At 39.2% G+C, this 57,671-nt stretch carries 58 protein-coding genes and 5 pseudogenes (2 of these 63 cut by a window edge); 51 read left to right on the forward strand and 12 right to left on the reverse strand.

Translation table 11 applies throughout. The features are described 5' to 3' along the window. The 20 genes and pseudogenes from K5Q22_RS02600 to tet(L) all read left to right on the forward strand — a co-directional run. Nucleotides 1–978: the 3' portion of an alpha-glucosidase gene (locus K5Q22_RS02600; protein ID WP_205013494.1), read on the forward strand. Its footprint begins 639 nt before the window's first position; only the last 978 of its 1,617 coding nucleotides appear in the window; its start codon lies off the left edge, out of view; its stop codon occupies nt 976–978. 79 nt (nt 979–1,057) lie between these two features. Then, entirely contained in the window at nt 1,058–1,687 is a 630-nt protein-coding gene (gene upp / locus K5Q22_RS02605; protein WP_012027487.1) for a uracil phosphoribosyltransferase, read from the forward strand. Nucleotides 1,688–1,788: 101 nt separating this feature from the next. Beyond that, entirely contained in the window at nt 1,789–2,400 is a 612-nt protein-coding gene (locus K5Q22_RS02610) for an ATP-dependent Clp protease proteolytic subunit (protein ID WP_223375679.1), read from the forward strand. 126 nt (nt 2,401–2,526) lie between these two features. Next, a complete protein-coding gene (locus K5Q22_RS02615) occupies nt 2,527–2,799 on the forward strand; it encodes a YlbG family protein (RefSeq protein WP_014638365.1) in 273 nt (90 codons plus the stop codon). Between the two features lie 378 nt (nt 2,800–3,177). Beyond that, nucleotides 3,178–3,492 (forward strand): YdcP family protein, encoded by a 315-nt coding sequence (locus tag K5Q22_RS02620; RefSeq protein WP_000420682.1) that lies wholly within the window; start codon nt 3,178–3,180, stop codon nt 3,490–3,492. 15 nt (nt 3,493–3,507) lie between these two features. Further along, nucleotides 3,508–3,894 carry a YdcP family protein gene (locus K5Q22_RS02625; protein ID WP_000985015.1) on the forward strand — a complete coding sequence of 129 codons (387 nt, stop codon included), beginning with the start codon at nt 3,508–3,510 and terminating at the stop codon, nt 3,892–3,894. 28 nt (nt 3,895–3,922) lie between these two features. Beyond that, nucleotides 3,923–5,308: pseudogene (locus tag K5Q22_RS02630) on the forward strand (FtsK/SpoIIIE domain-containing protein). A 2-nt stretch (nt 5,309–5,310) separates the two neighbouring features. Beyond that, nucleotides 5,311–5,463, forward strand: a complete 153-nt coding sequence (locus K5Q22_RS02635; protein WP_000879507.1) for a hypothetical protein — start codon at nt 5,311–5,313, stop codon at nt 5,461–5,463. Nucleotides 5,464–5,485: 22 nt separating this feature from the next. Further along, the gene (gene mobT, locus K5Q22_RS02640; RefSeq protein ID WP_000398284.1) at nt 5,486–6,691 is read left to right on the forward strand and encodes a MobT family relaxase; all 1,206 of its coding nucleotides are present in this window, start codon (nt 5,486–5,488) and stop codon (nt 6,689–6,691) included. A gap of 42 nt (nt 6,692–6,733) precedes the next feature. Next, entirely contained in the window at nt 6,734–6,955 is a 222-nt protein-coding gene (locus K5Q22_RS02645; RefSeq protein ID WP_001009056.1) for a hypothetical protein, read from the forward strand. A 116-nt stretch (nt 6,956–7,071) separates the two neighbouring features. After that, nucleotides 7,072–7,569, forward strand: coding sequence for an antirestriction protein ArdA (locus K5Q22_RS02650; RefSeq protein ID WP_000342539.1), 498 nt, complete (start codon nt 7,072–7,074; stop codon nt 7,567–7,569). Nucleotides 7,570–7,657: 88 nt separating this feature from the next. Next, complete coding sequence (locus K5Q22_RS02655) at nt 7,658–8,050, forward strand: conjugal transfer protein (protein WP_000723888.1); 393 nt, start codon at nt 7,658–7,660, stop codon at nt 8,048–8,050. Then, entirely contained in the window at nt 8,034–10,481 is a 2,448-nt protein-coding gene (locus K5Q22_RS02660; protein ID WP_000331160.1) for an ATP-binding protein, read from the forward strand. Before K5Q22_RS02655 ends, K5Q22_RS02660 begins: the two co-directional genes overlap by 17 nt. A 2-nt stretch (nt 10,482–10,483) precedes the next feature. After that, nucleotides 10,484–12,661, forward strand: a complete 2,178-nt coding sequence (locus K5Q22_RS02665) for a CD3337/EF1877 family mobilome membrane protein (RefSeq protein ID WP_000804748.1) — start codon at nt 10,484–10,486, stop codon at nt 12,659–12,661. Beyond that, nucleotides 12,658–13,659 (forward strand): lysozyme family protein, encoded by a 1,002-nt coding sequence (locus tag K5Q22_RS02670; protein ID WP_000769868.1) that lies wholly within the window; start codon nt 12,658–12,660, stop codon nt 13,657–13,659. Before K5Q22_RS02665 ends, K5Q22_RS02670 begins: the two co-directional genes overlap by 4 nt. Then, the gene (locus tag K5Q22_RS02675; RefSeq protein ID WP_205013495.1) at nt 13,656–14,588 is read left to right on the forward strand and encodes a conjugal transfer protein; all 933 of its coding nucleotides are present in this window, start codon (nt 13,656–13,658) and stop codon (nt 14,586–14,588) included. The genes K5Q22_RS02670 and K5Q22_RS02675 overlap by 4 nt, the downstream gene beginning before the upstream one ends. Nucleotides 14,589–14,901: 313 nt before the next feature. Continuing rightward, nucleotides 14,902–14,949, forward strand: a pseudogene (locus tag K5Q22_RS09895) (hypothetical protein); the annotation flags it as partial. Nucleotides 14,950–14,964: 15 nt separating this feature from the next. Further along, nucleotides 14,965–16,884 (forward strand): tetracycline resistance ribosomal protection protein Tet(M), encoded by a 1,920-nt coding sequence (tet(M), locus tag K5Q22_RS02685; RefSeq protein ID WP_205013496.1) that lies wholly within the window; start codon nt 14,965–14,967, stop codon nt 16,882–16,884. A 103-nt stretch (nt 16,885–16,987) separates the two neighbouring features. After that, nucleotides 16,988–17,512: pseudogene (locus K5Q22_RS02690) on the forward strand (protein rep); the annotation flags it as partial. Nucleotides 17,513–17,615: 103 nt separating this feature from the next. Then, nucleotides 17,616–19,001 carry a tetracycline efflux MFS transporter Tet(L) gene (tet(L), locus tag K5Q22_RS02695; protein WP_205013497.1) on the forward strand — a complete coding sequence of 462 codons (1,386 nt, stop codon included), beginning with the start codon at nt 17,616–17,618 and terminating at the stop codon, nt 18,999–19,001. Between the two features lie 48 nt (nt 19,002–19,049). Here tet(L) and K5Q22_RS09725 read toward each other — a convergent pair whose 3' ends face one another. Beyond that, nucleotides 19,050–19,433 (reverse strand): hypothetical protein, encoded by a 384-nt coding sequence (locus K5Q22_RS09725; RefSeq protein WP_238138908.1) that lies wholly within the window; start codon nt 19,431–19,433, stop codon nt 19,050–19,052. A gap of 130 nt (nt 19,434–19,563) precedes the next feature. Between K5Q22_RS09725 and mobV the strand changes: the two genes are divergently transcribed. Both mobV and K5Q22_RS02710 read left to right on the forward strand, forming a co-directional pair. Continuing rightward, nucleotides 19,564–20,826 (forward strand): MobV family relaxase, encoded by a 1,263-nt coding sequence (gene mobV, locus K5Q22_RS02705; protein ID WP_205013498.1) that lies wholly within the window; start codon nt 19,564–19,566, stop codon nt 20,824–20,826. 244 nt (nt 20,827–21,070) lie between these two features. Continuing rightward, a pseudogene (locus K5Q22_RS02710) lies at nt 21,071–21,427 on the forward strand (protein rep); the annotation flags it as partial. Nucleotides 21,428–21,495: 68 nt separating this feature from the next. Here the strand turns inward: K5Q22_RS02710 and K5Q22_RS02715 are convergent. The 7 genes and pseudogenes from K5Q22_RS02715 to K5Q22_RS09730 form a co-directional block, all read right to left on the reverse strand. After that, entirely contained in the window at nt 21,496–21,990 is a 495-nt protein-coding gene (locus K5Q22_RS02715) for a nucleotidyltransferase domain-containing protein (RefSeq protein ID WP_024411462.1), read from the reverse strand. Between the two features lie 198 nt (nt 21,991–22,188). Continuing rightward, entirely contained in the window at nt 22,189–22,827 is a 639-nt protein-coding gene (locus tag K5Q22_RS02720) for a Vat family streptogramin A O-acetyltransferase (protein WP_024411463.1), read from the reverse strand. A 26-nt stretch (nt 22,828–22,853) separates the two neighbouring features. Further along, nucleotides 22,854–23,075: pseudogene (locus K5Q22_RS02725) on the reverse strand (topoisomerase DNA-binding C4 zinc finger domain-containing protein); the annotation flags it as partial. Nucleotides 23,076–23,244: 169 nt separating this feature from the next. Further along, complete coding sequence (gene erm(B) / locus K5Q22_RS02730) at nt 23,245–24,015, reverse strand: 23S rRNA (adenine(2058)-N(6))-methyltransferase Erm(B) (RefSeq protein ID WP_267932677.1); 771 nt, start codon at nt 24,013–24,015, stop codon at nt 23,245–23,247. Nucleotides 24,016–24,106: 91 nt separating this feature from the next. Continuing rightward, nucleotides 24,107–24,190 carry a 23S rRNA methyltransferase attenuation leader peptide gene (locus K5Q22_RS02735; RefSeq protein WP_001814874.1) on the reverse strand — a complete coding sequence of 28 codons (84 nt, stop codon included), beginning with the start codon at nt 24,188–24,190 and terminating at the stop codon, nt 24,107–24,109. A 108-nt stretch (nt 24,191–24,298) separates the two neighbouring features. Further along, nucleotides 24,299–24,469, reverse strand: coding sequence for a hypothetical protein (locus K5Q22_RS02740; protein WP_002941306.1), 171 nt, complete (start codon nt 24,467–24,469; stop codon nt 24,299–24,301). Nucleotides 24,470–25,023: 554 nt separating this feature from the next. Beyond that, nucleotides 25,024–25,275 carry a hypothetical protein gene (locus K5Q22_RS09730; protein ID WP_001845478.1) on the reverse strand — a complete coding sequence of 84 codons (252 nt, stop codon included), beginning with the start codon at nt 25,273–25,275 and terminating at the stop codon, nt 25,024–25,026. Between K5Q22_RS09730 and K5Q22_RS02745 the strand changes: the two genes are divergently transcribed. The 11 genes from K5Q22_RS02745 to K5Q22_RS02795 all read left to right on the forward strand — a co-directional run bounded on the left by K5Q22_RS02745 (nt 25,259) and on the right by K5Q22_RS02795 (nt 35,642). Then, the gene (locus K5Q22_RS02745) at nt 25,259–25,462 is read left to right on the forward strand and encodes an excisionase (protein WP_000814511.1); all 204 of its coding nucleotides are present in this window, start codon (nt 25,259–25,261) and stop codon (nt 25,460–25,462) included. The genes K5Q22_RS09730 and K5Q22_RS02745 overlap by 17 nt on opposite strands. Nucleotides 25,463–25,543: 81 nt before the next feature. Next, nucleotides 25,544–26,761: a tyrosine-type recombinase/integrase gene (locus K5Q22_RS02750; RefSeq protein ID WP_001291561.1), complete on the forward strand. Its 1,218-nt coding sequence runs from the start codon at nt 25,544–25,546 to the stop codon at nt 26,759–26,761. Between the two features lie 268 nt (nt 26,762–27,029). Then, on the forward strand, nt 27,030–28,199 hold the full coding sequence (locus tag K5Q22_RS02755) for an ABC transporter substrate-binding protein (protein WP_044668681.1): 1,170 nt from the start codon (nt 27,030–27,032) through the stop codon (nt 28,197–28,199). Nucleotides 28,200–28,399: 200 nt separating this feature from the next. Further along, nucleotides 28,400–29,287, forward strand: a complete 888-nt coding sequence (locus K5Q22_RS02760; RefSeq protein ID WP_012027482.1) for a branched-chain amino acid ABC transporter permease — start codon at nt 28,400–28,402, stop codon at nt 29,285–29,287. Nucleotides 29,288–29,289: 2 nt separating this feature from the next. Continuing rightward, nucleotides 29,290–30,237: a branched-chain amino acid ABC transporter permease gene (locus K5Q22_RS02765; protein ID WP_002937293.1), complete on the forward strand. Its 948-nt coding sequence runs from the start codon at nt 29,290–29,292 to the stop codon at nt 30,235–30,237. Next, entirely contained in the window at nt 30,237–31,001 is a 765-nt protein-coding gene (locus tag K5Q22_RS02770; protein WP_002937291.1) for an ABC transporter ATP-binding protein, read from the forward strand. The genes K5Q22_RS02765 and K5Q22_RS02770 overlap by 1 nt, the downstream gene beginning before the upstream one ends. Beyond that, nucleotides 31,001–31,711, forward strand: coding sequence for an ABC transporter ATP-binding protein (locus tag K5Q22_RS02775; protein WP_002937288.1), 711 nt, complete (start codon nt 31,001–31,003; stop codon nt 31,709–31,711). The genes K5Q22_RS02770 and K5Q22_RS02775 overlap by 1 nt, the downstream gene beginning before the upstream one ends. A gap of 237 nt (nt 31,712–31,948) precedes the next feature. After that, entirely contained in the window at nt 31,949–32,704 is a 756-nt protein-coding gene (locus K5Q22_RS02780; RefSeq protein ID WP_205013499.1) for an epoxyqueuosine reductase QueH, read from the forward strand. Between the two features lie 83 nt (nt 32,705–32,787). After that, nucleotides 32,788–33,444, forward strand: a complete 657-nt coding sequence (locus tag K5Q22_RS02785; RefSeq protein ID WP_002935353.1) for a CBS domain-containing protein — start codon at nt 32,788–32,790, stop codon at nt 33,442–33,444. A 93-nt stretch (nt 33,445–33,537) separates the two neighbouring features. Beyond that, entirely contained in the window at nt 33,538–34,365 is an 828-nt protein-coding gene (locus K5Q22_RS02790) for a hypothetical protein (protein ID WP_205013500.1), read from the forward strand. A gap of 5 nt (nt 34,366–34,370) precedes the next feature. Further along, a complete protein-coding gene (locus tag K5Q22_RS02795; RefSeq protein ID WP_205013501.1) occupies nt 34,371–35,642 on the forward strand; it encodes a toxic anion resistance protein in 1,272 nt (423 codons plus the stop codon). A 37-nt stretch (nt 35,643–35,679) separates the two neighbouring features. Here K5Q22_RS02795 and K5Q22_RS02800 read toward each other — a convergent pair whose 3' ends face one another. Next, entirely contained in the window at nt 35,680–36,546 is an 867-nt protein-coding gene (locus K5Q22_RS02800; protein ID WP_002935357.1) for a YitT family protein, read from the reverse strand. Between the two features lie 526 nt (nt 36,547–37,072). Here K5Q22_RS02800 and tmk point away from each other — a divergent pair. The 9 genes from tmk to K5Q22_RS02845 all read left to right on the forward strand — a co-directional run bounded on the left by tmk (nt 37,073) and on the right by K5Q22_RS02845 (nt 43,993). Next, nucleotides 37,073–37,711, forward strand: a complete 639-nt coding sequence (tmk, locus tag K5Q22_RS02805; protein ID WP_044671010.1) for a dTMP kinase — start codon at nt 37,073–37,075, stop codon at nt 37,709–37,711. Continuing rightward, a complete protein-coding gene (locus tag K5Q22_RS02810; RefSeq protein ID WP_205013502.1) occupies nt 37,708–38,592 on the forward strand; it encodes a DNA polymerase III subunit delta' in 885 nt (294 codons plus the stop codon). The genes tmk and K5Q22_RS02810 overlap by 4 nt, the downstream gene beginning before the upstream one ends. 19 nt (nt 38,593–38,611) lie before the next feature. Continuing rightward, the gene (yabA, locus tag K5Q22_RS02815; RefSeq protein WP_002935361.1) at nt 38,612–38,929 is read left to right on the forward strand and encodes a DNA replication initiation control protein YabA; all 318 of its coding nucleotides are present in this window, start codon (nt 38,612–38,614) and stop codon (nt 38,927–38,929) included. A 1-nt stretch (nt 38,930) separates the two neighbouring features. Beyond that, complete coding sequence (rsmI, locus tag K5Q22_RS02820) at nt 38,931–39,794, forward strand: 16S rRNA (cytidine(1402)-2'-O)-methyltransferase (RefSeq protein WP_205013503.1); 864 nt, start codon at nt 38,931–38,933, stop codon at nt 39,792–39,794. Between the two features lie 469 nt (nt 39,795–40,263). Next, complete coding sequence (gene serC, locus K5Q22_RS02825; RefSeq protein ID WP_205013504.1) at nt 40,264–41,355, forward strand: 3-phosphoserine/phosphohydroxythreonine transaminase; 1,092 nt, start codon at nt 40,264–40,266, stop codon at nt 41,353–41,355. Continuing rightward, nucleotides 41,355–41,912 carry a GNAT family N-acetyltransferase gene (locus K5Q22_RS02830; protein WP_136670257.1) on the forward strand — a complete coding sequence of 186 codons (558 nt, stop codon included), beginning with the start codon at nt 41,355–41,357 and terminating at the stop codon, nt 41,910–41,912. Before serC ends, K5Q22_RS02830 begins: the two co-directional genes overlap by 1 nt. A gap of 53 nt (nt 41,913–41,965) precedes the next feature. Further along, complete coding sequence (locus K5Q22_RS02835; RefSeq protein WP_205013505.1) at nt 41,966–43,147, forward strand: phosphoglycerate dehydrogenase; 1,182 nt, start codon at nt 41,966–41,968, stop codon at nt 43,145–43,147. Nucleotides 43,148–43,149: 2 nt separating this feature from the next. Then, nucleotides 43,150–43,656 carry a methylated-DNA--[protein]-cysteine S-methyltransferase gene (locus K5Q22_RS02840; RefSeq protein ID WP_105151221.1) on the forward strand — a complete coding sequence of 169 codons (507 nt, stop codon included), beginning with the start codon at nt 43,150–43,152 and terminating at the stop codon, nt 43,654–43,656. Further along, nucleotides 43,640–43,993 (forward strand): arsenate reductase family protein, encoded by a 354-nt coding sequence (locus tag K5Q22_RS02845; protein ID WP_002935368.1) that lies wholly within the window; start codon nt 43,640–43,642, stop codon nt 43,991–43,993. Before K5Q22_RS02840 ends, K5Q22_RS02845 begins: the two co-directional genes overlap by 17 nt. Before the next feature lie 16 nt (nt 43,994–44,009). On the opposite strand, the gene K5Q22_RS02850 is transcribed toward K5Q22_RS02845, so the two are convergent. Both K5Q22_RS02850 and K5Q22_RS02855 read right to left on the reverse strand, forming a co-directional pair. Continuing rightward, on the reverse strand, nt 44,010–44,909 hold the full coding sequence (locus K5Q22_RS02850) for a cation transporter (RefSeq protein ID WP_029179005.1): 900 nt from the start codon (nt 44,907–44,909) through the stop codon (nt 44,010–44,012). Nucleotides 44,910–45,305: 396 nt separating this feature from the next. Then, nucleotides 45,306–46,133, reverse strand: coding sequence for an exodeoxyribonuclease III (locus K5Q22_RS02855; RefSeq protein ID WP_012775042.1), 828 nt, complete (start codon nt 46,131–46,133; stop codon nt 45,306–45,308). 155 nt (nt 46,134–46,288) lie between these two features. Between K5Q22_RS02855 and K5Q22_RS02860 the strand changes: the two genes are divergently transcribed. The 4 genes from K5Q22_RS02860 (at nt 46,289) to K5Q22_RS02875 (ending at nt 51,530) form a co-directional block, all read left to right on the forward strand. Next, nucleotides 46,289–47,950, forward strand: coding sequence for a hypothetical protein (locus K5Q22_RS02860; protein ID WP_205013506.1), 1,662 nt, complete (start codon nt 46,289–46,291; stop codon nt 47,948–47,950). Nucleotides 47,951–48,109: 159 nt separating this feature from the next. Continuing rightward, on the forward strand, nt 48,110–49,498 hold the full coding sequence (locus K5Q22_RS02865; RefSeq protein ID WP_029179003.1) for an amino acid permease: 1,389 nt from the start codon (nt 48,110–48,112) through the stop codon (nt 49,496–49,498). A 121-nt stretch (nt 49,499–49,619) separates the two neighbouring features. Then, complete coding sequence (locus K5Q22_RS02870; protein ID WP_114866660.1) at nt 49,620–50,501, forward strand: DUF975 family protein; 882 nt, start codon at nt 49,620–49,622, stop codon at nt 50,499–50,501. A gap of 192 nt (nt 50,502–50,693) precedes the next feature. After that, a complete protein-coding gene (locus K5Q22_RS02875) occupies nt 50,694–51,530 on the forward strand; it encodes a DUF975 family protein (protein ID WP_205013627.1) in 837 nt (278 codons plus the stop codon). 17 nt (nt 51,531–51,547) lie between these two features. Here the strand turns inward: K5Q22_RS02875 and K5Q22_RS02880 are convergent, their stop codons facing one another. Further along, nucleotides 51,548–52,423, reverse strand: a complete 876-nt coding sequence (locus K5Q22_RS02880; RefSeq protein WP_205013507.1) for a CPBP family intramembrane glutamic endopeptidase — start codon at nt 52,421–52,423, stop codon at nt 51,548–51,550. A gap of 122 nt (nt 52,424–52,545) precedes the next feature. Between K5Q22_RS02880 and K5Q22_RS02885 the strand changes: the two genes are divergently transcribed. From K5Q22_RS02885 to pepF, 5 genes are all read left to right on the forward strand, one after another. Continuing rightward, a complete protein-coding gene (locus K5Q22_RS02885) occupies nt 52,546–53,157 on the forward strand; it encodes a DUF3885 domain-containing protein (protein ID WP_105151228.1) in 612 nt (203 codons plus the stop codon). Between the two features lie 81 nt (nt 53,158–53,238). After that, entirely contained in the window at nt 53,239–53,988 is a 750-nt protein-coding gene (locus tag K5Q22_RS02890) for a hypothetical protein (RefSeq protein ID WP_205013508.1), read from the forward strand. A gap of 240 nt (nt 53,989–54,228) precedes the next feature. Next, a complete protein-coding gene (metG, locus tag K5Q22_RS02895) occupies nt 54,229–56,232 on the forward strand; it encodes a methionine--tRNA ligase (RefSeq protein ID WP_205013509.1) in 2,004 nt (667 codons plus the stop codon). 60 nt (nt 56,233–56,292) lie between these two features. Next, on the forward strand, nt 56,293–57,234 hold the full coding sequence (locus tag K5Q22_RS02900; protein ID WP_205013510.1) for a competence protein CoiA: 942 nt from the start codon (nt 56,293–56,295) through the stop codon (nt 57,232–57,234). Nucleotides 57,235–57,462: 228 nt separating this feature from the next. Further along, nucleotides 57,463–57,671 carry the beginning of an oligoendopeptidase F gene (pepF, locus tag K5Q22_RS02905; RefSeq protein ID WP_205013511.1) on the forward strand. Its footprint extends 1,594 nt past the window's final position, so 209 of the gene's 1,803 nt are visible here — the first part of the coding sequence; the start codon lies at nt 57,463–57,465; its stop codon lies off the right edge, out of view.

A 57,671-nucleotide genomic window follows, 5' to 3' on the forward strand; every position in this document is an offset into this window, starting at 1 on the left:
GATGGACCGACTCTCCATCCTCTTATTCAGGAATTAAATGAGAAAACCTTTGGTGCATACGACTTAGTGACTGTTGGGGAAACCTGGAGTGCCAATCCAGAAAATGCTCAGTTATATTCGCACCCTGACCGAAAAGAATTTTCGATGATTTTCCAATTTGAACACGTAGGACTTGATCAGCAGGAAGGGAAAGAAAAGTGGGATTTGGCACCGCTTGACCCAGCTCGTCTGCATAAGGTTCTATCCAAATGGCAGACTGAACTGGTTGGTAAAGGCTGGAACTCTCTTTTCTGGAATAACCACGATTTACCTCGTGCCATTTCTCGCTTCGGTGATGATCGACCTGCATTTCGTGAGCTAAGTGGTAAAATGTTGGCTATTTATCTTCATTTTATGTCAGGGACACCTTATATCTACCAAGGTGAGGAAATTGGTATGATTAATACACCAATTACGGATATTAGCCAAGCGGACGATATTGAAACACGTCGCATGTATGCGGAACGGATTGAAAATGGCTTTACCAAGGAGGAATTGATTACTTCTATAAATGCCAAAGGTCGTGATAATGCTCGCCGTCCAATGCAATGGACAGGAACAGAAGGAGCGGGCTTCAGTACAGGTCAAGCCTGGCTGGCTTTGGGAGATACTGTCAAAGACATCAACGTTGAAAAAGCACTTGCAGACAAACAATCGCTTTTCTACACCTATCAAAAATTAATTGCTCTTCGGAAAGAGTATCCTTGTATGTCTGAAGGAAAATATGAAGTGATGGAGACTGGAAATAGCTTGGTAATGGCCTACCGTAAATATGATGAACAGGATGATTTCATCATATTAGTAAACTTTTCAAGCCAGGAGCAGGCTTATACTATAGCTGTGGAAGAATATTCTATTTTCATGAACAATTATGAAAACGAAGAGGCGATTAATAAAGGGATGTTGAGACCTTTTGAAGCTATCGTTTTCAAAAAATAAATAAATTTGCCATATTCTCAAGCATTTTTTCAATTTTTTTGGTAAAATAGAAAAAACAAAAAAGAGAGGTTTTATCATCATGGGGAAATTCCAAGTCATTTCACACCCACTCATTCAGCATAAGTTGTCTATCCTTCGTCGTACATCTACTTCAACAAAGGATTTTCGTGAGTTGGTTAATGAAATCGCGATGCTGATGGGTTACGAAGTTTTGCGTGACTTGCCACTTGAAGATGTGGAGATTGAAACGCCAATCACTAAAACAGTTCAGAAACAAATTGCAGGTAAAAAATTAGCTATCGTACCAATTCTTCGTGCAGGTGTTGGTATGGTTGATGGTTTGCTAAGCTTGGTACCAGCAGCTAAAGTTGGTCACATCGGTATGTACCGCGATGAAGAAACCCTTCAACCCGTTGAGTATCTTGTGAAATTACCAGAAGACATTGATCAACGTCATATTTTTGTAGTTGACCCAATGCTTGCTACAGGTGGTTCAGCTATTCTTGCAGTTGATTCATTGAAAAAACGTGGTGCTTCAAATATCAAATTTGTTGCTCTTGTTTCAGCTCCAGAAGGTGTAAAAGCTCTTCAAGATGCACATCCAGATATTGATATTTACACAGCAGCTTTGGATGAAAAACTCAATGAAAAAGGCTACATCGTACCAGGTTTGGGAGATGCAGGTGACCGCTTGTTCGGTACAAAATAATTGATTAAAAGGAATCAGCTCTGCTGGTTTCTTTTTCATTTCCTGAAATCGTGTTTTTTATTTGACCAATTTTGACTATTCATATATAATGGGTACAGAAAATCTCGAAAAGGAGTAATTTTATGATTCCAGTAGTTATTGAACAAACTAGCCGTGGTGAGCGCTCGTATGATATTTATTCCCGTTTGCTCAAGGATCGCATTATCATGTTGACAGGACCAGTTGAGGACAATATGGCAAACTCTATCATTGCACAATTGCTTTTCCTTGATGCCCAAGATCCTACAAAGGATATTTACCTCTATGTTAATACGCCAGGAGGATCGGTGTCAGCAGGTCTTGCCATTGTAGACACGATGAATTTCATTAAAGCTGATGTTCAAACCATCGTTATGGGAACAGCTGCGAGCATGGGAACCATCATTGCATCAAGCGGTGCCAAGGGCAAACGTTTCATGTTGCCAAATGCAGAGTACATGATTCACCAACCGATGGGTGGAACAGGTGGTGGCACTCAGCAAACAGACATGGCTATTGCAGCAGAACACCTATTAAAAACACGTAATAAGCTAGAAAAAATCTTGGCAGACAATTCAGGTAAGACAGTCAAGCAAATCCATAAGGATGCAGAACGGGATTACTGGATGTCAGCAGAAGAAACCTTGGCTTACGGATTTATTGACCAGATTATGGACAATACAAAAGTCAAATAAGCAGTGAAAAATATGTAATAACACTGACTATTCCTATTAGCTCCAACTCTTTTACAGGTAGTTGGAGCTTTTCATTTGTCATTGAAAACGGTATAATATAGAAAGAGAATTTTTAGAGGAGAAGACATGTTTGAGAAGAAAAATCGCACTTGCTTAACTGTCTATTTACACTACAATCGTGATGCACGTAAACTCAGCCAATATGGAGATATTGTTTACCATTCCAAACGATTGCGATATGTTTTGGTGTATATGGATCAAGAACTAGTAGAAGCTACCATATTAAAATTGAAAAAGGAACGTTTTGTAAAAAAAGTGGTTCCTTCGTACATTAAGGAATTAGACCAAAACTTTGTAGGTAATCTATGGAGAGATGAAGAACCATCAGTCGCAGGATAGTCGGAATTAGCAGGGGATACATACCTGCTAATTTTTTATTTTAAAAATAGCATAAAAATCTAGTTATCCGCATAAAAACTGGACTTATCACACTTTATCAAGGTCAAAACCACTCAATTTACTACTAATTTACTACTTATGAATGAGCTTTGATACGACGATTTATCCTTGAAAAGTGAAGATATAAAGATACTTCCAATAAAATTTGAATATTTAATAGGTAGACACTTCAAAAAATGAGGTGTCTATTTTTTTACCCGATTTTGAAAGGAAGTGAACTTATGAAAACAAAAAATCAAGAATCAAAAGGTCGTTCCCCACTCTTTAAGACCATCAAACATTCATTCAGCCAATAAAAAAGAAAGGATAGGTAAAAATATGGAACTTAAATTTGTGATTCCCAACATGGAAAAAACATTCGGCAATTTAGAATTTGCTGGCGAGGATAAAGTCGTTCAGCGAAGAATCAACGGACGGCTAACTGTCTTATCAAGAAGCTATAATCTCTATTCTGATGTTCAAAGAGCAGATGATATTGTGGTGGTGCTTCCTGCTGAAGCTGGCGAAAAACATTTCGGCTTTGAGGAACGTGTGAAGTTAGTCAATCCACGTATTACCGCAGAGGGCTACAAAATCGGCACTCGTGGTTTTACAAATTACCTTTTACATGCTGACGACATGATAAAAGAATAAAGAAAGAGAGGAAAAATGATGAGATTAGCAAATGGCATTGTATTAGATAAAGACACGACTTTTGGAGAATTGAAATTCTCTGCTCTACGTCGTGAAGTGAGAATCCAAAATGAAGACGGGTCGGTTTCAGATGAAATCAAGGAACGTACCTATGACTTAAAATCCAAAGGACAAGGACGCATGATTCAAGTAAGTATTCCTGCCAGCGTGCCTTTGAAAGAGTTTGATTATAACGCACGGGTGGAACTTATCAATCCCATTGCGGACACCGTTGCTACTGCCACCTATCAAGGAGCAGATGTTGACTGGTATATCAAGGCAGACGATATTGTGCTGACAAAGGATTCTAGTTCATTCAAAGCTCAACCACAAGCAAAGAAAGAACCGACACAAGACAAATAGTCGCTAGGTAGAAAGGAGACTTTTTCGCATGAAACAGCGTGGTAAAAGGATTCGCCCATCTGGTAAAGATTTAGTCTTTCATTTTACGATAGCGTCACTCCTGCCTGTTTTCCTGCTGGTTGTCGGACTGTTTCATGTGAAGACAATCCAGCAGATCAACTGGCAGGATTTTAACCTATCACAAGCAGATAAGATTGACATTCCCTATTTAATTATCAGTTTCAGTGTCGCAATTCTTATCTGCTTGCTGGTAGCGTTTGTATTCAAACGGGTTCGCTATGATACGGTTAAACAACTTTACCACCGTCAAAAACTGGCAAAGATGATACTTGAAAACAAGTGGTATGAATCTGAACAGGTCAAAACAGAGGGTTTCTTTAAAGATAGTGCTGGTCGTACAAAGGAAAAGATAACCTACTTCCCTAAAATGTATTATCGACTTAAAAATGGCTTGATACAGATACGGGTGGAAATCACGCTGGGAAAATATCAAGACCAACTCTTACACTTGGAAAAGAAATTAGAGAGTGGCTTGTACTGTGAGCTGACGGATAAAGAGTTAAAGGATTCCTATGTGGAATATACTTTGCTCTATGACACCATAGCCAGTCGTATTTCTATTGATGAAGTAGAAGCTAAAGATGGTAAACTTCGCTTAATGAAAAACGTATGGTGGGAATATGATAAGCTCCCTCATATGTTGATTGCTGGTGGTACAGGTGGCGGTAAAACTTACTTTATACTGACACTGATTGAAGCCTTGCTTCATACAGATTCAAAACTGTATATTCTTGACCCGAAAAATGCTGATCTTGCGGACTTAGGTTCTGTGATGGCAAATGTCTACTATAGAAAAGAAGACTTGCTTTCTTGCATTGAAACATTCTATGAAGAAATGATGAAACGTAGTGAGGAAATGAAGCAGATGAAGAACTATAAGACTGGCAAAAATTATGCTTACTTAGGTCTCCCGGCACACTTCTTAATCTTTGATGAATACGTCGCTTTCATGGAAATGCTGGGAACAAAAGAAAACACCGCAGTTATGAATAAGCTGAAACAGATTGTCATGTTAGGTCGTCAAGCTGGCTTCTTTCTAATACTGGCTTGTCAACGTCCAGACGCAAAATATTTAGGCGACGGAATCCGTGATCAGTTTAATTTCAGAGTGGCTTTAGGTCGTATGTCTGAAATGGGCTATGGCATGATGTTTGGCAGTGACGTACAAAAGGATTTCTTCTTAAAGCGAATCAAAGGTCGTGGCTATGTTGATGTAGGAACAAGTGTCATATCAGAGTTTTATACTCCCCTTGTACCAAAAGGATATGATTTCTAGGAGGAAATTAAAAAGTTATCCAACAGCAGACAGTCCACGCAGGCGACGTGCGAAGCGGAAGTCGCAGGTGTGGACTGATCTTGCTGGCTGGTGTGGCAATAGCCACGCCAGCACTTAACCCCCCGTATCTAACAGGGGGGTACAAATCGACAGGAAACAGTCAAAAAAACATTAGAAAATCCTTTGGTTACAAGGGATTTACAAAATTTCAGCGTATGTCAAATGGGCTTTAAAAGTTGACATACGCCTTTTTGATTGGAGGGATTTTTACTGAATGAACAAACTTGGTTACAGCATTTAAAAGAAAAACGCTTGGCTTATGGACTATCTCAAAACCGTTTAGCTGTTGCGACTGGTATTACAAGGCAGTATCTAAGCGATATTGAAACAGGAAAAGTCAAGCCATCAGAGGATTTACAGCAGTCCCTTTGGGAAGCTCTGGAACGCTTCAATCCCGACGCTCCCCTTGAAATGCTGTTTGATTATGTAAGAATTCGCTTTCCGACAACAGACGTACAGCAGGTGGTCGAAAACATCTTACAACTGAAACTGTCCTATTTTCTTCATGAGGACTATGGTTTCTATTCTTATTCAGAGCATTATGCTTTAGGCGACATATTCGTCCTTTGCTCCCATGAACTGGACAAAGGAGTTCTGGTGGAATTGAAAGGTCGTGGGTGCAGACAATTTGAAAGCTATCTTCTGGCACAACAAAGAAGCTGGTATGAGTTCTTTATGGACGTTTTGGTGGCTGGCGGTGTGATGAAACGCCTTGACCTTGCCATTAACGATAAGACAGGGATTTTAAATATCCCTGTACTCACTGAAAAGTGCCAACAGGAAGAATGTATCTCCGTCTTCCGCAGTTTTAAAAGCTATCGCAGTGGCGAACTGGTACGCAAAGAGGAAAAGGAATGTATGGGAAACACCCTCTATATCGGTTCATTACAAAGTGAAGTTTATTTCTGTATCTATGAAAAGGACTACGAGCAGTACAAGAAAAATGATATTCCCATTGAAGACGCAGAAGTAAAAAACCGTTTTGAGATTCGATTGAAAAATGAGCGTGCCTATTATGCAGTCCGTGATTTACTCGTCTATGACAATCCAGAGCATACCGCCTTTAAAATTATCAATCGGTATATCCGTTTTGTAGATAAAGACGATTCCAAACCTCGTTCTGATTGGAAACTGAATGAAGAATGGGCTTGGTTTATTGGGAACAATCGTGAACGATTAAAACTAACCACAAAACCAGAGCCTTACTCCTTCCAAAGGACGCTGAACTGGCTATCTCATCAAGTTGCCCCGACCTTAAAGGTTGCGATTAAACTTGATGAAATCAACCAGACGCAGGTTGTAAAAGACATTCTCGACCATGCGAAACTGACAGACCGACACAAGCAGATTTTGAAGCAACAGTCAGTAAAAGAACAGGACGTGATAACAACAAAAAAATAACTCAAATACAAATTCATTGAATATAGAGAGGAGAACATTTTTATGAATTTTGGACAAAACCTTTATAACTGGTTTCTATCAAACGCTCAATCACTGGTGCTTTTAGCAATCGTTGTGATTGGCTTGTATCTTGGCTTCAAGCGTGAGTTTAGCAAACTGATTGGCTTTTTAATTATTGCGATTATTGCGGTTGGCTTAGTCTTCAACGCTGCTGGAGTAAAAGACATTTTACTAGAGCTATTCAATCGCATTATTGGTGCTTAAATAAAACCGTTCTTTTGTGGAATATAAGTGGTTTTCTTATGTTCCGCAAAGGAATGGTACACCAAACGAAGTGCGGTAGGGATTTTTGAATCTCTACAAAGAAAGGACGTGAATATATGGACGATATGCAAGTCTATATTGCGAATTTAGGCAAATACAATGAGGGCGAATTGGTCGGTGCGTGGTTTACCTTTCCCATTGACTTTGAGGAAGTCAAAGAGAAAATCGGCTTGAATGATGAATATGAGGAATACGCCATTCATGACTACGAGTTACCCTTTACGGTTGACGAATACACTTCCATTGGCGAACTCAATCGACTATGGGAAATGGTATCGGAATTACCCGAAGAATTACAATCGGAGCTATCTGCTCTGCTCACTCATTTTTCAAGCATTGAAGAACTAAGCGAACATCAAGAGGATATTATCATTCATTCCGATTGTGATGATATGTATGACGTGGCACGCTACTACATTGAAGAAACGGGTGCTTTAGGCGAAGTACCAGCTAGTCTTCAAAACTATATTGATTATCAAGCCTATGGTCGGGATTTAGACCTTTCAGGAACGTTTATCTCAACCAATCATGGGATTTTTGAAATCGTCTATTAAATCTGTCGGTACATTACTACTGGCAGATTTTCTATTTTACGGGGTGGCTCAATCAGCTACCCCTATTTTTTATGAAAGGATTGATTACATGAAGAAAATACGAAGCTATACCAGTATCTGGTCTGTGGAAAAGGTACTGTATTCTATCAATGATTTTAGACTTCCGTTTCCCATAACCTTTACGCAAATGACATGGTTTGTCGTGTCACTCTTTGCAGTGATGATACTTGGCAACTTGCCCCCTCTTTCCATGATAGAGGGAGCATTTCTCAAATACTTTGGGATTCCTGTGGCTTTCACATGGTTTATGTCTACAAAAACTTTTGATGGTAAAAAGCCTTATGGATTTTTGAAGTCTGTCATTGCTTATGCACTGCGACCAAAGCTGACCTATGCAGGAAAAAAAGTAACGCTTGGCAGAAACCAGCCACAAGAAGCCATTACAGCAGTTAGGAGTGAATTTTATGGCATATCCAATTAAATACATTGAAAACAATCTCGTCTGGAATAAAGACGGGGAATGTTATGCTTACTATGAGCTTGTTCCTTACAATTACTCATTTCTAAGTCCAGAACAGAAAATACAAGTGCATGATTCTTTCAGACAGCTTATCGCACAAAATCGTGATGGCAAAATTCATGCTTTACAAATCAGTACAGAATCCAGCATACGTTCTGCACAAGAGCGTTCCAAAAATGAAGTCACTGGCAAGCTCAAAGCGGTTGCCTATGACAAAATCGACCAACAGACAGACGCTTTAATATCCATGATTGGCGAAAATCAAGTGAACTACCGTTTCTTTATCGGCTTTAAGTTGCTTCTCAACGATCAGGAGTTTTCTATGAAAAGTCTTACCGTTGAAGCAAAAAATGCTTTGTCTGATTTTGTCTATGATGTGAACCATAAGCTGATGGGCGATTTTGTTAGTATGAGTAATGATGAAATCCTGCGTTTTCAGAAGATGGAAAAGCTCTTAGAAAATAAAATCTCTCGTCGTTTCAAAATCCGCAGGTTAGATAAGGACGACTTCGGCTATCTGATTGAACACCTTTACGGACAGACAGGCACTGCCTATGAAGAGTATGAGTACCATCTATCAAAGAAAAAGCTGGATAATGAAACGCTGATTAAATACTATGACTTGATTAAGCCTACTCGCTGTTTGGTGGAAGAAAAACAGCGATATTTGAAAATCCAGCAGGAAGATGAAACCGTCTATGTAGCTTACTTTACCATTAACAGCATTGTCGGAGAACTGGACTTCCCGTCCTCTGAAATCTTCTACTACCAGCAACAGCAATTTACATTCCCGATTGATACGTCAATGAATGTGGAAATTGTAGCGAATCGTAAAGCCCTATCTACTGTCCGCAATAAAAAGAAAGAACTGAAAGACTTGGATAACCACGCTTGGCAAAGTGATAATGAAACCAGCTCCAATGTGGCGGAAGCTCTGGAAAGTGTGAATGAGCTGGAAACCAATTTAGACCAAAGCAAGGAATCTATGTACAAGCTGTCTTATGTGGTAAGGGTATCAGCAAATGATCTTGACGAACTCAAACGTCGTTGTAATGAAGTGAAAGATTTTTATGACGATTTAAGCGTAAAACTGGTACGACCATTTGGGGATATGCTCGGCTTACATGAAGAATTTTTACCTGCCAGCAAGCGTTATATGAATGATTATATTCAATACGTGACCTCTGATTTCCTCGCTGGTTTAGGTTTTGGTGCTACTCAAATGCTGGGGGAAAATGAGGGGATTTATGTTGGCTACAGCTTAGATACTGGACGCAATGTCTATCTGAAACCTGCTCTTGCCAGTCAAGGGGTTAAGGGTTCAGTAACCAATGCGTTAGCGTCGGCTTTTGTTGGTTCGCTGGGTGGTGGTAAATCCTTTGCGAATAACCTTATCGTCTATTATGCGGTGCTTTATGGGGCACAAGCAGTGATTGTAGACCCAAAAGCAGAACGTGGCAGATGGAAAGAAACCTTGCCAGAGATTTCCCATGAAATCAATATCGTCACTCTGACTTCTGATGAGAAAAACAAAGGCTTACTTGACCCTTATGTGATTATGAAAAATCCCAAAGATTCTGAATCACTGGCTATTGATATTCTGACATTCCTTACGGGGATTTCCTCTCGTGATGGGGAACGCTTCCCAATCCTTAGAAAAGCCATTCGTGCAGTAACCAATAGTGAAGTACGAGGGTTGATGAAAGTGATTGAGGAATTACGGGTTGAGAATACGCCACTAAGTACCAGTATAGCCGACCATATCGAAAGTTTTACAGACTATGACTTTGCACATTTATTATTCAGTAATGGTTATGTGGAGCAGTCTATCAGCTTAGAAAAACAACTGAACATTATACAGGTTGCGGACTTGGTACTTCCCGACAAGGAAACTTCCTTTGAGGAATATACCACTATGGAGCTTTTATCCGTTGCTATGCTGATTGTCATTAGTACCTTTGCTTTAGACTTTATCCATACAGACCGAAGCATTTTCAAGATTGTAGATTTAGACGAAGCATGGAGCTTTTTACAGGTAGCACAAGGAAAAACACTATCTATGAAGCTGGTTCGGGCTGGTCGTGCTATGAACGCTGGGGTATATTTCGTGACCCAAAATACAGACGACCTCTTAGATGAAAAACTGAAAAATAACCTCGGCTTAAAATTTGCATTTCGTTCCACTGACCTTAACGAGATTAAAAAGACCTTAGCCTTTTTTGGTGTAGACCCAGAGGACGAAAACAATCAGAAGCGATTGCGTGATTTGGAAAACGGGCAATGCCTTATCAGTGATTTATATGGTCGTGTCGGTGTGATACAGTTCCACCCTGTATTTGAAGAACTGCTCCATGCCTTTGATACCAGACCACCTGTGCGAAAAGAGGTGTAAATGTGAAACCATCAATAGTAAACAGAATAAAATCAAACTGGACGCTGAAACGTCTAGGTAAAGTGGCAATGACAGTGGCTTTCACACTTGTGATTGCCATTTTTCTTTTAGCCATGCTGGGAACGGTGGTTCAAGCTGCGGGCTTGGTAGATGATACGGTCAATGTGGCAAATGAATACAGCCGATACCCACTTGAAAACTATCAACTGGATTTTTATGTGGATAATAGCTGGGGCTGGCTTCCGTGGAACTGGTCGGACGGGATTGGAAAACAGGTCATGTATGGACTATATGCCATTACCAATTTTATTTGGACAATCAGTTTGTATGTTTCCAATGCGACAGGTTACTTAGTACAGGAAGCCTATTCCTTAGACTTCATTTCCGCTACAGCAGATTCCATTGGTAAGAATATGCAGACCTTAGCTGGTGTGAGTGCAAACGGATTTTCAACAGAGGGTTTCTATGTTGGATTCCTCTTACTCTTGATTTTGGTTCTTGGGGTTTATGTTGCCTATACGGGACTGATAAAGAGAGAAACCACAAAGGCAATTCATGCCATTATGAATTTTGTGCTGGTGTTTATCCTATCGGCTTCCTTTATTGCCTACGCTCCCGACTACATTAAAAAAATCAATGACTTTTCATCAGACATCAGTAATGCCAGTTTATCACTTGGCACGAAGATTGTCATGCCCCATTCCGATAGTCAAGGCAAGGACAGCGTGGACTTAATCAGAGATAGCCTGTTTTCCATACAGGTTCAGCAACCGTGGCTACTGCTTCAATACAACAGTTCAGACATTGAAAGTATCGGTATTGACCGTGTGGAAAGCCTGCTCTCCACCAGCCCAGATTCCAACAATGGCGAAGACAGAGAAAAAATTGTTGCGGAAGAAATTGAAGACAGAAGCAATACCAATCTAACCATTACAAAGACCATTAACCGTTTAGGTACAGTCTTCTTCCTATTTGTCTTCAATATTGGGATTTCCATATTTGTATTCCTATTAACAGGAATCATGATTTTCTCGCAGGTACTTTTTATCATCTATGCTATGTTTCTGCCTGTGAGCTTTATTTTAAGCATGATTCCATCATTTGATGGTATGTCAAAACGAGCCATAACAAAGCTCTTTAATACCATTTTGACACGAGCTGGAATCACATTGATTATTACGACAGCATTTAGTATTTCAACCATGCTCTATACCTTATCGGCTGGTTATCCGTTCTTTTTGATTGCTTTTCTACAGATTGTGACCTTTGCAGGAATCTACTTCAAGCTGGGCGATTTAATGAGTATGTTTTCTCTACAGAGTAACGATTCTCAAAGTGTGGGAAGTCGTGTGATGAGAAAACCTCGTATGCTTATGCACGCTCACATGCACCGTCTACAGCGGAAACTTGGACGTTCCATGACTACTCTAGGGGCTGGGTCTGCCATTGTTACAGGTAAAAAAGGACAGTCGGGTTCGGGGAGTTCTGCAAGGACACAAGCAGATCACTCCCGACCAGACGGAAAGGAAAAATCAACACTTGGAAAACGTATCGGTCAAACCATCGGTACAGTAGCTGATACCAAAGACAGAATGGTAGACACTGCTAGTGGTTTGAAAGAACAGGTTAAAGATTTGCCGACCAATGCAAGATATGCAGTATATCAAGGAAAATCCAAAGTAAAAGAGAATGTCCGTGATTTAACCAGTAGTATTTCTCAAACCAAAGCGGACAGAGCCAGTGGACGCAAGGAACAGCAGGAACAAAGGCGAAAAACCATTGCGAAGCGTCGCTCTGAAATGGAACAGGTCAAACAGAAAAAACAGCCTGCTTCTTCTGTTCATGAAAGACCGACTACAAGACAAGAACAATATCATGATGAACAGACCTCAAAACAGTCTAATATTCAGACTTCATATAAGGAATCTCAACAAGCCAAACAAGAGCGTCCAGCAGTTAAGTCCGATTTTTCAAGTCCAAAAGTGGAACGCCAAGGCAATACCGTTCAAGAAAAAACCGTTCAAAAGCCAGCAACTTCAACCACTACAGCAGATAGAACTTCACAACGTCCAATCACAAAAGAACGTCCGTCTACTGTTCAAAGAGTACCACTACAAAATACAAGAAGTAGACCACCAATCAAAACCGCCACCATTAAGAAAGTCGGTAAGAAACCATGAAGTTGAAAACTTTAGTGATTGGTGGTTCTGGATTATTCTTGATGGTCTTCTCACTGCTTCTGTTTGTTGCCATTTTATTTTCAGATGAACAGGACAGCGGAATTTCCAATATTCATTATGGAGGTGTGAATGTTTCCGCAGAAGTGCTGGCTCATAAGCCTATGGTAGAAAAATATGCCAAAGAATATGGCGTTGAAGAATATGTCAACATACTTCTTGCGATTATACAGGTGGAATCGGGCGGTACTGCGGAAGATGTTATGCAGTCCTCGGAATCCCTCGGTCTTCCACCTAATTCATTGAGTACAGAAGAATCCATTAAGCAAGGTGTGAAGTATTTCAGTGAATTATTAGCCAGTAGCGAAAGGCTCAGTGTAGATTTAGAATCGGTTATCCAGTCCTACAATTATGGTGGTGGTTTCTTAGGGTATGTGGCTAATCGTGGAAATAAATATACCTTTGAACTGGCTCAAAGTTTCTCAAAAGAGTATTCAGGTGGCGAAAAAGTGTCTTACCCCAATCCCATAGCCATACCTATCAATGGGGGCTGGCGATACAACTATGGCAATATGTTTTATGTGCAACTGGTAACGCAGTATCTTGTCACAACAGAGTTTGATGATGATACGGTACAAGCCATCATGGACGAAGCACTGAAATATGAGGGCTGGCGATACGTTTACGGTGGAGCTTCCCCGACTACTTCTTTTGATTGTAGCGGACTGACACAATGGACGTATGGAAAAGCTGGAATTAACTTACCACGAACCGCACAACAGCAATATGATGTGACCCAGCATATCCCACTATCGGAAGCACAAGCTGGCGATTTGGTTTTCTTTCATTCTACCTATAACGCTGGCTCTTATATTACTCATGTTGGGATATACCTTGGCAATAACCGTATGTTTCATGCAGGCGACCCAATCGGTTATGCCGACTTAACAAGCCCCTACTGGCAACAGCATTTAGTGGGAGCAGGACGAATCAAACAATGAGAAAGGAAGATTTAATGATGAAATTTAGAAAAAATCAGAATAAAGAAAAACAGATACCAAAGGAAAAGAAACCTCGTGTCTATAAGGTCAATCCTCATAAAAAGGTTGTGATTGCCTTGTGGGTACTTTTAGGGCTTAGTTTCAGCTTTGCGATATTCAAGCACTTTACAGCTATAGATACTCATACTATTCACGAAACAACTATCATAGAAAAGGAATACGTTGATACTCATCATGTAGAAAATTTTGTAGAGAACTTTGCGAAAGTCTACTATTCATGGGAGCAATCCGATAAGTCCATTGATAATCGAATGGAAAGTCTAAAAGGCTATCTGACAGATGAACTTCAAGCTCTCAATGTTGATACAGTACGCAAAGATATTCCTGTATCGTCTTCTGTAAGAGGATTTCAGATATGGACGGTAGATCCAACTGGCGACAATGAGTTTAATGTAACCTACAGTGTAGACCAGCTCATTACAGAGGGAGAAAATACAAAGACCGTCCACTCTGCTTATATAGTGAGTGTCTATGTAGATGGTTCTGGAAATATGGTACTGGTTAAGAATCCGACCATTACCAACATACCTAAGAAATCAAGTTATAAACCAAAAGCCATTGAAAGTGAGGGGACGGTTGATTCCATTACAACCAATGAAATCAATGAGTTTTTAACGACGTTCTTCAAGCTCTATCCTACAGCGACAGCCAGTGAACTTTCCTACTATGTGAATGACGGGATATTAAAACCAATCGGAAAAGAGTACATCTTTCAAGAACTGGTAAATCCTATTCACAATCGTAAGGATAATCAAGTCACGGTATCGCTGACAGTGGAGTATATCGACCAGCAGACCAAAGCAACGCAGATATCTCAATTTGATTTGGTACTTGAAAAGAACGGGAGTAATTGGAAGATTATAGAATAACAAATATTGGTACATTATTACAGCTATTTTGTAATCACGTACTCTCTTTGATAAAAAATTGGAGATTCCTTGACAAATATGCTCTTACGTGCTATTATTTAAGTATCTATTTAAAAGGAGTTAATAAATATGCGGCAAGGTATTCTTAAATAAACTGTCAATTTGATAGTGGGAACAAATAATTGGATGTCCTTTTTTAGGAGGGCTTAGTTTTTTGTACCCAGTTTAAGAATACCTTTATCATGTGATTCTAAAGTATCCGGAGAATATCTGTATGCTTTGTATGCCTATGGTTATGCATAAAAATCCCAGTGATAAGAGTATTTATCACTGGGATTTTTATGCCCTTTTGGGCTTTTGAATGGAGGAAAATCACATGAAAATTATTAATATTGGAGTTTTAGCTCATGTTGATGCAGGAAAAACTACCTTAACAGAAAGCTTATTATATAACAGTGGAGCGATTACAGAATTAGGAAGCGTGGACAAAGGTACAACGAGGACGGATAATACGCTTTTAGAACGTCAGAGAGGAATTACAATTCAGACAGGAATAACCTCTTTTCAGTGGGAAAATACGAAGGTGAACATCATAGACACGCCAGGACATATGGATTTCTTAGCAGAAGTATATCGTTCATTATCAGTTTTAGATGGGGCAATTCTACTGATTTCTGCAAAAGATGGCGTACAAGCACAAACTCGTATATTATTTCATGCACTTAGGAAAATGGGGATTCCCACAATCTTTTTTATCAATAAGATTGACCAAAATGGAATTGATTTATCAACGGTTTATCAGGATATTAAAGAGAAACTTTCTGCCGAAATTGTAATCAAACAGAAGGTAGAACTGTATCCTAATATGTGTGTGACGAACTTTACCGAATCTGAACAATGGGATACGGTAATAGAGGGAAACGATGACCTTTTAGAGAAATATATGTCCGGTAAATCATTAGAAGCATTGGAACTCGAACAAGAGGAAAGCATAAGATTTCAGAATTGCTCCTTGTACCCTGTTTATCATGGAAGCGCAAAAAGCAACATAGGGATTGAGCAGCTTATAGAAGTGATAACGAATAAATTTTATTCATCAACATACAGAAAGAAGTCTGAACTTTGCGGAAATGTCTTCAAAATTGAATATTCGGAAGAAAGACAACGTCTTGCATATGTACGCCTTTATGGCGGAATCCTGCATTTGCGGGATTCGGTTAGAATATCGGAAAAGGAAAAAATAAAAATTACAGAAATGTATACTTCAATAAATGGTGAATTATGTAAAATTGATAAGGCTTATTCCGGGGAAATTGTTATTTTGCAAAATGAGTTTTTGAAGCTAAATAGTGTTCTTGGAGATACAAAGCTATTGCCACAGAGAGAGAGAATTGAAAATCCCCTCCCTCTGCTGCAAACAACTGTTGAACCGAGTAAACCTGAACAGAGAGAAATGTTGCTTGATGCCCTTTTGGAAATCTCAGATAGTGATCCGCTTCTACGATATTACGTGGATTCTACGACACATGAAATTATACTTTCTTTCTTAGGGAAAGTACAAATGGAAGTGATTAGTGCACTGTTGCAAGAAAAGTATCATGTGGAGATAGAACTAAAAGAGCCTACAGTCATTTATATGGAAAGACCGTTAAAAAAAGCAGAGTATACCATTCACATCGAAGTTCCACCGAATCCTTTCTGGGCTTCCATTGGTCTATCTGTAGCACCGCTTCCATTAGGGAGCGGAGTACAGTATGAGAGCTCGGTTTCTCTTGGATACTTAAATCAATCGTTTCAAAATGCAGTTATGGAGGGGATACGCTATGGCTGTGAACAAGGATTGTATGGTTGGAATGTGACGGACTGTAAAATCTGTTTTAAGTATGGCTTATACTATAGCCCTGTTAGTACCCCAGCAGATTTTCGGATGCTTGCTCCTATTGTATTGGAACAAGTCTTAAAAAAAGCTGGAACAGAATTGTTAGAGCCATATCTTAGTTTTAAAATTTATGCGCCACAGGAATATCTTTCACGAGCATACAACGATGCTCCTAAATATTGTGCGAACATCGTAGACACTCAATTGAAAAATAATGAGGTCATTCTTAGTGGAGAAATCCCTGCTCGGTGTATTCAAGAATATCGTAGTGATTTAACTTTCTTTACAAATGGACGTAGTGTTTGTTTAACAGAGTTAAAAGGGTACCATGTTACTACCGGTGAACCTGTTTGCCAGCCCCGTCGTCCAAATAGTCGGATAGATAAAGTACGATATATGTTCAATAAAATAACTTAGTGTATTTTATGTTGTTATATAAATATGGTTTCTTGTTAAATAAGATGAAATATTTTTTAATAAAGATTTGAATTAAAGTGTAAAGGAGGAGATAGTTATTATAAATCTTGTTGGTTTTATGCGTGCAACGGAAGTGACAATAAATAATAAAGATAATTCTTATAATCAGCACATGCATGTATTGGTATGTGTGGAACCAACTTATTTTAAGAATACAGAAAACTACGTGAATCAAAAACAATGGATTCAATTTTGGAAAAAGGCAATGAAATTAGACTATGATCCAAATGTAAAAGTTCAAATGATTCGACCGAAAAATAAATATAAATCGGATATACAATCGGCAATTGACGAAACTGCAAAATATCCTGTAAAGGATACGGATTTTATGACCGATGATGAAGAAAAGAATTTGAAACGTTTGTCTGATTTGGAGGAAGGTTTACACCGTAAAAGGTTAATCTCCTATGGCGGTTTGTTAAAAGAAATACATAAAAAATTAAACCTTGATGACACAGAAGAAGGCGATTTGATTCATACAGATGATGACGAAAAAGCCGATGAAGATGGATTTTCTATTATTGCAATGTGGAATTGGGAACGGAAAAATTATTTTATTAAAGAGTAGTTCAACAAACGGGCCATATTGTTGTATAAGTGATGAAATACTGAATTTAAAATTTAGTTTATATGTGGTAAAATGTTTTAATCAAGTTTAGGAGGAATTAATTATGAAGTGTAATGAATGTAACAGGGCACAATCGAATTTACGACACAACCAAATTTTAATTTGGCTTTGCATTTTATCTTTTTTTAGCGTATTAAATGAAATGGTTTTGAACGTCTCATTACCTGATATTGCAAATGATTTTAATAAACCACCTGCGAGTACAAACTGGGTGAACACAGCCTTTATGTTAACCTTTTCCATTGGAACAGCTGTATATGGAAAGCTATCTGATCAATTAGGCATCAAAAGGTTACTCCTATTTGGAATTATAATAAATTGTTTCGGGTCGGTAATTGGGTTTGTTGGCCATTCTTTCTTTTCCTTACTTATTATGGCTCGTTTTATTCAAGGGGCTGGTGCAGCTGCATTTCCAGCACTCGTAATGGTTGTAGTTGCGCGCTATATTCCAAAGGAAAATAGGGGTAAAGCATTTGGTCTTATTGGATCGATAGTAGCCATGGGAGAAGGAGTCGGTCCAGCGATTGGTGGAATGATAGCCCATTATATTCATTGGTCCTATCTTCTACTCATTCCTATGATAACAATTATCACTGTTCCGTTTCTTATGAAATTATTAAAGAAAGAAGTAAGGATAAAAGGTCATTTTGATATCAAAGGAATTATACTAATGTCTGTAGGCATTGTATTTTTTATGTTGTTTACAACATCATATAGCATTTCTTTTCTTATCGTTAGCGTGCTGTCATTCCTGATATTTGTAAAACATATCAGGAAAGTAACAGATCCTTTTGTTGATCCCGGATTAGGGAAAAATATACCTTTTATGATTGGAGTTCTTTGTGGGGGAATTATATTTGGAACAGTAGCAGGGTTTGTCTCTATGGTTCCTTATATGATGAAAGATGTTCACCAGCTAAGTACTGCCGAAATCGGAAGTGTAATTATTTTCCCTGGAACAATGAGTGTCATTATTTTCGGCTACATTGGTGGGATACTTGTTGATAGAAGAGGTCCTTTATACGTGTTAAACATCGGAGTTACATTTCTTTCTGTTAGCTTTTTAACTGCTTCCTTTCTTTTAGAAACAACATCATGGTTCATGACAATTATAATCGTATTTGTTTATGGTGGGCTTTCGTTCACCAAAACAGTTATATCAACAATTGTTTCAAGTAGCTTGAAACAGCAGGAAGCTGGTGCTGGAATGAGTTTGCTTAACTTTACCAGCTTTTTATCAGAGGGAACAGGTATTGCAATTGTAGGTGGTTTATTATCCATACCCTTACTTGATCAAAGGTTGTTACCTATGGAAGTTGATCAGTCAACTTATCTGTATAGTAATTTGTTATTACTTTTTTCAGGAATCATTGTCATTAGTTGGCTGGTTACCTTGAATGTATATAAACATTCTCAAAGGGATTTCTAAATCGTTAAGGGATCAACTTTGGGAGAGAGTTCAAAATTGATCCTTTTTTTATAACAGGAATTCAAATCTTTTTGTTCCATTAAAGGGCGCGATTGCTGAATAAAAGATACGAGAGACCTCTCTTGTATCTTTTTTATTTTGAGTGGTTTTGTCCGTTACACTAGAAAACCGAAAGACAATAAAAATTTTATTCTTGCTGAGTCTGGCTTTCGGTAAGCTAGACAAAACGGACAAAATAAAAATTGGCAAGGGTTTAAAGGTGGAGATTTTTTGAGTGATCTTCTCAAAAAATACTACCTGTCCCTTGCTGATTTTTAAACGAGCACGAGAGCAACCCCCCCTTTGCTGAGGTGGCAGAGGGCAGGTTTTTTTGTTTCTTTTTTCTCGTAAAAAAAAGAAAGGTCTTAAAGGTTTTATGGTTTTGGTCGGCACTGCCGACAGCCTCGCAGAGCACACACTTTATGAATATAAAGTATAGTGTGTTATACTTTACTTGGAAGTGGTTGCCGGAAAGAGCGAAAATGCCTCACATTTGTGCCACCTAAAAAGGAGCGATTTACATATGAGTTATGCAGTTTGTAGAATGCAAAAAGTGAAATCAGCTGGACTAAAAGGCATGCAATTTCATAATCAAAGAGAGCGAAAAAGTAGAACGAATGATGATATTGACCATGAGCGAACACGTGAAAATTATGATTTGAAAAATGATAAAAATATTGATTACAACGAACGTGTCAAAGAAATTATTGAATCACAAAAAACAGGTACAAGAAAAACGAGGAAAGATGCTGTTCTTGTAAATGAGTTGCTAGTAACATCTGACCGAGATTTTTTTGAGCAACTGGATCCAGGAGAACAAAAACGATTTTTTGAGGAAAGTTATAAATTATTTTCCGAACGATATGGCAAGCAAAATATTGCTTATGCAACAGTTCATAATGATGAGCAAACCCCTCACATGCATTTAGGTGTTGTGCCTATGCGTGATGGAAAACTGCAAGGAAAAAATGTGTTTAATCGTCAAGAACTGTTATGGCTACAAGATAAATTCCCCGAGCATATGAAAAAACAGGGTTTTGAGTTGAAGCGTGGTGAACGTGGCTCTTACCGTAAACATATTGAGACAGCTAAATTTAAAAAACAAACTTTGGAAAAAGAGATTGATTTTCTAGAAAAAAATTTAGCAGTTAAAAAAGATGAATGGACTGCTTATGGCGATAAAGTTAAATCAGATTTAGAAGTACCAGCGAAACGACACATGAAAAGTGTTGAAGTGCCAACGGGTGAAAAGTCCATGTTTGGTTTGGGAAAAGAAATAATGAAAACAGAAAAGAAACCAACCAAAAATGTTGTTATATCGGAGCGTGATTATAAAAACTTAGTGACTGCTGCGAGAGATAACGATAGGTTAAAACAGCATGTTAGAAATCTCATGAGTACTGATATGGCGAGAGAATATAAAAAATTAAGTAAAGAACATGGGCAAGTTAAAGAAAAATATAGTGGTCTTGTAGAGCGATTTAATGAAAATGTAAATGATTATAATGAGTTGCTTGAAGAAAACAAGTCTTTAAAGTCTAAAATAAGCGATTTAAAGCGTGATGTGAGTTTAATCTATGAAAGCACTAAGGAATTCCTTAAGGAACGTACAGACGGCTTAAAAGCCTTTAAAAATGTTTTTAAGGGGTTTGTAGACAAGGTAAAGGATAAAACAGCACAATTCCAAGAAAAACACGATTTAGAACCTAAAAAGAACGAATTTGAACTAACTCATAACCGAGAGGTAAAAAAAGAACGAAGTCGAGATCAGGGAATGAGTTTATAAAATAAAAAAAGCACCTGAAAAGGTGTCTTTTTTTGATGGTTTTGAACTTGTTCTTTCTTATCTTGATACATATAGAAATAACGTCATTTTTATTTTAGTTGCTGAAAGGTGCGTTGAAGTGTTGGTATGTATGTGTTTTAAAGTATTGAAAACCCTTAAAATTGGTTGCAAAGAAAAACCCCATCTGTTAAAGTTATAAGTGACCAAACAAATAACTAAATAGATGGGGGTTTCTTTTAATATTATGTGTCCTAATAGTAGCATTTATTCAGATGAAAAATCAAGGGTTTTAGTGGACAAGACAAAAAGTGGAAAAGTGAGACCATGGAGAGAAAAGAAAATCGCTAATGTTGATTACTTTGAACTTCTGCATATTCTTGAATTTAAAAAGGCTGAAAGAGTAAAAGATTGTGCTGAAATATTAGAGTATAAACAAAATCGTGAAACAGGCGAAAGAAAGTTGTATCGAGTGTGGTTTTGTAAATCCAGGCTTTGTCCAATGTGCAACTGGAGGAGAGCAATGAAACATGGCATTCAGTCACAAAAGGTTGTTGCTGAAGTTATTAAACAAAAGCCAACAGTTCACTTCCAAATCCAGAAAGGGAATCTTTAATAGAACGTGCCGTATCTTTTCCTCCTCTAAATTCTAATTAAATCGGAATTTGTCAGTTACTTGTATTCACTCGGTACAGGAATATTAAATCTCTCGCACAATAGTTTTACATCATGCATATCATTTTCATCATGCTCATAGCCCAGATGAAATAACACTTGATTTTCAGCATCGATACATCTTACCGTTTTATCGCCTATTTTCCCAATGCCGCTAAAGACTTCTGGAGGATATGCTTCTCCCTCAAAAACAATGTATCCTTGTTCGTTGAATTTAAATATATGAAGATCAATTATCCTACCTTTACTATCCTTATAAACCGTATGAGATGTGGTGGTATATGCTTCGATAACTTCAGCAAAGCCATATTCTTTTAATATTTCAATAAACTTTTTACCATTACTTTCTTCCACAAATAAATCAATATCGTTGTGTACTCTTGTTTCTTCTTCTAATAGAGCATCTACTCCCCAACCACCATCTATCCAAATGTTAATATCATTTTCTTCAGCATATGTTATTATCTCAATGGCATCAGTTTTACTTACCATGTAATCCCTCCGTTCAAATTAAATCTATAAGTGATAAATCTCAAAGCTATTTCTCCTAATAATATAATGTCTATTGTTCCAATCAAAGCTAAAGATGAAGCTTGCCTTCTTTAGCTCGCAATAATTAGAGCTAAATCGAGATTCCAGCACCCCCTAGATTTAAGTTCCCTTTTGTGCCGTGGTAGAAAGGCCCCAAGTCTAGGAATTTTTCATGAATTGCTCTAACCCTGCTTTGGATGTTAACATTTCAAGATTATTAAATATTTCCTCTTCGCTCCAGTTCCACCATTGTAGCTTTAGCAAGAATTCAATCTTTTCGTCACTAAAGCGTTTTTTGATAAACTTAGCTGGATTCCCACCATATATTGTATATGGCTCAACACTTTTCACTACTGTTGAATTAGCGGCAATAATCGCACCATCACCAATTTTAATACCCGGCATAATGGTAACATTTTGACCTATCCATACATCATTGCCAATCACTGTATCTCCCTTAAAAGGAAGTTGTTCAATTGTAGGAGTCACCTTTTCCCATCCATGGCCAAAGATATTAAAGGGATAGGTTGTAATTCCATCCATTCTATGATTTGCACCATTCATAATAAACTTAACACCCTCTGCAATTGCACAGAACTTTCCTATTATAAGTTTATCCCCTAGAAATTCGTAATGGTGCTCTATATTATCATAAAATTTCTCCGGTGTTTTTTTATTATCGCTATAATAGGTATATTCCCCAATCTCCACATTGGGTCTTTTAGGTAGATTGCTTATAAAACAAACCGTCTTTATATTTTCATTTGGATAAAGTTTTTTCTTATCTGGTCCTATCATAAAATATTAGCTCCTTTAATCTTTAATTACTTCATTACCTTGGCATTGTAGGACTTTCTATCTTTCGTTTTGATTCCTTTTACCAGGGTTTCTTTTCCCTCTAGTAATTCTTTTACATTTGTTTTGGTGAGTTTTTTCTTTCTAAAATGTTCAGCTAAAGTGAAGGTACATTCAGGATAATTTGAACAACCATAAAACGATTTTTTTAATACAATATTGTTGCCACACTTAGGACATTTTCCTACAAGGGGTCCCGAGCGCTTAGTGGGAATTTGTACCCCTTATCGATACAAATTCCCCGTAGGCGCTAGGGACCTCTTTAGCTCCTTGGAAGCTGTCAGTAGTATACCTAATAATTTATCTACATTCCCTTTAGTAACGTGTAACTTTCCAAATTTACAAAAGCGACTCATAGAATTATTTCCTCCCGTTAAATAATAGATAACTATTAAAAATAGACAATACTTGCTCATAAGTAACGGTACTTAAATTGTTTACTTTGGCGTGTTTCATTGCTTGATGAAACTGATTTTTAGTAAACAGTTGACGATATTCTCGATTGACCCATTTTGAAACAAAGTACGTATATAGCTTCCAATATTTATCTGGAACATCTGTGGTATGGCGGGTAAGTTTTATTAAGACACTGTTTACTTTTGGTTTAGGATGAAAGCATTCCGCTGGCAGCTTAAGCAATTGCTGAATCGAGACTTGAGTGTGCAAGAGCAACCCTAGTGTTCGGTGAATATCCAAGGTACGCTTGTAGAATCCTTCTTCAACAATCAGATAGATGTCAGACGCATGGCTTTCAAAAACCACTTTTTTAATAATTTGTGTGCTTAAATGGTAAGGAATATTCCCAACAATTTTATACCTCTGTTTGTTAGGGAATTGAAACTGTAGAATATCTTGGTGAATTAAAGTGACACGAGTGTTCAGTTTTAATTTTTCTGACGATAAGTTGAATAGATGACTGTCTAATTCAATAGACGTTACCTGTTTACTTATTTTAGCCAGTTTCGTCGTTAAATGCCCTTTACCTGTTCCAATTTCGTAAACGGTATCGGTTTCTTTTAAATTCAATTGTTTTATTATTTGGTTGAGTACTTTTTCACTCGTTAAAAAGTTTTGAGAATATTTTATATTTTTGTTCATGTAATTACTCCTGAAGTGATTACATCTGTAAATAAATACAGAAGTTAAATGATTTGTTTGTAATTTTAGTTATCTGTTTAAAAAGTCATAAGATTAGTCACTGGTAGGAATTAATCTAACGTATTTATTTATCTGCGTAATCACTGTTTTTAGTCTGTTTCAAAACAGTAGATGTTTTATCTACATTACGCATTTGGAATACCAACATGACGAATCCCTCCTTCTTAATTACAAATTTTTAGCATCTAATTTAACTTCAATTTATAGTGTAACACAACAAGATGATATGTTCAATATAAAAGTTATGGAATGAGTCTCATACTTCCAATTCGATGCCAGATTTAAAGGATATGACGAAGTGTTCTTCATAGACTGTAACGCTCTGGATTATCTTCCTTAGTAGCAAGCGATTAGCTTTCACAAAATCTTCTGTTTGTAGTTTTAAAAATTCATCAGGATTTTCTAACTCAACCTCAAAATATTTCATTTTACATTCCCTCATTTCATTTATTGATAAATTGAGTTTACAAAAAAGAGTGGACAATTTTTGTCTACTCTTAACCTTTAAAATAGTTTTTTTTAATCGATTTGAAGTTGCCTAAATTATTACTTATTCGGTAAAATGAAGTATTGCTTTCAACAGATTTCCTTCAACTACACTTCACTTGATTCAAACAAGGTGGGTACATTTCTATTCCCACAAACTCCTTGTCAATGGAAACAAACACGTACCCACAGGGTAAATGGAAATAGAAACTGATAATTTCTAGCTATCACTTCTACTCATTCCAAAAATTTTCTCACTCTGATACTTACCCACCATAAAGCAAAAAGCCTTGCAATCAAGGCTTTCATTATCCCTTTCGTTCCAAGGTTTCTAGGCTTTTACGAGCAGTGCGACACACTCGACGTGTTTTGATAGGCTAACGAGCCATTGTTCTTTGAAAACTGAATAAAAGTAATCGAATACGTTTCGATAAGAAAAGAGCCAACGGAACTAACCGCCATGACCTATCTTATAAAGATAGCGAGCGATTCATGTTAGTGATCCGAGAAGCAATCTTTAGCAGGATTGCCTGCAACGACATTCTTATCGTGATAATGATACTCCCATACAGTCAATAGTCCGAGCGTGATAAAACCGTCGCAGGCAATGAGTATGGCTACATGAGAACCATGCAGGGGTGGAACTCCCGTGAGCTTTGCTAAAGCTGTTCGATTGCTGGTAAAACAACTTTTATGAAATCCAAATAAGTGATTTGGAAAGGAGGATTTTATGAAGCAGACTGACATTCCTATTTGGGAACGTTATACCCTAACCATTGAAGAAGCGTCAAAATATTTTCGTATTGGCGAAAACAAGCTACGACGCTTGGCAGAGGAAAATAAAAATGCAAATTGGCTGATTATGAATGGCAATCGTATTCAGATTAAACGAAAACAATTTGAAAAAATTATAGATACATTGGACGCAATCTAGCGTCGCCAAAGGGTCTTGTATATGATAAAATAGTATTAAGTCGTATCAAGGCTCTTTCCATAAAGGAAAGGAGCAAATGCCATGTCAGAAAAAAGACGTGACAATAAAGGTCGAATCTTAAAGACTGGAGAGAGCCAACGAAAAGACGGAAGATACTTATACAAATATATAGATTCATTTGGAGAACCGCAATTTGTTTACTCGTGGAAACTTGTGGCTACAGACCGAGTACCAGCAGGAAAGCGTGATTGTATCTCACTTAGAGAGAAAATCGCAGAGTTACAGAAAGACATTCATGATGGTATTGATGTTGTAGGAAAGAAAATGACACTCTGCCAGCTTTACGCAAAACAGAACGCTCAAAGACCAAAGGTTAGAAAAAACACTGAAACTGGACGCAAATATCTTATGGATATTTTGAAGAAAGACAAGTTAGGTGTAAGAAGTATTGACAGTATTAAGCCATCAGACGCTAAAGAATGGGCTATTAGAATGAGTGAAAATGGTTATGCTTATCAAACCATCAATAACTACAAACGTTCTTTAAAGGCTTCATTCTATATTGCTATACAAGATGATTGTGTTCGGAAGAATCCATTTGACTTTCAACTGAAAGCAGTTCTTGATGATGATACTGTCCCTAAGACCGTACTAACAGAAGAACAGGAAGAAAAACTGTTAGCCTTTGCAAAAGCTGATAAAACCTACAGCAAAAATTATGATGAAATTCTGATACTCTTAAAAACAGGTCTTCGTATTTCAGAGTTTGGTGGTTTGACACTTCCAGATTTAGATTTTGAGAATCGTCTTGTCAATATAGACCATCAGCTATTGAGAGATACTGAAATTGGGTACTACATTGAAACACCAAAGACCAAAAGTGGCGAACGTCAAGTTCCTATGGTTGAAGAAGCCTATCAAGCATTTAAGCGAGTGTTAGCGAATCGAAAGAATGATAAGCGTGTTGAGATTGATGGATATAGTGATTTCCTCTTTCTTAATAGAAAGAACTATCCAAAAGTGGCAAGTGATTACAACGGCATGATGAAAGGTCTTGTTAAGAAATACAATAAGTATAACGAGGATAAATTGCCACACATCACTCCACATAGTTTGCGACATACATTCTGTACCAACTATGCAAATGCAGGAATGAATCCAAAGGCATTACAGTACATTATGGGACATGCTAATATAGCCATGACGCTGAACTATTACGCACATGCAACATTCGATTCTGCAATGGCAGAAATGAAACGCTTGAATAAAGAGAAGCAACAGGAGCGTCTTGTTGCTTAGTAGTACAAATGAATTTACTACTTATTTACCACTTCTGACAGCTAAGACATGAGGAAATATGCAAAGAAACGTGAAGTATCTTCCTACAGTAAAAATACTCGAAAGCACATAGAATAAGGCTTTACGAGCATTTAAGAAAATATAAAAAGATAATTAGAAATTTATACTTTGTTTATTTTAAAAATTTTTTCTTTTTTTGTTGACAATTTTCAGATAATTCAGTATATTAGATACATCGTAAAATTTAAGAAAGATTTAAGGAGTTTTCATGAAAACAAGAAAATTTGCAGTAGCGCTTGCTACATTTGCCTCTGCAGCTCTACTTGCTGCATGTGGTAATGTTTCGACAACCAATACTTCAGCCGCAGGTTCTTCTGTAGGTGATACATTTAAAATCGGCTACAACTTGGAGTTGTCAGGTGCTGTTTCATCCTATGGTCAAACAGAGGAAAAAGGTGCCAACCTTGCCGTGAAAGAAATCAATGCTGCGGGTGGTATTGACGGCAAAAAAATCGAAGTGATTACAAAAGACAACAAGTCTGAAACAGCAGAGGCAGCTACTGTTGCAACAAGCTTGGCAAGTGAAGGGGCAAACGTTGTGATTGGTCCTGCTACATCAGGAGCTTCAGCAGCCTCTATTCCAGCATTGACATCTGCTGGTGTTCCTATGATTACTCCTTCAGGAACTCAGACAAACTTGGTTGTGAACGATAAAGGTGAGGTCCAAGAATACTTCTTCCGTACAACCTTTACAGATGGGTATCAAGGTCAAATTATGGCTAAATACGCTACTGAGAACTTGTCAGCTAAGAAAGTTGTTCTTTACTTTGACAACTCTTCTGATTATGGTAAGGGTGTAGCAGAGGCTTTCAAGAAGGCTTACAAAGGAGAAATCGTTTCAGAAATTACATTTGCTTCTGGCGATAAGGATTTCCAAGCTGCTTTGACAAAATTGAAAGATAAAGAATTTGATGCCATCATCATGCCTGGTTACTACAATGAAACAGGTACAATTGTGAAGCAAGCACGCGGTTTGGGTATTGACAAGCCAATTCTTGGTTCAGATGGTTTTGACTCACCACAATTTACTGAATTGGCAACTGCATCAGCAGCATCAAATGTTTACTACCTTTCTGGATTTGTAACATCAGCAAGTGAAAAAGCAAAAGCATTCTATGATGCCTATGTGAAAGAATACAATGAAGAGCCATCAATGTTCTCAGCTCTAGCTTACGACTCAGTTTACATGGCAGCAGAAGCAGCAAAAGGTGCAGCTGATTCAGCAGCAGTGAAGGCTAATCTTGCAGCTCTGAAAGACTTTGAAGGTGTGACTGGTACAATGTCTGTTGACAAAGAGCACAATGTCGTTAAATCAGTTTATGTTGTTGGTTTAACAAACGGAGAAGAATCGTCTGTAGATACTATCTCTATTGACTAATAGTGGATGAAAAGAGGGAATTCCCTCTTTTTCACTTGTCAGAATGTGTAGAATAGTATACATGCGGATATAAAATTTGGTTAAATTTTCTGTAATTTTAATGATTAAACTCTCTATCTAACTTGCTTATTTTCAGAAAATTTTGTATAATGTAACAATGCTATTGAGCTCGAAAAATATTTAGAAAGATTGGTGAACCTATGCTTCAACAACTTGTCAATGGTTTGATTCTTGGTTCTGTTTATGCCCTTTTGGCCCTTGGTTATACCATGGTGTACGGAATTATCAAACTCATTAACTTCGCCCATGGTGATTTGTATATGATGGGTGCTTTTATGGGGTACTTCCTATTAAATAATTTAACTTTTATTGCAGATGGTGGAACACGTTTCTTTGTTGCTCTCATTCTAGCGATGGTAGGGACGGCTATTCTCGGTGTCGTTATAGAGTTTTTAGCCTATCGTCCTTTGCGTAATTCAACGCGTATAGCAGCTTTGATTACGGCTATCGGTGTATCCTTCTTCTTGGAATACACTATGATTAAATTCTTTACAGCAGACGTAAAAGCCTTTCCACAAGCAATCGAAGCTGTGACTTTTAACCTTGGTCCAGTTTCTGTTACCAATATCCAGTTGATTATTCTTGGTGTATCGCTTGCGTTGATGGTCGCTCTTCAATTAATTGTCAAACGTACAAAAATGGGGAAAGCCATGCGTGCGGTTTCTGTAGATAGCGATGCAGCTCAGCTTATGGGGATCAATGTAAACCGTACAATCAGCTTTACTTTTGCTCTTGGGTCAGCTCTTGCGGGTGCTGCGGGTGTTCTCCTAGGTCTCTACTACAACCAGATTGAGCCTTTGATGGGGATGACCCCAGGTTTGAAAGCCTTTGTAGCGGCAGTATTGGGCGGTATCGGTATTATTCCAGGTGCTGCGCTTGGTGGCTTCGTTATCGGTATCATCGAAACATTCACCTATGTGATTGAATTCGATACTTTCCGTGATGCGATTGTATATACTGTTTTGATCATCATCCTCTTGGTGCGTCCAAGTGGTATTCTTGGTAAAAATGTGAAAGAGAAGGTGTAACCATGAAGCAAAATTTAAAAGTTAATGCGATTTGGTTGGCTATCTTATTGGCTGGTTTTGGGCTTATTCAAGGTCTTGTATCAGCAGGGATTCTGAATTTTTACTACATCCAGATTGTTCAGCAAATCGGTATTCAAATTATCTTGGCAGTTGGTTTAAACTTGATTGTTGGTTTCTCAGGTCAATTTTCACTTGGTCATGCTGGTTTTATGGCTATTGGTGCTTATGCAGTAGGTATTCTTGGGAAAATGATGCCAACTTATGGTGGATTTGCTATCGCCTTGATTGTTGGGATGTTAATCTCAGGTGCAGTGGCTCTTTTAGTTGGTATTCCAACCCTTCGTTTGAAAGGGGACTACCTTGCAATTGCGACTCTTGGTGTTGCAGAGATTATTCGTATTTTAATTATCAATGGTGGTAGTGTAACGAATGGTGCAGCAGGTATTATGTCTATTCCACTCTTTACAAGCTGGCCTTTAGTTTATATTTTTGTAATCATCACAACCTTGGTGACAGTTAACTTTTTGCGCAGTCCGATGGGACGTGCTACAATTTCTGTTCGTGAGGATGAAATTGCGGCAGAATCTGTAGGTGTCAATCCAACATTTGTGAAAGTTTCAGCCTTTGTATTTGGTGCCATGACGGCAGCCATTGCAGGTGGTCTCCATGCAGGATACGTTGGGACAATTGTTCCGAAAGACTTTGCCTTTATGACCTCCGTTAACGTTTTGATTATCATTGTATTGGGTGGTTTGGGCTCTATCACAGGTACCTTTGTAGCAGCCATTGTACTTGGTATTTTGAACGTATTCCTCAAGAGTTACTCTGATATTTCAATGATTATCTATTCATTAGCTCTTATTCTCTTGATGATTTTCCGTCCTGGAGGTCTTTTGGGAACTAAGGAATTCAGCGTAGCAGCTCTACTCAAGAAGAAGGAGGTTAAGTAATGGCATTACTTGAAGTAAAAGATTTAACCAAGAACTTCGGTGGCCTGACTGCCGTTGGTGACGTGACCATGGAACTTCATGAAGGGGAATTGGTTGGTCTTATCGGTCCAAATGGTGCTGGTAAAACGACTCTTTTCAACCTCTTGACAGGTGTTTATGAGCCAAGCGAGGGAACAATTTCTCTTGCAGGGACTATTTTGAACGGTAAAGCACCATCAAAAATTGCTTCGCTTGGTCTTGGTCGTACTTTCCAGAACATTCGTTTGTTCAAAAATATGACCGTTTTGGAAAATGTTTTGATTGGTCTTGGCAATCATGGTAAATCAGAAGTATTTGCAAGTTTCTTCCGTCTTCCAGCATTCTATAAGAATGAAGAAGCGTTGAAAACAAAAGCGATTGAACTTTTGAAAATCTTTGATTTGGATGGAGATGCAGATACATTAGCTAAAAATCTTCCTTACGGTCAACAACGACGTTTGGAAATCGTTCGTGCCCTTGCGACTGAACCAAAAATTCTTTTCTTGGATGAACCAGCGGCTGGTATGAACCCACAAGAAACGGCGGAATTGACCCAACTTATCCGTAAGATCAAAGAAGAATTTGGCATTACTATCATCTTGATCGAACACGATATGAGCTTGGTTATGGAAGTGACGGAGCGTATATACGTATTGGAGTACGGTCGTTTGATTGCCCATGGTACACCAGAAGAAATTCGTAATAACAAGCGTGTAATTGAAGCCTACCTTGGAGGTGAAGCTTAATGGCAATGTTAGAAGTAAAAAATCTTTCCGTTAACTACGGTGTTATCGAAGCTGTTAAAGATGTTAGCTTTGAGGTTAATGAAGGTGAAGTTGTAACACTTATCGGCGCTAATGGTGCTGGTAAAACCTCTATCCTTCGTACTATTTCAGGACTTGTTCGTCCGTCAGCTGGAACAATTTCTTTCCTTGGAAATGAGATTCAAAAAGTTCCTGCACGTAAAATCGTAGCAGACGGTTTATCACAAGTTCCAGAAGGTCGTCATGTTTTTGCAGGCTTGACTGTTATGGAAAACTTGGAAATGGGTGCCTTCCTTCGTAACAATCGTGAAGAAAACCAAGCAAACTTGAAAAAAATCTTTGCTCGTTTTCCACGTTTGGAAGAACGTAAAAACCAGGATGCAGCTACCCTTTCAGGTGGTGAGCAACAGATGTTGGCAATGGGACGTGCCCTAATGAGCCAACCAAAGCTCTTGCTCCTTGATGAACCATCAATGGGCTTGGCTCCAATCTTCATTCAAGAAATTTTTGATATTATCCAAGATATTCAAAAACAAGGAACAACAGTCCTCTTGATTGAGCAAAATGCCAACAAAGCTCTCGCTATTGCAGATCGTGGCTATGTTCTAGAAACAGGAAAAGTTGTCCTCTCAGGAACAGGAAAAGAACTCCTCGCATCAGAAGAAGTCAAAAAAGCATATCTGGGTGGCTAAAATGAGGCTGACGCCTCATTTTAGGTTGGAAATGAGAACCGCTGGTAAGCGGTTTTCTTTATAAGTGGGTTACCCCACGTTTTAAGTTGGAAATAGGAAACGCCGGCAGGCGTTTTTCTTTATATCAAGGCCCGTGGGGACCTTTTTAGGTGGAAATGGGGAGTGTTCTCTCATGTTGTTACTATCTATGCAGTGGTCTTCAAATATAGTATAATGAATGTATATTTGGAGGTTTGTATGATTAAAGTTGAAGAGATTTTATCGACTCTATCACCGAATCAAAAGGTTAACTATGATAAAGTATTTCAAAAAATGGCGAGCACGTGGCAGGAAGCGGGGCTTCGACCGAAAATTCTCATGCATGTCTGTTGTGCACCATGTTCGACCTATACATTGGAGTACTTGACTCAATATGCAGATGTAACCATCTATTTTGCGAATTCCAATATTCATCCAAAGGTGGAGTACCAGCGGCGGGCAGCCGTGACGGCCCAGTTTGTCAAAGAATTTAATCAGAAAACTGGACAGTCGGTAGGCTACCTAGAAGCTGACTATAGCCCTCAGGAATTTTTCAAGAAAACTCAGCATCTAGCCAATGAGCCAGAGGGGGGAGATCGGTGTAAGGTTTGCTATGATTATCGGTTGGATAAGACTGCGGAGAAGGCAGTTGAGCTTGGTTTTGACTATTTTGGTTCGGCTTTGACAATCAGTCCACATAAGAATTCGCAGACCATTAATGCTGTTGGGATTGAGGTGCAGAAATTATACGATACCCAGTATCTTCCGAGTGACTTTAAGAAAAACGGAGGCTATCAGCGTTCAGTTCAAATGTGTGAAGAGTATGACATTTATCGCCAGTGCTATTGTGGCTGTGTCTATGGAGCCAATGCCCAAGGTGTCAATCTCGTACAGGTAAAAAAAGAAGCTTTGGAATTTTTAAAAACGCACAGAGATTATTCCCACATTCCTTTCAAGGTACTGGATAAGAATTGATTTTCATTTCTTTTCATTAAATATTGAAATCGTTTTCGGATTTGTGGTATAATAAAGTATGATTTACCAAAGGAGGAAGTCCTATGTCTGTTAAAGATTTTATGACCCGTAAAGTTGTTTATATTTCACCAGATACAACCATTGCACACGCTGCAGATATTATGCGTGAACAGGATTTGCACCGTCTACCTGTTATTGAAAATGATAAGTTGGTTGGTTTGGTCACTGAGGGAACGATCGCAGAAGCTAGTCCATCGAAAGCAACTAGCCTATCTATTTACGAGATGAACTACCTTTTGAATAAGACTAAGGTCAAGGATGTGATGATTAAGAATGTTATTACAGTCTCAGGTTACGCTAGTCTTGAAGATGCTGCTTATCTCATGTATAAAAACAAAGTGGGGATTCTTCCAGTTGTTGATAACGGTCAACTGTATGGGGTCATTACTGATCGTGATATTTTTGCAGCTTTTCTTCATGTCTCAGGTTATGGAGAGGAAGGAGTACGCGCTCGGTTCCTTGTTGAAAATAAGGCAGGGGAGTTAGAAAAAATTATTCGATTGGTGGCAGATAAGGATTATAATATTGTATCTACTGTACAACTTGCTACCAAGTCTGGAAAAGTTGTCATCGAAGTGCAGATTGACGGAAAAGTTGATGTTGAAGAAGTTCGAACTCTTTTCGAGGGTGCAGGTATCCAAGTGGATAGCTTGGTTCCGACTGTTGCTAAAAATATTTAAAAACCGAGATTTCTCGGTTTTTTTCTTTAGCTATCATTCTAGTATTTTAGGGGAATGTGATATAATAAAGTATATCACGTATGAGGAGGCTCTATGGGGCACAAATATAAAAAATATAAGAAATATGGTAAAAATAATTCAGGACTTGTGGCCCTCCTTGTTTTATTGGCAATCGGTTTTGTCATGAGTTTCTGGTATATCTTATTGCCCATTGGGCTCCTAATTGGCTATTTTTACAAGAGAGAGGCTATCCAGCGTTTTTTGAATAGAGATTCTATAAAACGCTTGCAGGTATTAGCGCTATCTATTCGTTCGGGCTATGAAAAGCATCAAGAGCTCTTGGTGGAAAAGGGTGAGGATAAGGTTGTGTTACAGTTGCGAAGCAGACTGTTAGGACAATTATTTGAATTAGATCAGCTCTATCAAAAAGTTGGAAAATATCTGAATGGATATGAAAGTAAAGAGGTTGTAGATACCTTGCAACTAAAATATCATTTAAAACTGCCAGAAGCTAAAACAGAAGAAAATACTGACGCACAGGTTTCTACTAGTGGTAATGCTGTGATGGATGAACAAGGCATGATAGCGGATTTAGCTCCTGAAATTCTAGAAACCTATTGTAATATTCAAAGAGACAATCTTGTTATTCTTGAAAAGCTGGAAAAGGCGACAGATAAGCGGGAAGAATTGACAGCTATCCATGAGGCCAATATGAGTCGGTTTAACGATATTTTACAGGGCTATTTGAAAATCAAAAAATCACCGAAAGATTATTTCAACGCAGAAGAACGATTGGTGCAGGCAAAATCAGCCATGGAAATTTTTGATAAGGATTTGGATGATACCATCAAACAATTTAACGAAGCGGATATGAAAGATTTTGAAGTCAGTCTGCGTATGATGAAAAGAGAAGAGGAATAGAGAAGATGTCAGGATTTAATTTCGATATTGATCAGATTGCTAATAATAGTTTATCAACCAAAGATAAGACAACAGAGCTTATTCAAGCGACTCCGACTGGAGATAATTCAAAAGTTTCTTTCTTGGCGCAGTTGACACCGGAACAACAAACAGGTATTCGTGCCAAGGCTCCCCAATTGGTGGATAACTTCTTAGCTAATCAAAATGCCCTCTTGGATTTTGGTAAGGAAGCGGTAGAAGAAGTCAATGCCACGGTTAATCACATTTTGTCAGAACAGAAGAAGATTGAAATTCCACAAGTGGATGAGCTTTTGGCCAATACCAACCGTGAATTGAATGGCTTTGTGGCTAAGTATAAGGACATTTCCACAACTGCTGAATTAGAAAAGAAACCAGGTTTTTTCCAACGCCTGTTCAAGCAGACCAAGAATGATTTGCAGGAATTTTATTTTGATTCGCAGACCATTGAAAAGAAAATGGATAGCATGGCAGCCAGTGTGGTCAAGCAGGAAGAAGTGTTGGCACGCAATATTGTTTCTGCAGAGCTTTTGATTGAAAGTAATACCAAGTCTATCGAGAATTTGGTGGGGGTCATCGCCTTTATTGAAGCGACTGGTCAGGAAGCTGCAGAGCGTGCAAAATTGGCACAAGAAAACCTCGCAACTTTAGCACCGACCACAGTTGATTACCAAGTAGCTTCTGAGAAGTTGGCACGTGTAACAGAGGTTGCTAATATCCTCGAACAACAACATTCTGAGTATATGAGTCGCTTGTATGTTGCGTGGACAACGACACCGCAGATGCGTAATCTGGTCAAGGTTTCTTCGGATATGAAACAGCGCCTTGGGATGTTACGTCGCAATACTATTCCAACAATGAAATTGTCCATTGCACAGTTGGGCATCTTACAACAATCTATCAAGTCTAGCCAGACGGCAGATGCGATTGTCAATGCTAATAATGCTGCCCTTCAAATGCTTGCGGATACATCAAAAGAAGCCATCCCGATGATGGAACGCACAGCTCAGAATCCGACCCTTTCAGTAGCATCTGTTACCAAATTGGCAGAAAGTTTGGTTGCCCAAAATAATGGCATTATTGCAGCTATTGATGAAGGGCGTCAGAAACGTCGGGAGTTGGAAGCAGCTATTGTACGATCTGCAGAGACTATCAATGATTCTGTTAAGCTACGCGATCAAAAAATCATTGCTGCTTTGCTGGAGCAAGGAAAAGAAGCACAGTCTGAGGCAGAGAAACCACTTGAAACCAATCAATAATATAAAACCTGCAGTTCAGCGAAACTGCAGGTTTTATTTAATGCCGTTCTATTGGTTTTTTATCTCTATCTAAAGTAAATCCCTCACCGAGTACTTCATGTGCGTCTGTAATGGTGATAAATGCGTGGGGGTCAATGCGATGAATAAGCTCCTTCATCTCTTGGAGTTGGCTCTTATATATGACTGAGTAAATCATGTTGACATCGGCTTTGCTGTAGAAACCTTGTGCTTTGATAAAGGTGACACCACGCTCGATTTCACAATCAATAGCCTGAGCCAATTGGTCAGATTTTTGGGAAACAATCATAACTCCCTTGCTACCATATCCGCCCTCCGTGACAAAATCAATAACCTTGGAAGCAATAGCAACCATCATTAAAGTATATAGAACTGTTCGGAGGTCTTTAAAAACAATAACAATCAGAGTTAGGATGAGGATATCAACTGCAAGAATGATTTGTCCAATGGAATAAGGTAGGAATTTATGACCGATACGAGCAATAATATCGCTTCCCCCAGTCGTTCCGCCAGCACGGAAGATGGTTCCTAATCCTAGTCCCATAAGAATCCCACCAAGGATACTAACGAGTATCAAATCCTGTTGTAGATTGATTGAAAAATGGATTTTTTCAAAAATGGCCAACCAAAAGGTAACGCTAAAGGTTCCTAAGATACTGAGATAGAGAGTCTTCTTTCCGAGTATTTTCCACCCGAGGATGAACAATGGAATATTAATCACAATGTTCATTATCCAAGGTTGAATATGAAAAAGGTAGTAAATAATCAGCGTCAATCCAGTTGCGCCACCCTCAAATAAACGATTAGGCATGATTAAATAATTTAGTCCAAAGGCAAATAGCCCTGCACCAAGCAAAATAAGTAAAATATTTTTCAAACGAACCATAAGCATCTCCGAATATGTGTATATATCAATTTTAAAAGATTTTCTCCTTAAAAACAAGTCAATTTTCAAGTGATTTTTTGACTAATTTTTGGTAAAATGGAATGAATATCTAAGAACCAGTATTCACAAGTGAAATGCTTGTATATATGGTCATTTAGTTTCTCTTTTATTACTTCTACGAGCGAGGAAGCGTCGTTTCCTTATTTGCAAGTTCAAACGGGAGTGGGAAAGAACTCGACTGGTCTAAAAAGAGTTCCCCTCACTTCCAAGCAGTTGGCTCGGGCTAAAATAGTCCACTGTACTATTTTATTCCCACCCCCGCACAGCTCCAACTATCTCTCAGATAGTTGGAGCAAGTACTAAAAGTAAACTAAACGACTATAAGAGATAGTTTTTCACTAATCAAGGCAGTTTTTTTGAGGGAATACTGACTGTATTTTGAAAAAAACTAACGAAGACTAGTTGAAAAACTAGCCTTAGATGGAAGTGCTGAACTGTGCATACAGGTTCTAAGAGCGAGGGAAAGATGAGAAACGGTTTTTTTATTACATTTGAAGGCCCAGATGGAGCTGGAAAAACAACTGTATTGCAACAGTTATTGCCAGCCTTGCAGGAATTGGGGCCAGAAGTAGTCACAACTAGAGAGCCAGGTGGAGTGGCTATTGCAGAAGAAATTCGCAATATTATTCTGAATCCTGCAAATACAGCGATGGATGATAAGACGGAGCTGTTATTGTTCATTGCAGCACGACGTCAGCATTTGAAAGAAAAGATTCTTCCTCCCTTGGTACAAGGGAAATTGCTCTTGATTGATCGTTTTATCGATTCCTCTATTGCCTATCAAGGATTTGGACGGGGTTTGGATATAGATGACATTCATTGGCTTAACCAGTTTGCAACAGATGGTTTAAAACCAGATTTAACTCTCTATTTTGATATTGATACAGAAGAAGGGCTGGCTCGAATTGCCCGCAATGCTGACCGTGATGTGGATCGCTTGGATATGGAAAAAGCAGATATGCATAGACGGGTGCGTCAAGGCTATCTTAGTATTTTAGAGCAGGAACCAGAGCGGTTGGTAAAGATTGATGCCAGTCAGCCACTAGAGGCTGTTGTTGCAGATGCTCTGGCGGTCATTAAGAAACGGTTTGCAGAAAGAACATGAAGATTGAAGAACTTAGAAACTTACAACCCAGTGTATTTCAACGTTTTGTGACAATTTTAGAGCAGAGACGTTTGGCACATGCCTATCTATTTTTAGGTGACTTTGCTAGTTTTGATATGGCAATTTTTCTCAGTCAATCGTTATTTTGTCAGGAGAAAGAAGGCGTCCTTCCTTGTCAGAAGTGTCGGTCCTGTCGTCTAATTGAAGCAAATGAGTTTTCAGATGTTACTGTTATTGCACCGCAGGGAAATGTTATCAAAACAGATACGATACGTGAATTAGTTAAGAATTTTTCACAATCTGGATTTGAATCCAATAAGCAGGTTTTCATTATTCGTGATGCTGAGAAAATGCATGCTAACGCAGCCAACTCTTTGCTAAAAGTGATTGAAGAACCTCAGTCAGCCATTCACATCTTCTTATTGACCAATCAGGAAGAAGCTGTCCTTCCTACTATCAAGAGTAGGACACAGATTATAGGTTTTCCTAAAAATATTCCGGCCATGGAGCGAATGTTAGAAGAGGAGGGCTTGTTAAAAACACAAGCGAATCTCTTAGCTCAACTGGTTTCAAGTCAAGAAGAAGCGAAAAAGTTAGCAGAAAATAAAAACTTTTTAGATTTGATGGGACAGACAAAGAAATTTACAGACTTGCTCTTGGTGGATCCTACACGTGCTTATTTGCAAGTTGGAATCCTAGTGTCTTTAGCTGTGGAAAAAGCTGAGCAGGGACGTTTGTTTGACCTTCTGAGTCTGATATTATCTGAGAAAATGATGGACTCGGCAAACGTACGTGAAAAAATGGATGCTGTTCTTAAGGCTAAGAAGATGTGGCAGGCAAACGTAAGTCTACAAAATAGTCTAGAGTATATAACTCTGTAAAATAAAAGAAAGGGAGATAATGGATAAAAAAGAAATTTTTGATGCCCTAGATGATTTTTCGCAAAATCTTCTAACCACGTTGGCAGAAGTGGATGCTATCAAAAAGCATTTACAGGGAGTTATTGATGAAAATACGACCCTCCGTTTGGAAAATTCCAAGTTGCGCGAACGTTTGGAAAAAGAAGATAAGACAGGCCATAAATCTTCCAACTTTGGTAAGGAGAATTTGGAGAATATTTACGAAGATGGTTTCCATATTTGTACCTTCTCTTATGGTCAACGTAGGGATAATGATGAACCTTGTATGTTCTGTGTAGAATTATTGAATCGAGATTAGGATGAAAGTACAAAAATCATTTAAGGGACAGACGAATTTTGGGACTTTATATCTGGTGCCAACGCCTATTGGAAACTTACAGGATATGACATTCCGAGCTGTTCAGACCTTGAAAGAGGTGGATATAATTGCAGCGGAAGATACGAGAAACACAGGCCTCCTACTCAAACATTTTGAAGTAGAAACCAAGCAAATATCCTTTCATGAACACAATGCCCATGAAAAAATTCCAGTTTTGATTGATTGGCTCAAATCTGGTCAGTCCATTGCGCAAGTTTCTGATGCAGGCCTGCCTTCCATTTCGGATCCTGGTCATGACCTGGTACGGGCAGCGATTGCGGAAGATATTCCTGTTGTAGCGCTTCCAGGAGCATCGGCAGGAATTACAGCCTTGATTGCATCTGGTTTGGCACCCCAGCCACATATTTTTTATGGATTTTTACCGAGAAAAGCGGGGCAGCAAAAAGAATTTTTCCAAGAAAAAAAGACCTATCCTGAGACGCAAATTTTCTATGAATCTCCATATCGTGTGGCAGATACCTTAGAAAATATGTTGACAGTTTATGGTGATCGTCAGGTAACGGTTGTTCGAGAATTGACCAAGTTATACGAAGAATACCAGAGAGGAAGCATTTCCGAATTACTAGAGTATTTGGAAGAAAATCCACTTAAGGGAGAATGCTTGATTATTGTCGAGGGTGCTGGTGAGGAAGTCTATCCTTCTGCTGACAAAGTGGACTTGAAGGCTGAGGTAGAAAGGGAAATTGCAAGTGGCATAAAACCTAATCAGGCTATCAAAGAAGTGGCCAAACGCTACCAACTCAAAAAACAAGAAGTATACGATATATATCATGGACTAGGTTAAGGCCTAGTTTTTTGTATGTTTATGCAAGCTTATACTCTTCGAAAATCAAAATTATCCGTTGTCAACTTTCCTTGATGAGTGAAAAGCACTAGTGGATCTTTTCAGCTTGTTACCTTGAAATGAGAAAGTAACAGAGTTCTATCGTCGGCTTAATGACGCGAACACAGTTCTCTATACTTCCAGCCTTCAACTATATCCCCGCTAGGCTACTTTTGATTTTCATTGAGTATTAACATGCAGATAACAATTGGCGACACTCCCAAACAGTCAAATCTGGTCATAAAATTTTCATTGAAAACTGATAAATCCCTGTGAGGCAAGTGCCTTCGTTTATGGCTAAAAGTAAGAGGAGCTTTAGGAAGTAGAATAAATATAAGAAATCCGAATATTTTTACAAAATAATCATATTTTATGGAATTGTCTGAATATTTGTGATATAATGAACAGACTAACTTAATGGAGGGATTTTATGACAATCTACAACTTCTCTGCAGGTCCTGCAGTATTGCCAAAACCAGTGCTTGAACGCGCTCAAGCTGAATTCTTGGACTACAATGGTTCGGGAATGAGTGTTTTGGAGATGTCGCATCGCTCCAAGGACTTCGATGATATTATTAAAGGTGCTGAAGCAACGCTTCGTGAATTGATGGCCATTCCAGATAATTACAAGGTTATTTTCTTGCAAGGTGGAGCTTCTTTGGAATTCACAATGATTCCCCTCAACTTCGCTCAAGGCAAGAAAGCCTACTATCTTGTAGGTGGCTCATGGGGTAAAAAAGCCTATACTGAGGCTGTGAAGCTGTCTAAAACAATTGCCTTTGAACCAATTTTGCTTGGATCAACTGAAGATATTACCTACGCAGAATTGCCAACCTTCGATAAAAATGATATTGATCCAACTGCTGCTTACGTGCATTTGACAACCAATAACACTATTGAAGGAACAGCAGTTTATGATATTCCTGACACCAATGGTGTGCCAGTCATTGCTGATATGTCTTCAAACATCTTAGCAGCTCGCTATAATGTTGAAGATTTTGCCATGATTTATGCTGGCGCTCAGAAAAATATTGGTCCTGCTGGTGTGACAGTGGTGATTGTTCGTGAGGACTTCCTCAATGATCAACCAATGCTTTCAAGCATGTTGGACTACCGTATTCAAGCAGAAAATGACTCTCTTTATAATACGCCACCAGCTTATTCTATCTATATTTCTAAACTCGTCTTTGAATGGGTAAAAGAAATTGGTGGTGTTGATGAGATGGAGAAAATCAACCGTGAAAAATCTGGTTTGCTTTATGACTACATCGATCAGTCTAATTTCTATACAAACCCTGTTCGTAAAAAAGAAGAGCGTTCGGTAGCCAATATTCCTTTTGTTTCACCAAGCGGGGAATTGGATGCCAAGTTTGTCAAAGAAGCGACAGTGGCAGGCTTTAAGAACATCAAGGGACACCGCTCTGTTGGAGGGATGCGGGCGTCGCTCTATAATGCTTTCCCACGTCAAGGTGTGGTTGAATTGATTGAATTCATGAAAAAATTTGCAGCGGAGAATGCCTAATGGAAATTAGATTAGCACATCCAAATGAGATGGAGGCTATTGCCAATATTCTTGAAGATGCTCGCGCATTTCTAGCAACCTCTGGTATTAATCAATGGCAGGGAGAGTATCCAAATAAAGAGAATATCTTTGATGATATTCTTTCTGGCCAAGGTTATGTTGGTCTAGTGGACGGTAAGGTGGCAGCTTATGCCGCCGTTCATCGTGGTCAAGAAGCAGAATATGAGGCCATATATGAAGGAAAATGGCAGCACAATCATCCTGTATATACAACATTTCATAGAATTGCAGCAGCTGACGAATTTCGTGGTCAAGGAATCATACAAACTTTTTTGCAAGGTTTAATTGAAGGTCAAAAAGGACCGGATTTCCGCTGTGATACCCACGAGCAGAATAAGACAATGCAGCACATTCTAAAAAAATTAGGCTATGTCTATTGTGGTAAAGTCCCAATAGATGGAGAACGTCTAGCTTATCAAAAAATCAAGCACAAGAGCGAGCGGAGTCTTTACCAGGAAATCAGTGAAGACGACCGTTGGTTACTCGGAAATAATTAATGAAATAAAGAAAGAAAAGGCGGTAGCTATTCCGCCTTTTTAGGTAAAAATATATGGTATTTAGCGTACGTACTTTTAACAATATCAATCAAATTGGTCTTAAGGAATTAGGCAATAAATTCCAGATTGACGGAGATCATGCAGCAAATCCAGATGCCTTTATTATTCGATCTGAAAATTTGCATGGATTTGATTTTCCTGAAAATCTAAAAGCTATTGCCCGTGCGGGTGCAGGGACTAACAATATTCCAATCGAAGAGGCAACAGAGAAAGGTATTGTGGTCTTTAACACTCCAGGTGCCAATGCCAATGCCGTAAAAGAGGCAGTCATTGCTTCCATCCTTTTGTCAGCACGTGACTATATCGGAGCGACGGCATGGGCAAATACATTGTCAGGAGATGATGTACCTAAGCAAGTTGAAGCAGGTAAGAAGCAGTTTGCTGGGACAGAAATTTCAGGTAAGACTCTTGGTGTTATCGGACTTGGTGCTATTGGTGCGCGTATTGCCAACGATGCCCGCCGCTTGGGAATGAATGTTCTCGGTTACGACCCTTATGTATCAGTAGAAACTGCATGGACCATTTCAAGCCATGTCAAACGTGTGGATGATTTAAAGGAAATTTTCACCAACGCCGATTACATTACTGTTCATGTTCCTTTGACAGATAAGACACGAGGACTCTTCAATGCGGATAGCTTTGGCCAAATGAGAAAAGGAACAACCTTGATCAACTTTGCCCGCGGTGAATTGGTTAATAATGCTGATTTGTTTGAAGCAATTGAGGCAGGAGTTATCAAGAACTATATCACGGATTTTGGGACAGCAGAAGTGCTCAACAAGGACAACATTATCGTCTTCCCGCACGTTGGTGGGTCAACAGAGGAAGCAGAGCTCAACTGTGCCATTGCTGCTGGTCAGACCATTCGTCGTTTTATGGAGACGGGTGAAATTATCAACTCAGTTAACTTCCCAAATGTGAAACTATTCCTAGATGCACCGTATCGTATTACCTTGATTAATAAGAATATTCCTAATATGGTAGCAACGATTACAACGGCTGTATCTGAGTTGGGAATCAATATTGATAATATCATCAATAAGTCTAAAGGTGACTATGCCTATACTTTACTTGATTTGGATGAAGCGGATAAAGTGAAAATTGAGCAGTTGGTTGCTAAATTTGAAGCAACGGATGCAATTGTTAAAGTGCGTGTCATTCAGAATAAAAACTAATCATGCTGTATAAACAAATCTATCACAGTCCACTTGGGCCCATGTCATTAATAGCTAGTGATAAGGGATTAAGAGGGGCCTGGTTTGAAGGGCAAAAATATTTTGAACGAGGCTTGAACGAGAAAGCTATTTTAGCCTCCCATCCCATTTTAGACCAGACAGCTCGATTGCTTGACAAGTATTTTTCAGGGGATCAGGTGGACTTTTCAACCCTTCCATTAGAAGCTGTGGGAACAAATTTCCAAGAGCGTGTCTGGCAATTATTGAAGATGATTCCGATTGGTCAGACGACTACCTATGGACAATTGGCTCAGCAACTGGGCCTTCGTTCTGGTCAGGCAGTAGGAGGTGCAGTTGGGCGTAATCCTTATTCTATTATTGTTCCTTGTCACCGAGTTCTCAATCAGAAAGGACAGTTGACAGGTTATGCAGGTGGACTGGATAAGAAAATCTGGCTCTTGCGACATGAGAATCCAGAATTTGAGGTGAAAGATGATTTTATTTTATGAGTATCCAAAATGTTCGACTTGCCGAGCAGCAAAAGCAGAGTTGAAGAGTTTGGGATTGGAATTTGAAGCTATTGATATTAAGTCAACACCGCCTAGTGCTGAGGAGCTAAAAGCTTGGATGGAGGCGACAGGACTAGAATTGAAAAAGTATTTTAATACTTCTGGTAATAGCTATCGTGAATTAGGCTTGAAAGATAAGTTTGATAGTCTTAGCTTGGAGCAGGCGCTGAATCTTCTAGCTAATGATGGTATGCTGATTAAGCGTCCCCTACTGATTCAGGATGGTAAAATCTTACAGATTGGCTATCGAACAAAATACGAAAATCTCGGTTTATAAGCCGAGATTTTGTTTATTATAGCGCATATTCTATTGAAATATATTCATGATGTTTTTTCAAAAGATAGAGCATCTGAGGCTTATCTTCTAAGAGTTTTTGGATAATTTCGTGATGGACATTGTGGAGATGGATTTTAACGCGAATCTTCATGCCTTGTTTGAAAATATGGATTTCGACATCATTGCTATCTTCCTTTAAGTAAGGCTCCAATAGCTGATAGATAGAATCATGTATTTCAGGGAAATGGATCGTTCCGTTGGCGAGTTCCTTGAAAGATGCCACTAATAAGTTCCAAGGTTCCTTAAATGAAATGATTGCTAGTGCTAGTGTCAAAAAGAAGTCACCAGTATAATGCAGGAAGCCTAACCAAGAGTTGATAGGAACAAGATAGAGCAGAAGGATTGCGATTCCAATTGCACCTGAAATGAGTCCGTCTATAAGGTTGCCTTTTGCTTCTGCTAATATGATAGTAGACAGATGATTGACTTTGGCACTCATATGGCGGTTGTATAGGTAAAGCCCCATGCAGACAAAAAACATGGTTATGGTATAAGGTAGAACGGGACCGGTAGTCATTTGATGACCGATTCCATGAACAAAGTAAGCAAAGGCTGTCGCGCTAGTTTCAAGTACAGCAAATACAAGGAGTAGTAGAGTTGCGAGAGATTTCATGATAGCGTAGAGAGGTTCTAGAAAATACAGTCCTTGAGGAAATGTCTCGGTTTTCCGATGGCTATTTTTCGATATGTAAACTGCAACTAAGGACGAAATAAATGCTATTAGAGAAAAGACTCCGTCTAGGAGGAGGGCATTTAGGTCAGTCATGATATAAACGGCAATGCCTGCTAGTCCAGATAAACCGTTCACAACAGAGGAAACAGTTAGAGATTTGCGTTCGATAATTTTATGGTCCATAATCCCTCCTTTTAATGGTATATCTATATATTTATTTTACCATAAAATGACATCGCTTTCAAATCAAGCAAATTAAAACAAGGTAGAGTGATAAGAAATAAAGGCTCAAAACCCTTGCAATAGACCTACGGGTTTTAAGCCTTTAATATCTGTTATCTGATAATTGAAATCATGTTATACTCTTCGAAAATCAAAATCAGACGTTGTTGACTTGATTTGATGAATGAAAGGCTCCAGTGGAACCTTTCAGCCTGTTACCTTGAAACAAAATAGTAACAGGGTTCTATCTGCGTAAGTAGAAACGAACTACGTTCGCTCTATCTCCAACCTCCAAAGGTTCCCCAAACCTTTGGAGCTAGTCTGATCTTGATTTTCATTGAGTATTAATATCCACTATTAGAATGAAATCTCCATTACAATTGGTGTATGGTCCTGACGAGCACCGGAGTCAATCATATCTGACTTACTTACTTTGTCGGCGATGCGGTCGCTGACAAGCCAGTAATCAATTCTCCAGCCTGTGTTGTTGATTTTACTGGTGCGGCTACGTTGTGCCCACCAAGTATAGGCGTTGAGAACATCACCGTGCAAGTGGCGGAAGGTATCTGTAAAACCTTTTGCGAGAAGATTTGTAAAACCTTGACGTTCTTCATCTGTAAATCCTGGAGATTGACGGTTACTTGCGGGATTAGCAAGGTCAATTTCCTTGTGAGCAACGTTGTAGTCACCTGTTGCAAGAACAGGTTTGTGGCTATCAAGTTTTGCTAAGTAGTCAGCATACTGTACATCCCAGATTTGACGGTCAGCAAGTCGTTTCAAGCCATCACCAGCATTTGGCGTATAAACTTGTGTGACATAGAAGTCGTCAAATTCTAGCGTGATGATACGCCCTTCAGAATCCATGGTTGTTGGAGCACCAATCTCAGGGAAGGTAATGGTTGGAGTTAGATGGTTTTTGTAGAGGAAGAGCGTACCAGCATAGCCTTTGCGAGCTGGTTCTACAGATGAACGCCAGGTATTGGCATATCCAGGGAAGTAGCTTTCCAAAATTTCTAGATGCTTTTTAGTCGGTCCCTTATCTGACAATTTTGTTTCCTGAATGGCGATAATATCAGCGTCTTCTGTCACAAGTGTATCGATGACTGCGCGTGATAATAGGGCGCGAGGAGATTCTGCAGTCAATGCAGCGTTAAGAGAATCAATGTTCCAAGAAATGAGTTTCATAATTTTCCTTTTCTAGTCTGTTACTGTTTTACATTATACCAAAAATAAAAGTTGCAGGCGAATATGGAAACTTGAAAAAAATTTTATAATTCTTGTATTATAACATTAAAATTGTGATACAATAGAACTAATAAATCTGTGTCAAGGAGGTTATTATGAAAAGAAAATTATTTGTTTTTGCCTGGTTAGCCCTAGTTTTGGAAATGCTAATCTACTACTGGTACCAGCTGCCTGCTTTAAATATTTTGAGCGTGGACTTCTGGATATTTTTCCTTCAATCTGTCGGACTGGTTTGGCTCATACTTTCCATGTTCAGCTCCAAAGGTGCTTTTCAAAAGGTGACTAAGATTTCTGGTCGCCAAAGACAAGTGGATACCTATCAGATTAAAACCTCGCAACTGCCAGCTTACTTAAAATGGTTGGGACGAATTTGGGCATTGGTTGTCCTGGCTTTGTTGGGGCTGGGGCTTATCAACTCACGTGTATTTCGTGCTAAGGATTACGCTGCTGTCATAAGCGTCAAGGATGCGGATTTTAAAGCAGATTTTCCTGAAACAGACATATCCAAATTGGCCCTTTTAGATCGTGCCTCAGCCGAAAAAATCGGTGATACTTATCTAGGTACCATTGACAAGGTCTCCCAGTTTGGCATTTCGGATGATTATCGCCAGATTACTATCGGTCAGCAACCATTCCGTGTATCGCCTTTGGAATATAAGAATTTTTGGAAATGGCTGAGCAACCATCAAGATGGGATTGGTTACTACGTGAAGGTTAATCAGACAACAGGGAAGGCAGAACTTGCCAAGTTGAGCAAAGCCATGCACTATTCAGATTCTGAATTTTTGCTGAATGATACCTTACGTCATCTTCGCCTGCAATACCCGACAACTATTTTTGGGAAACCATCCTTCGAAGTGGATGACCAAGGAAATCCGTATTATATTGCAACGATTTACGAGCCAAAATTTGGACTTTCATCAAATGATCCGATTGGTGCTATTGTATTGGATGCAGTAACAGGGGAAAGTAAGAAGTATAGTCTGGAAGATATTCCAGAGTGGGTAGACCGTGTTTATTCGGCAAACAATGTTATCAGCCGTGTAGATGACCACTATACTTATCAAAATGGTTTCTGGAATACCATTTTCAGTCAAACTGGTGTGAAAAATACAACAGACAGCTATAATTATATTTCTATCGGCTCAGATATTTATCTCTACACAGGTATCACCTCAGCAACTGCTGATTCATCCAACCTTGGATTTATTCTTGTCAATATGAGAACTCGTGAAATTACCAACTACAAATTGGCTTCGGCGACTGAAACAGCAGCGCAAGAATCCGCAGAAGGAGAAGTGCAGGAAAAAGGCTATAAAGCCACTGCTCCAAGCCTGGTTAAGTTGGCAGATACAGCTTACTATTTAGTATCCTTGAAAGATGATGCCGGCTTGGTTAAATCATACGCTCTTGTTGATGCTGAAGATTATCAACAGGTTACTGTTAACAACGATATTGCGCTCTTAATTTCTCAAGTCACAGGAACGGATGCTTCTAGCCTTTCAGGATTGACGGTGACTGAAAATGGAGAAGTTGGTGAACAGACTGAGGTTATCAGTGGAAAAGTAGAAGCTTTAGCGAGTCAGACAATTGGCGGTACGACAATCTACTATATTGAGTCTGAGGGCAAGATTTATAAAGTCAAAGCAACGGAAGATAGTACAGATCGTTTACCGTTTATCAAAGTAGGAGATCACTTTAGCGGTCAGTTAGATAAGAAAAATTATCTTAAAAACTTTAAGGTTAATCCAGAATAATCATAAGAAAGAGTGAGGTAGACAAGCCTTGCTCTTTTGCTTGTCATCACCCATGCGAAATATTTCAACTTATGGTATAATGGGGCGTTGTGGTTCTCTGACAGGAATCGGTAGCTTGTTCTGTCGAGTATCCCTATTCTTATTCTGAAGGAGTATTTTGTGAGTTTATTTAGAAAAAAACAAGCAGTCGGTCGCAATAGTCAAATGCGTCGGCATTTAGGCTTGGTTGATTTGATATTTTTAGGTATCGGTTCGATGGTTGGAACAGGTATCTTTACGGTAACTGGTTTGGCAGCAGCCCAGTATGCAGGTCCAGCTCTGATCATCTCAATTGTTATTGCAGCAATTTCAGTCGGACTAACAGCTTTGTTTTACGCAGAATTTGCCTCTCGTATACCGACTAACGGTGGTGCCTATGGTTATCTCTACTCGGTTTTTGGTGAATTTCCTGCCTGGATTGCTGGCTGGCTGACGATTATGGAATTCTTGACTGCTGTATCGAGCGTTGCATCTGGTTGGGGAGCTTATTTGAAAGGACTCCTAGCTAATTTTGGTATTGCTATGCCAACAGCTCTGAGCGGAACTTTTAACCCCGCTGCTGGTACCTATGTAGACCTCTTACCAGTTATCGTCTTAATTTTCGTAGTAGGAGTGGTCTTGCTTAATTCTAAGGCAGCTCTTCGTTTCAATTCAGCCTTGGTAGTTTTGAAATTTTCAGCGTTGGCATTATTTATTTTAGTAGGGTTATTCTTTATCAAACCAGAAAACTGGTCGAACTTCTCTCCTTTTGGCTTTGGTGCCATTTATGGTGGACAGGCGGGAATTATGGCGGGAGCGTCTCTCATGTTCTTTGCCTTCCTGGGATTTGAGTCTATTTCATTAGCGATTGATGAGGTGAAAAAACCTGAGAAGAATGTACCAAAAGGAATCGTATTGTCTCTATCTATTGTAACAATTCTTTATATTGTAGTGACATTAGTCTTGACTGGTATGGTTCACTATACTAAGTTGAATGTAGCAGATGCGGTTGCCTTTGCACTTCGAGAAGTTGGATTGGATTGGGCAGCGAGTTATATTTCTATTGTAGCAATCCTAACATTGATTACAGTATGTATTTCGATGACCTACGCCTTGTCGAGAATGGTCTATTCCATCAGTCGTGATGGTTTGCTACCGAAATCATTGAGCCGATTGACACAAACAAGCAAGGTTCCTAAAAATGCGACCATTCTTGTGGGGATTTTTGCAGCCATTTGTGCAGGTATTTTCCCACTAGCAAGTATTGCTTCCTTCCTCAATATCTGTACCTTAGCTTATTTGATCATGCTGGCGCTGGGCATTATTCGTCTGCGTCAAGTCGAAGGTTTGCCAAAAGATGGACAATTTAAAACACCTCTTGTTCCCTTGTTGCCTATCCTCTCGATTATCATTTGTCTTTCATTTATGTTCCAATATAGTTTAGATACTTGGTTAGCATTTGGAGTATCCTTAGTCATTGGAATTTTGATTTACTTCTTTTATGGTTATCGTCATTCGGAAGCCAAATAATAGATTTCCCTTCTTTATTTGAAGGGATTTTTTGTACAATTTTTTTATAGAAATAATGGAAAACTTAAAAATAAAATAGTATAATATATATAACGGTACAGATATATGAAAGGAGAAAGCTATGTCTAATAGCGATATTCGAGCTAAAGCAACGGTGATTCGTGAACAAACAGATGGGATGATAACCTTGTTTTTGGCACCTGTTTTGATTTCTTTTCTGTCAGGAGTGGCAGAATTTGGCTTGAAACAAATCTGGGGGCAAACTAGTACTTTCTCCTGGGGAACAACTATTGTGAAAGATGGTGTTACTTGGACTCATCATTTTATTTCTGTTGGTCCGTCAATCATATTTGATTTTATTGCACAATGTTTAATTGTGACAGCTTGTTTTCAACTAATAAGACTGGTGAGAAAGCAAAGAACCAAGGTTAGCTTCACGGAGTGTTTCACTTTGCTAGATGGGAAGAATTTTTTACCAGTTTTTAGTACGACATTATTGAAAATGCTGGTCTTGTATTTAGCAAGTTTCCCTGCTGTTATTGGAATGATATTGATAAACCTAGCTTTCTATAGTACCATTGTCATCTTTGGTGCTCCTATTGATTATCAGCCTGATTTTTCAGCTTTTTTCAGTTCGTCTTATTTTCAAACAGGATTTATACTGGTATGTGTAGGGATTATTTGTAGTTTATTTGTAGGATATGGGCTCAGTCAGGTCTCTTTTCTTCTCTATGATTATTTGGAAAACAATACCTATTCTTCACCATTTAAACTCTTCAGTCAGAGCTGGCAGTTGATGAAGGGGAATAAATGGCGCCGTTTCCTCTTGGATTTATCTTTTGTTGGCTGGTTTATTGGGGTTCTTTTGACGTTTGGGTTTTTGGGACTTTACGTATATCCCTACTATTGGACTTGTCAGACTATATTTTATGAAGATTTGAAGTCCAAGAATCCATTGGTATTTTCAACTTATAAATCAGCTATCTCTTCCACAGTAGCCTAGGGAGTATGGTGATAACAAATTATTAGGAATCCCTTCGTATTTTGGAGGGATTTTCCTGTTTTTAAGAGATGTTCTGGAAAATTAATGGATAAAGTTTTATACTAATAGTAGGATGGTAAAGTAGTCCGATGTGGATAGAATATTTGCGACGTGACTTTATAAATAAGGAGAGAAAATTGGAGGGGAATTGTGATGAGGACGAGTGATATAGTATCAAGAGCGATGATGACTCGCGAGCGGACAAGAGGTACAACACTACTATTTTTGCCTTCCATTTTGCTATCTATTGTTTATGCTATACCAGTAACAATTTTTCGTCTACTGACATTTCTAGAGCTCCGTCAAAACAGTGCTTTTGTGGAGGGGCGATTGGTGTCTTCAATCGGGTTGACCTATTTAGGTGAGTTCGGCTTCGCTCTGCTGTTACAGCTGTTCATCGGTCTGTCCTGTTTTCATTTATTGGAATTGTTAAGAGGGGATAGACAGGAGTTTTCTTTAAAAGATAGTTTTTCATTTCTAAAGACAGAATGGAGGAAGCCTATCTGTACCACTTTTCTTTATTATTATTTGCTTCTTTTTATGGCTGGTCTTCCAGCTAATCTAGGGGCTGCTTTATTTATTAAAGGTTTCACAATGAGTAGTTTGATGGTCTTATCTCCGGGGGCAATGGCAGAGCTGGCAGTTCATCAGCCTAGTCAATTGATGAAGATAGGGGCTCCGATTTTCCTGCTAGGAATGATTATTTATCTTTTTGTCTACTATACCTACTCACAGGTTGTGTTTGTCTTGTATGACCATTTGGATAATGCTAGTTATACTGGTCCTCTGGCTGTATTTAGGGAAAGTCGTTTCTTGATGAAAGGGAACTATTGGCAACGTATTTGGTTAGATTTATCCTTTTTAGGTTGGTTTATTGGGGAATTATTGACCCTTCATTTGTTATCTTTTTTTGTGACTCCTTACTATCATTTATCTAGGACTATTTTCTACGAAAAATTGAAAAAACAAAGACTGTCAGCTGTAGAGTAGCTAACAGTCTTTTATGATTATAGGGAGCTTGTTTTGGGCTTGAAATAGAGGTCGTAAACCAACCAGGAAATCATTATTCCTTGGACAAGCAAGCTGATAACGGAGCCTTCTACACCAAACTTTCCACCAGATAGCCACTCAGGACCAGTGATACCGATTTGAACAAAGGCCTGACCAGCATCGGTGCCGCTGACTGGGAAAGCAAAAACATTCCCTTGGAAACAGTTCCACGCAGCGTGTAAGCCACCAATCACCCAAATGTTGCCTGTTTTGAGCATAATGAGGCAGGCAAGAACGGCAAATAGGGTTAAATCCAAAATTGGAATGAGTGAAATAGCATTGTTTCCGAGATGGAGAAATGTGAAGAAGAGGGAAGAAACAATGATACCAATAGGAATATTGTGTTTAGCTGAAAGTGATGAGAACATCCATCCTCTTGTTAGAATTTCTTCTGTCGTACCTTGGATAGACCAGGCAAGGATAAGGATGATAAATTCTCCGACTAATTTTGTAGAGAACTGGATGCTTGTAAATTCAATCGCGCCTAATCCCCACATGATGAGTGTACAAGTGGTCAGCATTGCAGCTCCGATTCCCCACCCGAGTAGAAAATCTTTTCCCGCACCTTTTTTGGTAAAACCAAGTCCTGCCCACGGGCTTTTTTCAATATACCGTGCCCATGAAATGACCATCAGGCTGATAAAAGTGAAAGCGAACAGTTCAAAACTTACAGAAAGGGTCTCGCTAAATGGGATTAAAAAGCTTATTGGAGTGAAAATAACTGCTCCAAGTGAATCTCCTACTAGCAACAAAATAATAGCTACAATAGGAGAGGTGATGATGTTGAGATTGAAAGCTGATTGAGCCTTCTCATTGATAAATTCGGTTTTCATAGGACCTCCTTTTGCCAGAAACTTTACTAGTTCACTATTCTACCATATTTTCCCAAAGAAGACTAGACCTAATTTCCTAGTATATGGTAGAATAGTACAAAGCTATATAAGGAGAATAGTATATGGAATTGAATCAATGGCTGAAGTCCTTCCAACTGAAAGATAATCGACTAGTGGGCCCATTCTTCTATGGCACACCTCTTGCTCTTAGATTTGAAATCGGGCCTGCAGACGAAGCAGAAGAATTACCAAGAGCAATCTATCTTGAAAGAGCCTATGCACGTGCAGTAGAACTTTTTGAGCAGGCTAGTTCAGAATACGACTATATGCTCCTTTCGCTCCTTCGACAGGAAGATAGGGACATAGACACCTACCTCTGGCATTTTTCATCGAAATTTAACTTTGACAAGGTTCCTGAGCCTGAGTTGATAGAAGTGGAGGATTGGACGGGAGATGTGCTAGTCTTTGAGCGTTATCTTTTCCCAGTTACCAACCAAGACCTGAACGATTTGTTGAGGGAGATTGTGAGAGCTGATCACGGTGGTTTCAACTATCTATCAAGTTCTGTTCTCTTCCTATCTAGTCAGGACAATATCATCTATCATTGCTACGATGATCGGGGAGTTGATATTGCTGTTTTAGATGATGACAAACGTTTGGAGCTCTTTACAGACTGCCATGACCTCCTTTTTGACTATGATATGGAGGAGATGGAGAGAAGGGTGAGGGGGTAGGAAGAAAATGTATATCTGATGACCGTCTTCCATAGTAATTAAGATATTATAGTAAACAACTAATTTTTAGGGAGCAAATCAATGCCTTACCGTAAATTAACATCAAGAGATCGGACTTTTATCAAAGGGCAGACGGACCGCTTGCTGAATCAGATAAATAGCAATGCGGAATATTTGGCGACTGTACAGACCTATGAGGCATCCAAGGCTCGTGCCAACCAAGCCTATTTGGCTATGGAGCTGGAAGACGACCCAGAGAAAAAGTTACGACTGGCAAAATTGGTTGAAACCTATACTGCTCAAGCCCAGTCTATATTGGATGATTGGGAAGCGAGGAATAGCAAAGCTGAAAAAGAAGCTAGGAATATAAAACTGATTTTGTGGCTGACCGTGCTCTTTGCACTTAGTTTTATTTTCCCTGTCAATATCATTCTAGCCCTCCTATTTGCAGTCTGGTTCTATCGGAATTACCTTCGTTCAAGCAGAATTGCCCAAGTGCCTAAGACCACTGCGAGCCAGTCATTAGTGACGGAAGAGGAAAGTTATGAAGACTGGCTGACAAAAAAGATTGTCACACTTAACAAAGACAAGCGTGAGTGGACAGAGGGCGTACTTGCAAAATATGACAGTTTGGATGAAATAGCAGCAGGTATTGGTAAAATTAATGAGATAGATAAAGAAGCTGGTAAGAAAATTCTCCATCGTTATCAAGCAATCTTAGCTGATATTGAAAAATTACCAGATTCTGACCAGAAAACCTATTATTTGGACTTTCATCAAGAAATGATAGCTGATTTGGGAAATGTATTTGAACAACTCCATATCGTATAAGAACACCGGGAACAGTTCCAAACTGGTTCCGGTTTTTCGACATTCGTCAATTGACAAGAACAGAACTATAATTTTATAGAGAAGATAGACATTAGCATTCCACTCGGCTTGTATCATATGTATAGCATGTGAAGGAAGACTTGTATTTAGAACCGCTTTGTGATTTAGCTGAAAATATGATAAAATAGGATGTTGTCAATAACAGGGTTTCATTTGCTCTGAATTTGAAAGGAAAAAAGCATGACAAAAACACCGTTTTATATAACCACACCGATTTATTATCCGTCTGGAAAACTTCATATCGGTTCAGCCTACACGACCATTGCCTGCGATGTATTGGCTCGTTACAAACGCCTTATGGGGCATGAAGTCTACTATCTAACAGGGCTTGATGAGCACGGACAGAAGATTGAGGAGAAGGCAAAAGAGGCTGGTCTAACACCGCAAGCCTACGTTGACGGCATGGCGGTTGGCGTCAAGGAGCTCTGGAGCTTGCTAGACATCTCTTACGACAAGTTCATCCGCACGACTGATGATTACCACGAGGAAGTGGTGGCGGCTGTTTTTGAAAAATTGCTGGCGCAGGATGATATTTACTTGGGAGAGTATTCTGGTTGGTACTCCGTATCGGACGAGGAATTCTTCACCGAGAGCCAATTAGCAGAGGTCTTCCGTGATGAAAACGGCAAGGTAACAGGTGGTATCGCTCCGAGCGGTCACGAGGTTGCCTGGGTTTCAGAAGAATCCTACTTCCTCCGCCTCAGCAAGTATCAGGATAAATTGGTCGAGTTTTTCAATGCTCACCCAGACTTTATCCAGCCAGACGGCCGCCTCAATGAAATTATGAAAAACTTCATCGAGCCAGGCTTGGAAGATTTGGCAGTCTCCCGTACATCATTTACTTGGGGAGTACCTGTTCCGTCCAATCCAAAACACGTTGTCTATGTCTGGATTGATGCCCTGCTCAACTATGCGACTGCTTTGGGCTACGGTCAGGAAGAGACAGCTAACTACGACAAGTTCTGGAATGGCACAGTTTACCACATGGTTGGGAAGGACATTCTTCGCTTCCACTCCATTTACTGGCCAATCATGCTCATGATGTTGGATATGAAGCTACCAGACCGCTTGGTTGCTCATGGCTGGTTTGTCATGAAAGATGGCAAGATGTCCAAGTCTAAGGGAAATGTGGTCTATCCAGAAATGTTGGTTGAGCGTTTCGGCTTGGATCCACTCCGTTACTACCTCATGCGTAGTCTGCCAGTCGGCTCTGACGGAACCTTTACACCAGAAGACTATGTTGGCCGTATCAACTACGAACTGGCTAATGACCTTGGAAACTTGCTCAACCGTACAGTTGCGATGATTAACAAGTATTTCGGTGGTCAGGTACCAACCTTTGTTGCTAACGTGACTGATTTTGATGCGGACTTGGCGGCAGTAGTAGCTGACAACTTGGCAAGCTACCACAAGTATATGGAAGCTGTTGACTATCCACGTGCCTTGGAAGCTGTTTGGAATATCATCTCCCGTACCAACAAGTACATCGATGAAACAGCACCGTGGGTCTTGGCAAAAGAAGAAGCTGACCGTGACAAGTTGGCAGCGGTTATGGCTCACTTGACAGCAGGTCTTCGTGTGGTGGCGCACCTCATTCAACCATTTATGATGACGACGTCTAATGCCATTATGGAACAGCTTGGTTTGGGAACAAGTTTCGACCTTGAAAACCTTGACTTTGCAGGTCTTCCAGCTGGTTTGACAGTGGTCGCAAAAGGTACGCCTATCTTCCCACGTCTGGATATGGAAGAGGAAATCGCCTATATCCAAGCCCAAATGGGTGGCAGCTCTGCTATTTCCCAAGAGGAAGAAAAAGAGTGGGACCCGGCTGACGTGGAACTCAAAAACGAGAAAGCTGCGATCAAGTTCGAGGACTTCGACAAGGTGGAAATCCGCGTGGCCGAAGTCAAAGAAGTAGCTAAGGTGGAGGGATCTGACAAGTTGCTCAAGTTCCGTCTGGACGCAGGTGACGGCCAAGACCGCCAAATCCTGTCTGGTATCGCCAAGTACTATCCAAATGAGCAGGAGTTGGTCGGTAAGAAAGTCCAAATCGTTGCCAACCTCAAGCCACGTAAGATGATGGGCTTGCTCAGCCAGGGCATGATCCTCTCAGCTGAACATGGTGACAATTTAACACTCTTAACAGTCGATCCATCTGTGCCAAACGGCAGTCAGATTGGGTAAATTCACAACACTCAGCTCAGCTGGGTGTTTTTTTGCGAACTAATAAAGAAAGGAGGTTTTATGTTAGTTGCACTTGATGAAGATGGGCAAGTTTTTAATGTCTTGGAAAATCCTGCGCCGCAAGGTCGCTTTTGCTGTCCAGGTTGTGGAGGACTGGTCCGATACAAATCCGGAAAAGTTCTGCGTTCGCACTTTGCCCACGTAACCCTGCGGGATTGCACATACTTTTCCGAGAATGAGTCGGCCCAGCACCTGTCCCTTAAGTCTTGTCTGTACAGTTGGTTAATCAATGACGAACAAGTTGAACTTGAAAAATGCCTGCCTAGTATAGGGCAGGTCGCTGATTTATTTGTTAATAATAGTCTAGCTTTGGAAGTACAGTGTTCCAGTCTACCCATTTCTCGTTTGCAGGTGAGGACGCAAGCCTATCATGAAGCTGGTCTTCAGGTTCTCTGGTTGTTGGGAAAAAGCCTGTGGTTAAAAGAAAGATTAAGCAAATTACACAAGCAATTCCTCTCTTTTAGTATGAACATGGGTTTTCACCTCTGGGAATTGGATGATGAGAAAAAAGAATTGCGTCTTCGTTACCTTATTCATGAAGACTTACGAGGTAAGGTCCACTGTCTGACAAAGGTTTTTCCATTTGGCGAGGGAAATTTATTGGAAATCTTGCGTCTGCCATTTGCCAAGCAAGCTTTATCGCATCTTACTTGCCCGTTAGATAGGGATTTGCCTCGCTACATTGCTCAACAGCTTTATTACAAATCCCCCAATTGGTTAGTCCTACAGGCAGAGTCTTATAGCCGAGGGGAGAATTTGTTGACAAAGACGGCAGAAGAATGGTATCCCCACATCCGTCTACCCCGCTCTGCCATTGGCTTTGCCCAAATACAAAAAGATTTAAGTCCAGTCTATCAGGATTTTGACCAGTATTACGACAGTATTGAAGACAAGCAGAAACAGGTTCTATATCCACCTATAATTTATAGAAAACCAATGTAAATAGAGATAGCTGATGGAGGTGTATATATTGCTTTTGAAAATATGCTCGTTATTTTATGTTAGTCATGCTACTGTTGGTGAGGGTTGTAGACTTTATTATCCTAGTGGCGACTTGCTATAGCGAATGCCAAAAACTATTTTCCAGTTGAATAGTAACCAATAAGCCCTCACTTTCCTATGGAAAGAGGGGATTTTTTATGTTAGAATAAAGGATACGGAGGATTAATTATGTCTAAACAACGTTACGAAATTGAAGAAAAATACCAGTGGGACTTGACCACTATTTTCCCAACCGATGAAGCCTGGGAAGCAGAACTTGCAGATTTACAAGCTGAAACTGAAAAAACAAAAGAATTTGCAGGTCACTTGCTCGACTCAGCTAAAAGCCTTTTGGAAATCAGCGAAACGCAACTTGGTCTTATGCGTCGCATTGAAAA

This window comes from Streptococcus sp. 2018162 (assembly GCF_019754175.1).
GTDB classification, from domain to species: Bacteria; Bacillota; Bacilli; order Lactobacillales; family Streptococcaceae; genus Streptococcus; species Streptococcus hashimotonensis.

Excerpts from the sequence above, each read along its gene's own strand:
- upp (WP_012027487.1), top strand. The coding sequence starts at position 1,058 with ATGGGGAAATTCCAAGTCATTTCACACCCACTCATTCAGCATAAGTTG.
- K5Q22_RS02615 (WP_014638365.1), top strand. The coding sequence starts at position 2,527 with ATGTTTGAGAAGAAAAATCGCACTTGCTTAACTGTCTATTTACACTAC.
- K5Q22_RS02620 (WP_000420682.1), top strand. The coding sequence starts at position 3,178 with ATGGAACTTAAATTTGTGATTCCCAACATGGAAAAAACATTCGGCAAT.
- K5Q22_RS02625 (WP_000985015.1), top strand. The coding sequence starts at position 3,508 with ATGATGAGATTAGCAAATGGCATTGTATTAGATAAAGACACGACTTTT.
- K5Q22_RS02645 (WP_001009056.1), top strand. The coding sequence starts at position 6,734 with ATGAATTTTGGACAAAACCTTTATAACTGGTTTCTATCAAACGCTCAA.
- K5Q22_RS02650 (WP_000342539.1), top strand. The coding sequence starts at position 7,072 with ATGGACGATATGCAAGTCTATATTGCGAATTTAGGCAAATACAATGAG.
- K5Q22_RS02655 (WP_000723888.1), top strand. The coding sequence starts at position 7,658 with ATGAAGAAAATACGAAGCTATACCAGTATCTGGTCTGTGGAAAAGGTA.
- K5Q22_RS02660 (WP_000331160.1), top strand. The coding sequence starts at position 8,034 with ATGGCATATCCAATTAAATACATTGAAAACAATCTCGTCTGGAATAAA.
- K5Q22_RS02670 (WP_000769868.1), top strand. The coding sequence starts at position 12,658 with ATGAAGTTGAAAACTTTAGTGATTGGTGGTTCTGGATTATTCTTGATG.
- K5Q22_RS02675 (WP_205013495.1), top strand. The coding sequence starts at position 13,656 with ATGAGAAAGGAAGATTTAATGATGAAATTTAGAAAAAATCAGAATAAA.
- mobV (WP_205013498.1), top strand. The coding sequence starts at position 19,564 with ATGAGTTATGCAGTTTGTAGAATGCAAAAAGTGAAATCAGCTGGACTA.
- K5Q22_RS02715 (WP_024411462.1), bottom strand. The coding sequence starts at position 21,990 with ATGGTAAGTAAAACTGATGCCATTGAGATAATAACATATGCTGAAGAA.
- K5Q22_RS02720 (WP_024411463.1), bottom strand. The coding sequence starts at position 22,827 with ATGATAGGACCAGATAAGAAAAAACTTTATCCAAATGAAAATATAAAG.
- K5Q22_RS02735 (WP_001814874.1), bottom strand. The coding sequence starts at position 24,190 with ATGTTGGTATTCCAAATGCGTAATGTAGATAAAACATCTACTGTTTTG.
- K5Q22_RS02740 (WP_002941306.1), bottom strand. The coding sequence starts at position 24,469 with ATGAAATATTTTGAGGTTGAGTTAGAAAATCCTGATGAATTTTTAAAA.
- K5Q22_RS02745 (WP_000814511.1), top strand. The coding sequence starts at position 25,259 with ATGAAGCAGACTGACATTCCTATTTGGGAACGTTATACCCTAACCATT.
- K5Q22_RS09730 (WP_001845478.1), bottom strand. The coding sequence starts at position 25,275 with ATGTCAGTCTGCTTCATAAAATCCTCCTTTCCAAATCACTTATTTGGA.
- K5Q22_RS02750 (WP_001291561.1), top strand. The coding sequence starts at position 25,544 with ATGTCAGAAAAAAGACGTGACAATAAAGGTCGAATCTTAAAGACTGGA.
- K5Q22_RS02755 (WP_044668681.1), top strand. The coding sequence starts at position 27,030 with ATGAAAACAAGAAAATTTGCAGTAGCGCTTGCTACATTTGCCTCTGCA.
- K5Q22_RS02760 (WP_012027482.1), top strand. The coding sequence starts at position 28,400 with ATGCTTCAACAACTTGTCAATGGTTTGATTCTTGGTTCTGTTTATGCC.
- K5Q22_RS02765 (WP_002937293.1), top strand. The coding sequence starts at position 29,290 with ATGAAGCAAAATTTAAAAGTTAATGCGATTTGGTTGGCTATCTTATTG.
- K5Q22_RS02770 (WP_002937291.1), top strand. The coding sequence starts at position 30,237 with ATGGCATTACTTGAAGTAAAAGATTTAACCAAGAACTTCGGTGGCCTG.
- K5Q22_RS02775 (WP_002937288.1), top strand. The coding sequence starts at position 31,001 with ATGGCAATGTTAGAAGTAAAAAATCTTTCCGTTAACTACGGTGTTATC.
- K5Q22_RS02780 (WP_205013499.1), top strand. The coding sequence starts at position 31,949 with ATGATTAAAGTTGAAGAGATTTTATCGACTCTATCACCGAATCAAAAG.
- K5Q22_RS02785 (WP_002935353.1), top strand. The coding sequence starts at position 32,788 with ATGTCTGTTAAAGATTTTATGACCCGTAAAGTTGTTTATATTTCACCA.
- K5Q22_RS02790 (WP_205013500.1), top strand. The coding sequence starts at position 33,538 with ATGGGGCACAAATATAAAAAATATAAGAAATATGGTAAAAATAATTCA.
- K5Q22_RS02795 (WP_205013501.1), top strand. The coding sequence starts at position 34,371 with ATGTCAGGATTTAATTTCGATATTGATCAGATTGCTAATAATAGTTTA.
- K5Q22_RS02800 (WP_002935357.1), bottom strand. The coding sequence starts at position 36,546 with ATGGTTCGTTTGAAAAATATTTTACTTATTTTGCTTGGTGCAGGGCTA.
- tmk (WP_044671010.1), top strand. The coding sequence starts at position 37,073 with ATGAGAAACGGTTTTTTTATTACATTTGAAGGCCCAGATGGAGCTGGA.
- K5Q22_RS02810 (WP_205013502.1), top strand. The coding sequence starts at position 37,708 with ATGAAGATTGAAGAACTTAGAAACTTACAACCCAGTGTATTTCAACGT.
- yabA (WP_002935361.1), top strand. The coding sequence starts at position 38,612 with ATGGATAAAAAAGAAATTTTTGATGCCCTAGATGATTTTTCGCAAAAT.
- rsmI (WP_205013503.1), top strand. The coding sequence starts at position 38,931 with ATGAAAGTACAAAAATCATTTAAGGGACAGACGAATTTTGGGACTTTA.
- serC (WP_205013504.1), top strand. The coding sequence starts at position 40,264 with ATGACAATCTACAACTTCTCTGCAGGTCCTGCAGTATTGCCAAAACCA.
- K5Q22_RS02830 (WP_136670257.1), top strand. The coding sequence starts at position 41,355 with ATGGAAATTAGATTAGCACATCCAAATGAGATGGAGGCTATTGCCAAT.
- K5Q22_RS02835 (WP_205013505.1), top strand. The coding sequence starts at position 41,966 with ATGGTATTTAGCGTACGTACTTTTAACAATATCAATCAAATTGGTCTT.
- K5Q22_RS02840 (WP_105151221.1), top strand. The coding sequence starts at position 43,150 with ATGCTGTATAAACAAATCTATCACAGTCCACTTGGGCCCATGTCATTA.
- K5Q22_RS02845 (WP_002935368.1), top strand. The coding sequence starts at position 43,640 with ATGATTTTATTTTATGAGTATCCAAAATGTTCGACTTGCCGAGCAGCA.
- K5Q22_RS02850 (WP_029179005.1), bottom strand. The coding sequence starts at position 44,909 with ATGGACCATAAAATTATCGAACGCAAATCTCTAACTGTTTCCTCTGTT.
- K5Q22_RS02855 (WP_012775042.1), bottom strand. The coding sequence starts at position 46,133 with ATGAAACTCATTTCTTGGAACATTGATTCTCTTAACGCTGCATTGACT.
- K5Q22_RS02860 (WP_205013506.1), top strand. The coding sequence starts at position 46,289 with ATGAAAAGAAAATTATTTGTTTTTGCCTGGTTAGCCCTAGTTTTGGAA.
- K5Q22_RS02870 (WP_114866660.1), top strand. The coding sequence starts at position 49,620 with ATGTCTAATAGCGATATTCGAGCTAAAGCAACGGTGATTCGTGAACAA.
- K5Q22_RS02875 (WP_205013627.1), top strand. The coding sequence starts at position 50,694 with ATGAGGACGAGTGATATAGTATCAAGAGCGATGATGACTCGCGAGCGG.
- K5Q22_RS02880 (WP_205013507.1), bottom strand. The coding sequence starts at position 52,423 with ATGAAAACCGAATTTATCAATGAGAAGGCTCAATCAGCTTTCAATCTC.
- K5Q22_RS02885 (WP_105151228.1), top strand. The coding sequence starts at position 52,546 with ATGGAATTGAATCAATGGCTGAAGTCCTTCCAACTGAAAGATAATCGA.
- K5Q22_RS02890 (WP_205013508.1), top strand. The coding sequence starts at position 53,239 with ATGCCTTACCGTAAATTAACATCAAGAGATCGGACTTTTATCAAAGGG.
- metG (WP_205013509.1), top strand. The coding sequence starts at position 54,229 with ATGACAAAAACACCGTTTTATATAACCACACCGATTTATTATCCGTCT.
- K5Q22_RS02900 (WP_205013510.1), top strand. The coding sequence starts at position 56,293 with ATGTTAGTTGCACTTGATGAAGATGGGCAAGTTTTTAATGTCTTGGAA.